General features: G+C 48.4%; 45 protein-coding genes and 2 pseudogenes (2 of these 47 cut by a window edge). 18 read left to right on the top strand and 29 right to left on the bottom strand.

The window, feature by feature from the left end; genetic code table 11:
- The 6 genes and pseudogenes from ACSHWX_RS07205 to ACSHWX_RS07180 all read right to left on the bottom strand — a co-directional run.
- A protein-coding gene (locus ACSHWX_RS07205; protein WP_435667521.1) for a type I secretion system permease/ATPase crosses the window boundary here: on the bottom strand, nucleotides 1–1,079 show its 5' portion. It extends 682 nt beyond the left edge of the window; the window shows 1,079 of its 1,761 coding nt (coding positions 1–1,079); it begins with the start codon at nucleotides 1,077–1,079; its stop codon lies off the left edge, out of view.
- A 6-nt stretch (nucleotides 1,080–1,085) separates the two neighbouring features.
- Nucleotides 1,086–10,961, bottom strand: a complete 9,876-nt coding sequence (locus tag ACSHWX_RS07200) for a hypothetical protein (RefSeq protein WP_435667520.1) — start codon at nucleotides 10,959–10,961, stop codon at nucleotides 1,086–1,088.
- 40 nt (nucleotides 10,962–11,001) lie between these two features.
- Nucleotides 11,002–11,367: a hypothetical protein gene (locus ACSHWX_RS07195; protein ID WP_435667519.1), complete on the bottom strand. Its 366-nt coding sequence runs from the start codon at nucleotides 11,365–11,367 to the stop codon at nucleotides 11,002–11,004.
- Nucleotides 11,357–12,322: a DUF2927 domain-containing protein gene (locus ACSHWX_RS07190; RefSeq protein ID WP_435667518.1), complete on the bottom strand. Its 966-nt coding sequence runs from the start codon at nucleotides 12,320–12,322 to the stop codon at nucleotides 11,357–11,359. Before ACSHWX_RS07190 ends, ACSHWX_RS07195 begins: the two co-directional genes overlap by 11 nt.
- Entirely contained in the window at nucleotides 12,306–12,860 is a 555-nt protein-coding gene (locus ACSHWX_RS07185; protein ID WP_435667517.1) for a hypothetical protein, read from the bottom strand. The genes ACSHWX_RS07190 and ACSHWX_RS07185 overlap by 17 nt, the downstream gene beginning before the upstream one ends.
- A gap of 360 nt (nucleotides 12,861–13,220) precedes the next feature.
- Nucleotides 13,221–14,571 (bottom strand): annotated as a pseudogene (locus ACSHWX_RS07180) (IS3 family transposase).
- A gap of 277 nt (nucleotides 14,572–14,848) precedes the next feature.
- Here ACSHWX_RS07180 and ACSHWX_RS07175 point away from each other — a divergent pair.
- The 4 genes and pseudogenes from ACSHWX_RS07175 to mazG form a co-directional block, all read left to right on the top strand.
- Nucleotides 14,849–14,971, top strand: a pseudogene (locus ACSHWX_RS07175) (helix-turn-helix domain-containing protein); the annotation flags it as partial.
- A gap of 258 nt (nucleotides 14,972–15,229) precedes the next feature.
- On the top strand, nucleotides 15,230–17,059 hold the full coding sequence (locus ACSHWX_RS07170; protein WP_435667516.1) for an ABC transporter ATP-binding protein: 1,830 nt from the start codon (nucleotides 15,230–15,232) through the stop codon (nucleotides 17,057–17,059).
- A gap of 220 nt (nucleotides 17,060–17,279) precedes the next feature.
- Nucleotides 17,280–17,678, top strand: coding sequence for a DUF1801 domain-containing protein (locus tag ACSHWX_RS07165; RefSeq protein WP_435667515.1), 399 nt, complete (start codon nucleotides 17,280–17,282; stop codon nucleotides 17,676–17,678).
- On the top strand, nucleotides 17,675–18,475 hold the full coding sequence (gene mazG / locus ACSHWX_RS07160) for a nucleoside triphosphate pyrophosphohydrolase (protein ID WP_435667514.1): 801 nt from the start codon (nucleotides 17,675–17,677) through the stop codon (nucleotides 18,473–18,475). Before ACSHWX_RS07165 ends, mazG begins: the two co-directional genes overlap by 4 nt.
- Nucleotides 18,476–18,483: 8 nt before the next feature.
- Here mazG and hflX read toward each other — a convergent pair whose 3' ends face one another.
- The 9 genes from hflX to dusB form a co-directional block, all read right to left on the bottom strand.
- The gene (gene hflX, locus ACSHWX_RS07155) at nucleotides 18,484–19,755 is read right to left on the bottom strand and encodes a GTPase HflX (protein ID WP_435667513.1); all 1,272 of its coding nucleotides are present in this window, start codon (nucleotides 19,753–19,755) and stop codon (nucleotides 18,484–18,486) included.
- A 107-nt stretch (nucleotides 19,756–19,862) separates the two neighbouring features.
- Entirely contained in the window at nucleotides 19,863–20,111 is a 249-nt protein-coding gene (hfq, locus tag ACSHWX_RS07150; protein ID WP_435667512.1) for an RNA chaperone Hfq, read from the bottom strand.
- Nucleotides 20,112–20,273: 162 nt separating this feature from the next.
- Nucleotides 20,274–21,692, bottom strand: coding sequence for a potassium transporter TrkG (locus tag ACSHWX_RS07145; RefSeq protein ID WP_435667511.1), 1,419 nt, complete (start codon nucleotides 21,690–21,692; stop codon nucleotides 20,274–20,276).
- A 7-nt stretch (nucleotides 21,693–21,699) separates the two neighbouring features.
- Complete coding sequence (gene trkA / locus ACSHWX_RS07140; RefSeq protein WP_435667510.1) at nucleotides 21,700–23,076, bottom strand: Trk system potassium transporter TrkA; 1,377 nt, start codon at nucleotides 23,074–23,076, stop codon at nucleotides 21,700–21,702.
- 20 nt (nucleotides 23,077–23,096) lie between these two features.
- A complete protein-coding gene (ntrX, locus tag ACSHWX_RS07135) occupies nucleotides 23,097–24,476 on the bottom strand; it encodes a nitrogen assimilation response regulator NtrX (RefSeq protein ID WP_435667509.1) in 1,380 nt (459 codons plus the stop codon).
- The gene (locus ACSHWX_RS07130; RefSeq protein WP_435667508.1) at nucleotides 24,477–26,753 is read right to left on the bottom strand and encodes an ATP-binding protein; all 2,277 of its coding nucleotides are present in this window, start codon (nucleotides 26,751–26,753) and stop codon (nucleotides 24,477–24,479) included. It abuts the gene before it with no gap.
- A gap of 152 nt (nucleotides 26,754–26,905) precedes the next feature.
- Nucleotides 26,906–28,354, bottom strand: coding sequence for a nitrogen regulation protein NR(I) (gene ntrC / locus ACSHWX_RS07125; RefSeq protein WP_435667507.1), 1,449 nt, complete (start codon nucleotides 28,352–28,354; stop codon nucleotides 26,906–26,908).
- A complete protein-coding gene (locus ACSHWX_RS07120; RefSeq protein ID WP_435667506.1) occupies nucleotides 28,347–29,465 on the bottom strand; it encodes a two-component system sensor histidine kinase NtrB in 1,119 nt (372 codons plus the stop codon). The genes ntrC and ACSHWX_RS07120 overlap by 8 nt, the downstream gene beginning before the upstream one ends.
- Entirely contained in the window at nucleotides 29,462–30,469 is a 1,008-nt protein-coding gene (gene dusB / locus ACSHWX_RS07115) for a tRNA dihydrouridine synthase DusB (RefSeq protein ID WP_435667505.1), read from the bottom strand. The genes ACSHWX_RS07120 and dusB overlap by 4 nt, the downstream gene beginning before the upstream one ends.
- A 177-nt stretch (nucleotides 30,470–30,646) precedes the next feature.
- Here dusB and ACSHWX_RS07110 point away from each other — a divergent pair, with 177 nt between their 5' ends.
- Both ACSHWX_RS07110 and ACSHWX_RS07105 read left to right on the top strand, forming a co-directional pair.
- Nucleotides 30,647–31,843 (top strand): bifunctional 2-C-methyl-D-erythritol 4-phosphate cytidylyltransferase/2-C-methyl-D-erythritol 2,4-cyclodiphosphate synthase, encoded by a 1,197-nt coding sequence (locus ACSHWX_RS07110; protein ID WP_435667504.1) that lies wholly within the window; start codon nucleotides 30,647–30,649, stop codon nucleotides 31,841–31,843.
- A gap of 2 nt (nucleotides 31,844–31,845) precedes the next feature.
- Nucleotides 31,846–32,349: a CinA family protein gene (locus tag ACSHWX_RS07105; RefSeq protein ID WP_435667503.1), complete on the top strand. Its 504-nt coding sequence runs from the start codon at nucleotides 31,846–31,848 to the stop codon at nucleotides 32,347–32,349.
- Here ACSHWX_RS07105 and ACSHWX_RS07100 read toward each other — a convergent pair.
- The 10 genes from ACSHWX_RS07100 to ACSHWX_RS07055 form a co-directional block, all read right to left on the bottom strand.
- Complete coding sequence (locus ACSHWX_RS07100; protein ID WP_435667502.1) at nucleotides 32,331–32,774, bottom strand: type II toxin-antitoxin system RatA family toxin; 444 nt, start codon at nucleotides 32,772–32,774, stop codon at nucleotides 32,331–32,333. The two genes, ACSHWX_RS07105 and ACSHWX_RS07100, sit on opposite strands and share 19 nt — an antisense overlap.
- A gap of 15 nt (nucleotides 32,775–32,789) precedes the next feature.
- Nucleotides 32,790–33,743, bottom strand: a complete 954-nt coding sequence (gene lipA / locus ACSHWX_RS07095) for a lipoyl synthase (protein WP_435667501.1) — start codon at nucleotides 33,741–33,743, stop codon at nucleotides 32,790–32,792.
- Nucleotides 33,744–33,802: 59 nt separating this feature from the next.
- Nucleotides 33,803–35,242 (bottom strand): dihydrolipoyl dehydrogenase, encoded by a 1,440-nt coding sequence (lpdA, locus tag ACSHWX_RS07090; protein WP_435667500.1) that lies wholly within the window; start codon nucleotides 35,240–35,242, stop codon nucleotides 33,803–33,805.
- Nucleotides 35,243–35,265: 23 nt separating this feature from the next.
- Nucleotides 35,266–35,904, bottom strand: a complete 639-nt coding sequence (locus tag ACSHWX_RS07085) for an SGNH/GDSL hydrolase family protein (protein WP_435667499.1) — start codon at nucleotides 35,902–35,904, stop codon at nucleotides 35,266–35,268.
- Between the two features lie 4 nt (nucleotides 35,905–35,908).
- Entirely contained in the window at nucleotides 35,909–37,243 is a 1,335-nt protein-coding gene (locus ACSHWX_RS07080; protein ID WP_435667498.1) for a pyruvate dehydrogenase complex dihydrolipoamide acetyltransferase, read from the bottom strand.
- A 25-nt stretch (nucleotides 37,244–37,268) separates the two neighbouring features.
- Nucleotides 37,269–38,669, bottom strand: a complete 1,401-nt coding sequence (locus ACSHWX_RS07075) for a pyruvate dehydrogenase complex E1 component subunit beta (RefSeq protein ID WP_435667497.1) — start codon at nucleotides 38,667–38,669, stop codon at nucleotides 37,269–37,271.
- 23 nt (nucleotides 38,670–38,692) lie between these two features.
- Nucleotides 38,693–39,703, bottom strand: coding sequence for a pyruvate dehydrogenase (acetyl-transferring) E1 component subunit alpha (pdhA, locus tag ACSHWX_RS07070; protein ID WP_435667496.1), 1,011 nt, complete (start codon nucleotides 39,701–39,703; stop codon nucleotides 38,693–38,695).
- Nucleotides 39,704–39,913: 210 nt separating this feature from the next.
- Complete coding sequence (locus tag ACSHWX_RS07065; protein ID WP_435667495.1) at nucleotides 39,914–40,231, bottom strand: FtsB family cell division protein; 318 nt, start codon at nucleotides 40,229–40,231, stop codon at nucleotides 39,914–39,916.
- A 134-nt stretch (nucleotides 40,232–40,365) separates the two neighbouring features.
- Nucleotides 40,366–41,640, bottom strand: coding sequence for a phosphopyruvate hydratase (gene eno, locus ACSHWX_RS07060; protein WP_435667494.1), 1,275 nt, complete (start codon nucleotides 41,638–41,640; stop codon nucleotides 40,366–40,368).
- Between the two features lie 167 nt (nucleotides 41,641–41,807).
- On the bottom strand, nucleotides 41,808–42,182 hold the full coding sequence (locus ACSHWX_RS07055; RefSeq protein WP_435667493.1) for a rhodanese-like domain-containing protein: 375 nt from the start codon (nucleotides 42,180–42,182) through the stop codon (nucleotides 41,808–41,810).
- Nucleotides 42,183–42,467: 285 nt separating this feature from the next.
- Between ACSHWX_RS07055 and ACSHWX_RS07050 the strand changes: the two genes are divergently transcribed.
- Nucleotides 42,468–43,616, top strand: a complete 1,149-nt coding sequence (locus ACSHWX_RS07050) for a hypothetical protein (RefSeq protein WP_435667492.1) — start codon at nucleotides 42,468–42,470, stop codon at nucleotides 43,614–43,616.
- A gap of 11 nt (nucleotides 43,617–43,627) precedes the next feature.
- A complete protein-coding gene (locus tag ACSHWX_RS07045; protein WP_435667491.1) occupies nucleotides 43,628–44,275 on the top strand; it encodes a shikimate kinase in 648 nt (215 codons plus the stop codon).
- 72 nt (nucleotides 44,276–44,347) lie between these two features.
- On the opposite strand, the gene ACSHWX_RS07040 is transcribed toward ACSHWX_RS07045, so the two are convergent.
- The 4 genes from ACSHWX_RS07040 to tpiA all read right to left on the bottom strand — a co-directional run bounded on the left by ACSHWX_RS07040 (nucleotide 44,348) and on the right by tpiA (nucleotide 47,528).
- Nucleotides 44,348–44,530, bottom strand: coding sequence for a DUF4169 family protein (locus tag ACSHWX_RS07040; RefSeq protein WP_435667490.1), 183 nt, complete (start codon nucleotides 44,528–44,530; stop codon nucleotides 44,348–44,350).
- 10 nt (nucleotides 44,531–44,540) lie between these two features.
- A complete protein-coding gene (locus ACSHWX_RS07035) occupies nucleotides 44,541–46,169 on the bottom strand; it encodes a CTP synthase (RefSeq protein WP_435667489.1) in 1,629 nt (542 codons plus the stop codon).
- Between the two features lie 114 nt (nucleotides 46,170–46,283).
- Entirely contained in the window at nucleotides 46,284–46,676 is a 393-nt protein-coding gene (secG, locus tag ACSHWX_RS07030; RefSeq protein WP_435667488.1) for a preprotein translocase subunit SecG, read from the bottom strand.
- Nucleotides 46,677–46,775: 99 nt separating this feature from the next.
- Nucleotides 46,776–47,528, bottom strand: coding sequence for a triose-phosphate isomerase (gene tpiA / locus ACSHWX_RS07025; RefSeq protein ID WP_435667487.1), 753 nt, complete (start codon nucleotides 47,526–47,528; stop codon nucleotides 46,776–46,778).
- Nucleotides 47,529–47,699: 171 nt separating this feature from the next.
- On the opposite strand from tpiA, the gene ACSHWX_RS07020 reads away from it, so the two are divergent.
- The 10 genes from ACSHWX_RS07020 to ACSHWX_RS06975 form a co-directional block, all read left to right on the top strand.
- Entirely contained in the window at nucleotides 47,700–49,586 is a 1,887-nt protein-coding gene (locus ACSHWX_RS07020; protein WP_435667486.1) for a peptidylprolyl isomerase, read from the top strand.
- An 18-nt stretch (nucleotides 49,587–49,604) separates the two neighbouring features.
- Nucleotides 49,605–51,113 carry an anthranilate synthase component I gene (trpE, locus tag ACSHWX_RS07015; protein WP_435667485.1) on the top strand — a complete coding sequence of 503 codons (1,509 nt, stop codon included), beginning with the start codon at nucleotides 49,605–49,607 and terminating at the stop codon, nucleotides 51,111–51,113.
- Nucleotides 51,110–51,724: an anthranilate synthase component II gene (locus ACSHWX_RS07010; RefSeq protein ID WP_435667484.1), complete on the top strand. Its 615-nt coding sequence runs from the start codon at nucleotides 51,110–51,112 to the stop codon at nucleotides 51,722–51,724. Before trpE ends, ACSHWX_RS07010 begins: the two co-directional genes overlap by 4 nt.
- Nucleotides 51,718–52,740, top strand: coding sequence for an anthranilate phosphoribosyltransferase (gene trpD, locus ACSHWX_RS07005; protein WP_435667553.1), 1,023 nt, complete (start codon nucleotides 51,718–51,720; stop codon nucleotides 52,738–52,740). Before ACSHWX_RS07010 ends, trpD begins: the two co-directional genes overlap by 7 nt.
- Complete coding sequence (gene trpC, locus ACSHWX_RS07000) at nucleotides 52,737–53,546, top strand: indole-3-glycerol phosphate synthase TrpC (RefSeq protein ID WP_435667483.1); 810 nt, start codon at nucleotides 52,737–52,739, stop codon at nucleotides 53,544–53,546. The genes trpD and trpC overlap by 4 nt, the downstream gene beginning before the upstream one ends.
- Nucleotides 53,547–54,026: a cyclic pyranopterin monophosphate synthase MoaC gene (gene moaC, locus ACSHWX_RS06995; RefSeq protein ID WP_435667482.1), complete on the top strand. Its 480-nt coding sequence runs from the start codon at nucleotides 53,547–53,549 to the stop codon at nucleotides 54,024–54,026.
- A gap of 2 nt (nucleotides 54,027–54,028) precedes the next feature.
- Nucleotides 54,029–55,243 carry a molybdopterin molybdotransferase MoeA gene (locus tag ACSHWX_RS06990; protein ID WP_435667481.1) on the top strand — a complete coding sequence of 405 codons (1,215 nt, stop codon included), beginning with the start codon at nucleotides 54,029–54,031 and terminating at the stop codon, nucleotides 55,241–55,243.
- A 36-nt stretch (nucleotides 55,244–55,279) separates the two neighbouring features.
- On the top strand, nucleotides 55,280–55,960 hold the full coding sequence (locus ACSHWX_RS06985; protein ID WP_435667480.1) for a YczE/YyaS/YitT family protein: 681 nt from the start codon (nucleotides 55,280–55,282) through the stop codon (nucleotides 55,958–55,960).
- Nucleotides 55,961–56,201: 241 nt separating this feature from the next.
- A complete protein-coding gene (locus ACSHWX_RS06980) occupies nucleotides 56,202–57,221 on the top strand; it encodes a hypothetical protein (RefSeq protein ID WP_435667479.1) in 1,020 nt (339 codons plus the stop codon).
- Nucleotides 57,222–57,349: 128 nt separating this feature from the next.
- Nucleotides 57,350–57,671, top strand: partial view of a metal ABC transporter substrate-binding protein gene (locus ACSHWX_RS06975; RefSeq protein WP_435667478.1) — the 5' portion only. Its footprint extends 575 nt past the window's final position; only the first 322 of its 897 coding nucleotides appear in the window; the start codon lies at nucleotides 57,350–57,352; the stop codon falls past the right edge of the window.

Below are 57,671 nucleotides of genomic sequence, written 5' to 3'. Positions count from 1 at the left end.
AGCGAAAAGCTAACGTTGGCCAAAGTAGGTTTATCCCCGCCTGGTGGCGCCGCTGTTACATGCTCTATCGTCAGTGTGGAGTTTGGTATAGGAAGTTCAGTGCGAGATTGATCAATATCAGGTAACTTGTTGAGCATGGCGGACAGTCGCCCCCACCCCTGTCTTGCACCCATAAAGTTCTTCCAGTTTGAAACTGCCAATTCAATCGGCGCTAGCGCCCGCCCCATCATGATCGAACTAGCGATCATTATGCCGCCAGTTGCTTCTTGATGGATAACCAACCATGCGCCAACAGCCAAAACGCCTGATTGCAACATCATGCGAAGTATCTTCGACAGGTTACCAAGACCGCCTACCACATCGTTGAGGCCAGCTTGTGATGTCAAAAACCGTTGATTTTCTATATCCCAATGTTTGGAAAGTGGCTGCGCCATCCCCATTACTTTGAGCGCCTCAGCATTTTGTTGCGCTTCTCGCGCGTAGACGTTTCTGCTTGCAGAAGATTGTGCAGATTGTTGCACCGGGTCTTTGGACAAGACCTCAGACGCAATCGCAATTGCGCATAAAATCAAACCGCCCGCAGTTGCCACAATGCCGATGAGTGGATGGAATACAAAACATATGGCTAAATAAAACGGCAACCATGGTGCATCAAATAGAGCAATTGGCCCCATGCTGGCCATAAAACCGCGCACGCGATCTAAATCCTGCTGAGCCTGACCACCATCAACTGGCTTTCCACCAAGATGAGTAGAAGCCGCTAATCGATAGATTGCGGTTCCCAGATGCTCGTCTATAGATCGACCGATACGCCCCAGAATACGCAACCGCATATTATCGAAAATGCCTTGGAACGCAAAAAGCATGGCCGCGATGACGCATAGACCAATTAGGGTTGGCACACTGCCGCTTGGGATAACCCGATCATAGACCTGCAACATGAAAATTGACCCCGTTAGGGTCAAAATGTTCACTACCGCACTGATCATGCCAACGCCGATGAACGCAGACTTGTTTTGCGATAAAGCCTGGGCGAGTTTTGGTCGCCCAGGCTTATTGTTTGAATTGTTATTGGTCACGTTAGTTTAGACAATAAAGTTGAAGTCGTCTGATGTTAGGTCAGACAAGCTCACACCATGAAGGGTCATGCCCTCACTATTGTCGAGGTTGATGTAGGTGTCGCCATTCCACTCTGTGGCATTGGCTATGAGCTGAGCAAAGTTACTTGCCGTTTGGCCATGAACTTCAATGACATCCCCATTAGCGCCCCCGTTGTGGGTTTGGAAATCGCTTACGCCATCCCAGCCATCGCCTGACTTGAAGATGATAGTATCATTGCCACCTTCTAGGACAAGCCAATCGTCTCCAGCACCGCCTTCTACGGTATCATTGCCGCTCCAAGCATGAAGACTATCGTCGCCCGCACCACCTTTAAGAACGTCATCTCCTTGGCTACCATAGATCGTGTCAGCACCATCTTCACCGTCAGCCGTTCCACCATTGCCATCTAGCGTAATAGTGTCGTCTCCAGCACCGCCCCAAACAAAGACTTGATCTTCAACAAAGATGAACTCGTCATTATGCGAAGATCCCTTGAAGCCTTCGATTGATGTATAGGTATCGCCAGCCGCATCGCCGGTGCCAGAGTTGGCAACGCCAGTGTGTAAGTAAATACCAGAACTTGCCGTCTCATATGACGCAACATCAAATCCTGCACCACCATCAAGCACGTCAGCACCGCCATTGCCAATGAGGGTATCATTGCCCACGTCGCCTGTAAGCGTGTTGTTGCCAGCGTCACCAATCAGTGTTTGATCGGCAGGTGTGATGGTAATGTCGAAATCATCTTCACTTAGCTGACTGACGGTCACATTCTTCAAGGTGATCAAGTCGCCATTGCCCAAACCAGTTTGGTTGAGATCAATCTGAACGTCGCCGTTAACATCACTTGCTTTGGTCAAGAATTCAGTAAAGTCTGCGAAAGCTATTCCACGGATTTTAATGAGGTCGCCGTTCGTAGTACCATTGTGAACCGTGAAGTCCAAAACGCTGTCAGAGCCATCCCCGACGTTAAACTCAAAGCGATCATCACCAAGCCCACCAGTGAGCTGGTCATTGCCTACACCGCCAACAATCACATTATTGAGTGCATTACCTTGAATGGTGTTGGCCAAACTATTACCCGTTGCATTGAGCGCTGAACCCGTGAGATCAAGATTTTCCACATTGTTGCCAAGGGCGTAATCAACCGATGAGACAACTTTGTCAGCTCCCTCGCTCGCATGCTCAGTAATGTCGTCACCGGCATTGTCAACGATGTATGTATCGTTGCCCATACCACCGACAAGCAGGTCAGCACCAATACCACCGTCAAGAATGTTGTTATTATCGTTACCTGTGATTGTATTGACAGTATCGTTGCCTGTGCCATTTATCGCGTTAGTACCAGTTAAAATTAGGTCTTCCACATTGTCTGCAAGCGTGTGACTGACCGAAGCCTCAACTTTATCGTAGCCATCATTATGGGCTTCAATAACGGTATCGCCCGCATTGTCGACAACATAAGTGTCATTATGCGCACCACCAGACATTTGGTCGGCACCTGTGCCACCGTCAATGCGGTTATTGCCAGCTCCAGAGGTCAGGATGTCGTTGCCAGAATCACCGTGAAGTTCACCAGCTGAACCGGCAATGGTCAACGTATCATCACCAGCACCGCCGTAAAGTTTGGCATTGTTCCAAGCCGTAGTGATTTGATCATCGTGGTTGGAACCTTTGATTCCTTGAATTGATTGATACCAATCGCCAGCGGCATCACCCGTGGCAGACGACATGTGGCTTGTATCAATCACAACACCTGTTTGTGCAGTTTCATAAGAGGCAATGTCAAAACCACCACCGCCTTTGAGATCATCAGCACCAGCCCCGCCGATGAGAATATCAGCGCCGCCATTACCTTCGACGACGTCATCTCCTGCACCTGCATCAACAATATCTTTGCCTGACCCAGCCTTGACATAATCGTTGCCAGCACCTGCTTTGATATTGTCATGACCATTCTTGCCAAAGATGCTGTCAATGCCATCACCTCCATCAAGAACATCTGCGCCGTCGGTGCCATAAATATCGTCATCGCCTGCACCACCAGAGATGTTTGCATGCGAGCCAACTGCAGTGAGCTTGTCGTTCCCTGCACCACCTTCCATCGTAGCACCGTCAGCCACAAGGATCATTTCGTCATCAAATTGGGAACCAATCAGACCTTCAATCGAGGAATATGTATCCCCTGCAGCCTCGCCAGTGTTTTGAGATTCCCAACCCGTATGAACAAATACACCGGATGTTGCCCTCTCATAAGACGCGATATCATGGCCGTCTCCACCAACCAATTGGTCTGAACCCAAGCCGCCTACAAGAATGTCGTCGCCAGCTTGGCCCGAAAGCACATTATTGCCACTGGTGCCAATAATTTTGTTGCCCAGACTATTGCCCGTACCGTTCAAGTTCCCAGTGCCGGTTAGGATAAGGTCATCAACATTTGCGGTAAGAGTATAGTTGATTGAAGCTTTGACCAAGTCGTGACCTTCGTCCGCAATCTCTGATACCAAATCGCCAATATTGTCCACGATATAGGTATCATCTCCTGTGCCACCATCCATCTGGTCACCACCGGCACCGCCATCAAGAAAATCATTTCCACTTTGGCCGCTCAATTGGTCAGCACCAGCATCACCATTCAACTGGTCATTGCCGGTTCCACCTAAGAGCACATCATTGCCAGCACCACCGTGAACAACATCGTTTCCATCTTGACCATCAAGGTAGTTTGAGTTGCCGTCACCGGTCAGCGTATCACCAAACAGCGACCCTTTGACGCTTTCAATATTTGCGAAACTATCACCGGCCGCATCACCACCACTGCCGCTACCGGCCAATAGATTGACGCTCACGCCGTCACTGGAGAGGGAATAATCAACAAGATCTACGCCGTCTCCACCATCTATTTGATCTGCACCATCACCGCCAATGAAAATATCATTTCCGGCATTTCCGAAAAGCTGATCGGCACCACTACCACCGTCTATTTTGTCATCTCCAGCCCCACCAGAAATCGTATCAGCTAAAACGCCGCCTATGATGTAATCATTATTGTCGGTTCCCGTGATGTTATATGCTAACTTATCGCCTATGGCGGTTACCAAAACAATTGGAACAGAAATACCGTCAGCAACATTTTGAGTTGTTTTCGCATCTTGACGGTCAATACGCGTAACCCAGGTTTGATAAGTATCTGGGAAGCCGCCATTGGTAGCGTCGCTAAGCATTGTACGCACTCGGCCATCTGCACTCACCGTATAAGTGCCTGATGCAACGACATCTCCGTTTGCATCGACATCAGTAATGGCTGCAATCTGAGAGCCGTCAAGGCCACGTTTCCAAACCTCTTTGTGTTCAAAAGTGCCATTGCCGTCGTAATCTGCCTCAACGATACGCGTAATGCCGTCCGCACGAATTGTCGTTTTTGTTGCGGCCGCAACGGTGGGGTTCCCAGTTGCGACTGCTGAGGCCCACCGGATTTCGTTGCTATCTGTCGGAACAGCACGTGCAACAGCGTTTGCCGTTGTTTCTGTAGTTATTGAACCATCTATATTGTTGATCGTTGTCGTAACCTCGTCAGCGTTGCCGTCGCCATCGACATCAACTTCACTGACCTTGGTCCGACCATCGGCGTTTGTTTTGATAACAGCCTTGTTCTGTAGAACAGGTGAAATTGATGAAACAGATCCATCGCTCGCTGTCTCACTGACCTTGTAAACCTCTAAAACTTCCTCACGCGACCCGTCGGCATTTGTCAACCACGTGTGCGATGTGGTTTGATCGACGACGCCGTCACCATTTTCATCTTTCTCTGTCGTCAACAACAGGCCATCTGAGCTTCGTTCACTAATGAGCACCTCTTGAACAACACCATTTTGATCAAAATTGGTTTTTGTTATTTTACTGGACCCATCAATCGAAGCTTCGACGATCTTCGTCTGATTAGTGTTCCCATCACCGTTTGCATCAATACTGATGTCGGTGCGAGACCCATCAAAATTGTTCTGGACAACGCTCGCTTCTGTTAGAACATCATTAGCATCATATTTTGATTTGGTGGTTTTATCGGTTCCATCCGCAAAAGTTTCTCGAACTGAAACAGATTTTTCCGTATAGCTACCCGTTCCCTTAGGATCGAGTTCAGTTGTTACCGTTAATCCGTCAACGCTGGTATGAATGGATGTTTTGGAAATCAAGCTACCATTTGGATTCGTGACAGTAGTTGTTTCTGTCAACGAACCGTCAGTGTTGGTCGCAACCGATTTCTCAGCAATTTCATCAAAACTGCCGCTGCCGTCACTGTCACGCTTAATAGTAGTTGTCGTCCTGTCAGCAGATTTAGTCGTCTCAACTTTTGAGGTTAAGACACCATCATTAAACAGACTGACAAGCGTTGTGGACGACCCGTCGACCGCAAATGTCGTGTCTTCGATACGGTGTTCATCCACAGTACCGTTGCCGTCCAAGTCCCACTGGGTGGTTATGGTTCGACCGTCAGCGCTTGTGGTCACCATGGTTTTGTTGTTTGTCGCTTCAACATAAACCGGTTCTGCCGCATTCGAATCGCCACCGGTAAGAGAACTATTTGTCACTGTTTGAACAGTTGTTCCGTCAGCATTCAACTGAGTAAGGGTGGTAGTTTGCGTTTCCGCCAATCCATCCCCATCGCTGTCATATTGAATTGTTATTAGCGTACCGTCAGCACTTGTTGTCGTATATTGCCCACCAGCATCCCCAAATTCTCTGCCAGATGCAGTTTGAACAACACCGTCCATTTTTGACGTGCGAATTGTTCCATCGCCTAGAGTTTGCTGAACAAACGACTGGTCGGTTGTAGCATCGCCATCTACATCTCGGCTGGTGTGAATTTCTAGACCATTGGCACTCGTCTGAGTGATGGTTTTATCGTGAACAGAACCATCCGCGTTGAATTCGGTAAATGTGTTTGTTTGAGAACCGTCAGCATTTATCACAAGCACTGAAGACTGGCTGCGGGTGCTATTCCCCCCAGCGTCATCCCAAGTTGTGTTGCTTGTTCGTCCATCCGCACTCGTTGTTGTCGTCGACTTCTCCAGTAAAGCTCCAGCAACGTCAAACTTGGAATACACTTTGATCGTTGATCCATCAGCATTCAACGTAGTCAGTGTGGAAGTCGAACTGTCGGTTACACCGTTTCCATCAGTGTCGTTTGTTACTGTCGAAGATAAACCATTAGCCGCCGTGTTTTGAACCGATTTGGATACCAAAACGCCCGACGTATCGTAGGTGGTCACCTCCGTCGTTACTGAGCCATCGATGTTCTTTGTCGTAACTGCCTTTTGGTCATCAACTCCATCGCCATTACGATCAATCGAATTGCTAGACGACAAACCGTCACCTGAAGACATAACTACACTCTTAGAAGCCAGCGATCCATCGGCCGCAAAGTTCGAAGTTGTTACCGTTGTCGAACCATCTGCTGCGAGAGTTGTGACTTGCGATGTTGTTAGGTCGGCTGTGCCATCCGCACCATAAAAAACAGAACTTGTTTTAGTAAGTCCATCATCACTGACTGTGGCAATTGACTTCCCTGTTTGAACAGTTCCATCGCCATTGTAAGATGTCGCCGTTGTCGTTCGTGAACCATCAACATTCAGAACCGTTTGTTCTACTGTTTTGCTGTCAAATTGACCGTCACCATCAGCATCAGAATAGGTAGTTTTGTTAAGTTGGTTACCGCTTACTGTGCTTACAGAAGAACCATTTTTGTTTGCTGCTGTCTCGACATTGCCAGCATAGCTGGTTTGCGTTGTCGTTACCGAACCATCATCGTTCAAGGTCTTCACTGTGCGCAAGATCGTATCAAAGGTGCCGTCACCATTGGCGTCCGATTTTGTAACGCTCGTAAGTCCATCAGCACTAATCTCAGAAACACTTTTACCAACCAAAATCGTGCCATCGGGGCTAAAACTCTCCACCGTTTGAACAATTGAACCGTCAACAGACTTAACAGTCGTGGAAATACTTGCTGGGTCCGTAAAGTCTTCGACAAATTGTTTGGTAATTACCGTCAGTTTGTCAGCGCTAATCTCAGTTACAGTCGGACCAACGCGGGTTGAATCAGGTGCTCCACCCACGTGTTTTTCGACAACCTGGGTAATCGATCCGTCTGCATTCTTACCCGTTACATCAGCGAATGAATATTCTGGAAGAGCGCCTCCATTTGCATAGGTCGCGCCGTATTTGGTCAAACCATCAGCACTCGTTGTTACCTCTGATTTGGAGATTTCAACTGTACCATCACCATTTTTCGTTTCAGTGGTGACACGAGATCCGCCATCAACAAGTTGAATTTTAGTGGTCTCGACTATTGTATCGTATGTGCCGTCGCCATTTATGTCAGATTTAGTCGTTTGTGTCAGACCATCTGCACTCGTGGTTGTTTCAACACGATTAACAAGAATGCCCCCATTGGGAGCGTAGGTCGAAATTGTATCGACCAAGTTGCCATTAACTTCAACAATGGTTTGAATTTGGTCAAAATTGCCATCGCCATCACTATCAACGCTAATTGTGCGGGTTTTGCCGTCCGCGCTCGCGGATTCAACAAATTTCGAGGATAGGCTTTGATCTCCATTCGTCGTCGTCACCGTGCGTTCACGAGACCCATCCCCATTGACCACAGTTGCATCAACCGTTTTCTGATCAAACACCCCGTCCCCATCAATGTCTACTTCTGCGGTCTTGGTGTTGCCGTCCGCGCTCAGTGACTTAACAGTCATGCTGCGTAGGCTTCCGTCGCCATTTGAAATCGTATCCGTAGTCGATTTACTACCGTCGACATTGTTCGTAATTACGCTGGAAGATGTGATGTCCACATCTCCATCGCCGTCCAAATCGGTTTCGACGGTTCGAGACTTACCGTCTCCGCTAATGGTCGTTTTAATGGAGCTCGTTTTATGAGCCAACGTTACGCCATCGCCAGAATAGTTAGTAATTGTTTCTGTGCGGGTACCGTCTGCAGCAACATTGGTATCAACGGTTTTTGTACCATTGATGCCACCTGTGGCGGTCAATTCAACTTGTACCGTTTTGGACAGTCCGTCCGCACTTGTTGTCGTTGATTGCCGATCATGCATGGAGCCATCGGCGTTACGGTTTTCAATAACGACCGTTAGGTCACCATTGGCCGCAGTGGTGCGAGTTTCAACAACATCAAACACACCAGAGCCATTCGCATCGGTGCTGATTGTGATTGTATTTTTGTCCGCGCTTGTTTCCTTTTGCTCACGACGAAGCAAAATTGTTTCACTGGTGTCAAAGTCGTCAAAAGTTTCGACAATTGATCCGTCTGCATTCAGCACGCGACTTTCGGAGCGAACACGATCGGCAACGCCATCGCCATCGTCGTCAAACGAGATGGTACGCGTATTTCCGTCAGCGCTTATTGTGGAAACAGTATTGTGTGCAATCGACCCGTCTGTCCGACGCCCTGTGTTTTCGATTGTCGTTGAACCGTCAGCGTTATTTGTAGTTGTCTGCGTTACGACATAACTTCCAGTGTCATACGAAAGGGCCACATCTCCGGCCACACCAGTTGTGCCATCTGATTTCGTAAAAGTTGTGGTACCTGCGATGTTGGAGCCGTCTGAAAGTGTTTGCTGATGGTTATTGGAGATCAAATCAAGTGAGGTAATACCCAACTCTGCCAATGTCTTGAGCGTTGTGGTGCCATCGTCATTGGTGACCAGTATTTTGAATAGTGACCAATCATCATCCTGTGCGTCGAGCTTGCCGTCACCATTGCTATCAAAAGCCATACGCAGCGCTTCAAGGTCTGACCTTGCTGAAGGCGCCCAAGACGTAAAATCAATCTCTTGCTTGAGTTCAATTACGCCATCATTACCCTCATCACGGACCAAAACGCCATCACCTGCCGCAGCCCAGGCCGTGCGGTTGTCTTTGCCATCTCCATTGATGTCATAGAAAAAGTTCGACGCATTCAGTTGTGCGATTTCAATGCCGTCGCCATCTAAATCAAATATGACCGGTTTTGTCTTCCAAACACCATCTGCAGCGTCGAAATAGTCATAACCGCCGCTGCTTGAATTTGAATCTTTGTCGCTGTCATTATCACGCGAGCTGCTGCTGCTACTTTGCGACGACTTTCCACCGCCATCATTATTGCTGCTGCTTGATTGTTTATCGCTATCAGACTGCGAGCGTGTGCCGTCTTTATTATATGTCCAACCCGTAGTCGTATTGGTGGTTGAGCCGTCGGCGTTTACAACATAATCGTAGCCATTCTGTGAAACAGTCGTCCCCGAATTGACCTCTTTGCCAGTGCCCAATGTAACCTTTGGTCCAGAACCAGTCACTTGTGTTCCACCAACTGGCGATGTGCTGCCCGGCGTTGTTGGGGGTGAAGTGGTTCTACCCGTTGTCATATTTGTGATGGAGCCATCACCATTGACCGTATAAACATAATCATTGGCGACGATTTTGGTACCAGCATTTACCGTTTTGCCAGACGCAATTGTGGTCGCGGGCCCGTCGCCTGGAATGGTGATCGGGTCATGGTCTTGTTCCATCAAATGTTTGAGCGCCGCGCTTTGGTTTTCAGCTGAAGCTGGATCAGGTTTCCAAATAACCGCGTTTTCAAATTCATTGGTATCAGGATTATGCCGCGGAATCATGTGCGGATAGACCGGAGTTCCATCGTATTTGTTGGCAAAATCGACCGACATGTTATGCACACGAATGCCGCCAGCTACATAAGTGTGGAAGTCTTCAACCTCGAAGTTATAGGTTTTCCAGCCTTTTTTAAGTTCAGGCTGAAGCGCCAACGATCCGGCCGAGGCCGCAACATACATCTCTGCTTGTTCATAAAGACCCGCTGTATCTTCCGAATAACGGATATACTCACCGGTTACTTTTAGTTCATTGCCAACCTCATCAATGACAATGCCATCGGCGCCAAGAATGTCATCAATTGCCTTAAACGAGCCATCTGATGCCAAGAAATGATGTCCCGGCGTCACGGTTAAGCCATTCGAAAGCTCAATCCAGATATCTGTTACGTTTTCAAAAAGGTGTACTACGCTCTTACTTGACAATGCCTCACGACCATTGGACACGGACTCAGAGTAGGATGCGACTTGATCACCAACACGAATGTTCTCAATCTCAATCAACGTTCCATTGGACAACTGAATTGAAGTATCGGCGGAGAAGCATTTATTGATGTTATCACCAAACCGAGCACCCGGTCCCATCGCACCAAGCATCTGGAAAACACCAGCATTAACATTGTCAGCAAACCCTAAATTCGCTTTCCCTGGCGAATGTTGTGCTGATCTTGGTACCATCAACATGTAATTTTCTGTGGAACTACCAACTGAAATATCGTATTGTTGAGGAACACTAAAGTTTCCATTTTGAATATCTTGCCGGGCCAATAGTATTGCTAGCACTTCCCCACCAAGCGTTCCGGCATGTCGCGGCATGTTCCCGAGGTTGCCAGATAAAATGTCCGGACCAAGTTGATCCAGATTGAAATCATAGGTATCAACAACACTATTAATAGAAAAACTGACAAATTTGAGATCATTATTTGCTGACAGAACATCGTTGACCGTAAGGTTTATTCGTGCGTGATTTATTGACTCTGCATGTGCACCACCAAATCCACCGCCGAATTCAAATGAACCCCCTACCGCAAGATTTTCAAACTCACCCTGAAAATCATTGATTAAAGTACTGAGTTTCAAATCACGGTAAATACCACCGTTAGGATTGATTGATACACTCTGACCGCGGCCTGAAACGTACCAATCTAACGCTGCCCCAACTGGCCATGTTCCGCTAACAAAATGTCTGTCCACAATATTCTCCAAAAATCTCTTAATTGCTTGAGCTATTTGCTCAATTATCTAACTTAGTTAATCCGTGCGTGCTAATTTCACCGGTTCCAAAAATCGCATAATAAAACCTGTACCTTCTTATCTCCTGTTCGTTAGCAGTCTTATATGACACTTCCCCAGTTACAACGTGCGCTTTTTCATTTCCTATATCCTCCCATTTATCTGAGTTTGCCTTTGCAAAAATATTTAGCTGACTCAGTTCACCATCATTTTTCTTGTTAATGTCATCAACAACAATTTTTAGCTGCTCACCCATCGTCAAGATGTAGGGTTTGTCCCTATTCACCCAAGCTGTAAGAAGCACAAACAAGATTAAGCCAGAAAGCAATCCTACAAAAAAACTGAACCCGCCAAACTTAAAATTCACTTGTCGTTACTCCCGCCAAAACCGGTATGTTGACTTTTATGTCTTCAATGATTTTTGCCGCCACCATTCTAATCTCTGACGGACCAATGCCAGCAACAACTTTCGCGTCCATATGAATTTGCAAAAGAGCCCAATCAAGCGTCGTCGGGGTTTTGTGAACATCGTCGTCGTTGAACATGGATTCTGTGCCAGGAGAAAAATCGCCCAACAACCCTAATGACTGGATGAGTTCCTCGTACAAGCAAGCCTCTAAATTTCGCTCATCATCAATCAGAATGAATACAGTACCTACTGAGTTGACATCTTCAATTAACGCTGGAAATGGAGTCGCCGTGCAAACCCCTTGCTTCATGTCAGGTGCGTTTTTTGCAATCTGATACAACTGAAAAGCAATCTGTCCAGTTTCTCCCTTTTGGCCGAAATCATCCATATAGCTATCAATCTCTTCACTCGAACCAATAACAACATAGGCGCGATCATGTTGAGCAATTTTCAGATTTTTCCGTGTTCCAAACGCATCAATCAACTGACTAGGACGGTAGGCTTTATAAATTTCAAATGGCAGGTGAGCATTGATGTCATGGACTACGCGAAAAATCACATCAAACTCAAATTCCTTGTCTGTGTAGCTTTTTGGATCAAGAAACAGCGGCAATACATGCAAGACGCGCTGTTTAACTCTCTTATATAGCTTATCCCGTCCCACGGCTTCTTCGTTGTCTGCGAACTCAAGCTGAAATGCAGACTTGATATAATAATCAATAAGAGTCTCTTCATCGTAGATATTCAACGCTTTTTGCAATGGCTCAGTAATGGGTTGTTGTGCCAAGCATGTCGTTATTGGCAATATACAAAGCCAGACAACAAAAATGGCTTGCGTCAAGACCCCCAAACCGGAGCTGATAGTTGCTCCAACAATTTTCGTTAAAATTTGGATGCTAAATTCTCGCGACATAGTTTCCTCCGATTGCCTTGAAACCCAAACGAGATAAGAGCCTATCAGTTCGCTCAGCATCGATACCAGACGTCGAATGAATCTGAATTTCTTCGGCTTTTTGTAATTTCGACCAATCGGTGGCCATTCGCATTAGCTTTATGCCGACGCGACCTCCGAGAAGTGAATTGCGAACTTTGCCGGAAACATAAAGCGCGTAAACCGTCACCATGCGCCCACCAATCCCTAAATAATAATCACCAACACCTGCATTGAGGATGCCGACAGTTACACCGTTATGTTGGACATAAACCGAAAGTGTGTCCGCTGGATGACGGATCGCTTTTGTATAAGCGCGTTCAAATTTCTCGCCCGAGAATGGCAAATGTGAATATCTGCCTTCAGCATGGGCTTCCAGAACAGTGTCTCGAATTTTCAGGATGTCTTCTGGGCTCTCCGCCCGATATGCAACCAGTCCATTCGTCGCCAAAGGCGCCTCAGGGTGAGCGACCTGCCCACTGGTATTTTCATTTCTGTTGGGTGTCGCTGCCACACTCATTAGGACTTGCCTACGCGGCAGAAATTACCAAAAATGAGACTTAAAGAAAAAAACATAAACACCAAAACTTAAAAAAATAAATCAACTATTACGACTTTGATTGTTCACACTGAGCAAACACTTTGTCAAGAATGTGACTGCAATTAAGACCTTATTCCAAAATGCGTTTTGGCGACCAATTCTGCATGGAAACAACATCTTTTGACAGGCACCGCGCAAGCTTCATACGTTCACGCATTTTACTGTCTGACGTCAGCGCGTATGGGTCCAAGTAGTGTAATTTGATTGTCCGTCGTCAGGGTTTTTGGAACCAATGGCTGCTTAAACTAAGAGAGAGTTTAGCTCATCTGATTGGTTTCATTATGCAGCGCGTTGTCTGTGTTGCAAGCGCCGCGTTTCTAGTGTTTCTCTTTTGATCCTTTCTCGTTGTTTTAGAATGGCTTTGTCGCGTCCGAAGTAGACATCAGCAGGTGTCACATTGTTCAGGCTCTCGTGGTAGCGCCGATGGTTGTAGTGATCGACGAAAGCTTCGATTTGCGCTTCGAGATCACCAGGCAAAAAGTAGTGGTTCAGCAGAATGCGGTTCTTCAGGGTTTGGTGCCATCTTTCGATCTTACCCTGGGTCTGGGGATGATACGGTGCACCGCGAGTGTGTTTCATTCCCTTGTCTTGCAGCCAGTCACCCAATTCCCCAGAAACATAACTGGAGCCATTGTCGCTGAGTAGTCGTGGCTTGTGAACGACGTGAACCTGGTCGCAACCTGATGCCTGCAACGCTAGGTCTAGAGTGTCGGTTACATCCTGGGTCCTCATGTTTGTGCACAGCTTCCACGCAATGATGTAACGGCTGTAATCGTCCAGTATTGTACTGAGATAGAACCAACCCCAGCCGATAATCTTCAGATAGGTGAAGTCCGTCTGCCACAACTGGTTGATCGCGGTGGTTTTGTCTTTGAATTCATTGGCTGCCTTGATGACGATAAAGGCTGGGCTGGTGATCAGGTCATGCGCTTTCAATACGCGATAGACCGAAGCCTCTGACACAAAGTAGCTTTCCCTGTCTGTGAATGTCACCGCCAGTTCTCGAGGTGACAGCTCCGTCTCCGTCAACGCCAGCTTGACGACTTTGCGCCGAACTTCGTCAGGAATGCGGTTCCAGATATGTTTTGGTTTGGGGGATTGATCCTGCAATCCTGCCTCACCACGTTGAAGATACCTGTCATATCAACGGTAGAACGTGGTGCGAGGTATACCCAGCTTTGCCAAAGTCTGTCGGGCTAACAAATGTGATCCCTCGACCAGTTCTATAATCTCTAGTTTCTCAGATGCGGGATATCTCATTCTTGGTCGCCCCATTCCCGGTCATGCTTTTTTTGAGCAGCCGGAGTTCAAGCGTTTGTTCTGCAACAACTTGCTTTAGATCACGCGCTTCACGGCGAAGATCCTTCACTTCGTCCGAGTTCGCAGCACGGGCCGTGTCGCCTGCTAAGCGCCGCTTACCAGCCTCCAAGAAGTCCTTCGACCATTTGTAATAGATGCCCTGGGATATACCCTCACGACGGCACAGCTCAGCAATGCTGTCTTCGCCACGAAGACCGTCCAACACGATCCTGATCTTCTCTTCGGGTGAATACTGCTTACGTGTGGCACGCTTGATGTCTTTGACGATCTTCTCGCCATGGCTCTTTCGAGTTCCACTGGTCTGTCTCATCTTCCACTCCTTGGTGGTTGCGATGAGCCTAAAACACTCTCTTATCAAATTACACTACTTGGACCCATACGCGCTGACGTCAGACACGTTGACGTTTTGCCACATTGGCTTTGACTCTTGCGGTCATCCGATGGCCTCAAGCTCTAAGAGTGTCGCATTTGAGCTTTGCACAAACTCTCTTGTTTTATCTTTGCAGAGACAACTCATGTAGTAGGGTACGCGCTACCTTGAAGTGCGACTTTTGTTTGAAAACAATGTGTTATCAAACAGGAGGAATATGTCATGGGCACCAAATACACAAATCTCACTCGAAGAACGACGCAAGATCGAACGTTGGAGACACGCTCGCGTAGCAGTCGACGAAATGGCTCGGGTTTTAAACCGTCATCGATCTACAATACGAGCTGATGGCCTTTCGACTGCATTTTGTTTGATGGATAAGGCTCAGATTCAATCAGTTCCGGGCGCGCATGAATTGGTATTTGGCGAACCTATTCCCGCTTGACGGAACGTCCAATGTTTTCTACGCTCATTGCATTAGAGAACAGGAGATTGCCAGATGATACTATTACAAGGGAAATTCGCTTAAGCGAGTTGCAATTGCTGTTTGGGCGAAGCCCACAGTGCATCTGACAAATATTCTCTAGGAAATTCTTACATGTTTAGATTTGTTGCGGGTCTTGTTGATCCGTTTCAGCGCTATGCTGCCGTAACGCCGGCATCTGGTGCGCTGTCTTTTATCCTTCAAAATTTGCGTCCAATGCGTCGGATCGTCTTGATTTGTTTCATCACCACCATTTTTGCGGCTTTAATCGAGGTTTGGCTGGTTTATTATGCGGGCCACCTGATTGATCAATTGGTCAGCATAGAACGGACTAACATATGGCAAGACATGGGCGGTGAAATGCTCCTCGCCGTCCTCGTTCTCTTGGTTTTACGTCCCGGTGTAGCACTTTTGAATGAGGCATTGGACGATATTGCTTTTCGCCCCGCCACGGTGAGTTTGATCCGCTGGCGCGCACATCAGCATATAATGAAACAATCGGTTGGCTGGTTTAAAAACCAGCAATCAGGGCAATTGGCCACAAGGGTTCGAGAGCTCGGCGTATCCGCCACCAATGTTGTTTACGCCGTTCTGCACACATTGATTTATGTGGTGACATATTTCATTTGTTCGGTTTGGCTCCTCGCTGCGATTGACATCCGACTGGCCATTCCGCTTTTGATTTGGGCGGGACTATATGGTGCGCATATGGTCTACGCTGTGCCGCGTTTTAGGGACAATTACGAGAAGTTTGAAAACTCAAAAACCGAGCTAACCAGTCAACTTGTTGATGCATATAGCAACATTGAAACGGTCAAACTATTCACCGATCAGTCCCACGAAGACCCCAACACATTCCTAAAATTTCAAAACGCCCTAACGTCATTTATTGGGGTTCAACGGTTCGAAGTTTTGATCAATGTGGGGATGGTGTTTTTAAGCAATCTTTTGCTTGTTGGTTTGGTTGGCTATTCCATTTTGCTGTGGCAATCCGGCGATGCTATGTTGGGCATGGTTGCGGCGTCACTTGCCCTGGCGACACGCATTTCTAGCATGGCTGAATGGATGTTGGACTCTGTTGCGTCAATCTATGGCAATATAGGTGCAACCCGCGAAGCACTGAGCTCCATTGCGCAACCGATAAACATCAAAGATGCGCCCAATGCGCCGGCATTTATTTTTAAAGGCGGAGCGATAAAGTTTGACAACGTTACCCATCGCTATGGTCAATCCACAGGCGGACTAAGTGAATTGTCACTGGATATTGGTGCAGGTGAAAAAGTGGCTCTTGTTGGACCATCTGGCGCGGGGAAATCCACGATCGTCAATCTATTGATGCGTCATTATCAGCCTGAAGGCGGCCATATTTTTGTCGACCAGCAAGACATTTCTCTCATCAAACAAGACAGTCTTTGTCAAAACATTGCCTCTGTGGCTCAAGATGCCTCGCTTCTAAACCGTTCTATTCGAGAGAACATTAGTTTGGGTCAAAGTGATGCTTCGATTTCAGAGCTCATAGCTGCCGCTCGTAAGGCAAAAGCGGATGATTTCATCAGGTCCATTAAGGACTATCACGGGAACGCGGGGTATGACGCTATAGTTGGAGAACGTGGCGTTCGCCTTTCTGGTGGTCAAAAACAGCGGGTTTCGCTCGCCCGCGCTCTCTTGAGAAATGCACCAATCCTTATTTTGGATGAAGCGACTTCGGCACTTGATTCTCAGGTGGAAGCTGAAATCTTGGAAACGCTTTATGATTTCATGTCGGACAAGACGGTAATCGCCATTGCACACCGGCTTTCAACCATCGCACACATGGACAAAATCGCGGTGATCGACAATGGAGCAGTCGTTGAATTTGGCACACATAAAGACTTGTTGGCAAAGCACGGTCTATACGCCAAGTTGTGGAACATGCAAGTGGATGGTCTGTTGGGAACACTTTAGTTAAAACGGGCCCCCGCCGCTTGTCGGCGGCGGCCCATATCTGGATGGAAAACATCAACTCGATCTGGAAATCTCACAAACTTTATCTATTGGACATGGCGGATTTATCCGTTCGCGTTCAAAGTCAAAATGGGTATGATAGACGTGTAACCCAACATTGATTTGCCGCTCATTCGGTCACTGTTTATTGCTGAATAAAGCCTAACCAACCTGTTTTTATATGAACATTATAGATCAACGATTGCTCGATTATGCACCAGCCTCGAAATCTGCGCTCGCACGGGTTCGTGCGCTTGTCCATGATGTGGCATCCCAAACGCCCAAATGTGGGCAAGTTGTGGAAGCGTTGAAATGGAACCAAATCAGTTTTTTAACTCAAAAACCAAAATCCGGCACAACGATTAGAATTGATCAAAATGGTTCGAGATCAATCTCCTTGTATGTGCATTGTACAACCAATCTTGTTGATCAGGTGCGCGAATTATATGGCGACACGTTCGATTTGGTGGGCACGAGAGAAATTGTGCTGCCGAATCATCTTGAACCTGTTGAAGCTGAGCTACGGCACGTTATTGCCCTTGCATTGACCTACCATCAAAACAAAAGAGCAAAACTATGAAGCCAAGCCGAGATATTGCAACTCTAATCGAGATAATGCACCGGCTGCGCGACCCTGAAACCGGCTGTCCTTGGGATTTGAAGCAAGATTTCAATTCCATCAAATCTCACACGATTGAGGAGGCCTATGAAGTTGCGGATGCGATTGAGCGCGAGGATTTTTCGGATCTGAAAGCCGAGCTTGGTGACCTCTTATTCCAACCTATCTATTACGCCCAGATGGCAAAAGAGGTTGATAAATTCGATTTTGGTGATGTGGTTTACGGCATTTGCGAGAAACTCATTCGACGACATCCCCATGTTTTTGCACAGCAAACACTGGATGATGCAGAAGCCGTCAATTCGAACTGGGAATCTATTAAGGCAGAAGAACGACTTGCAAAAGCGCAGGATGGGGAACCATCCGTTCTGGATGACGTGCCACGGGCACTCCCTGCCCTAACGCGGGCTAACAAACTTGCTAAACGTGCTGCGCGGGTCGGCTTTGACTGGCCTGATGCAAGGCAGGCTTTGGATAAGGTACGTGAGGAACTCGACGAAGTTGCTGTCGAACTAGAAGATGACAATCACGAACGACTTGAAGAAGAGCTAGGCGACTTGCTGTTTGCTATGTCGTCAGTCGCTCGAAAATCCAATATCGATCCCGAGGTCGCCCTCTCGAAAGCCAACCAGAAATTCATCCGTCGGTTTAAATATGTTGAAAAACGTTGCCTTGAGGATGATATGGAAATCCAAAAAGCAGGTCTTACTAAACTGGAAGAATATTGGTCGGAAATTCGAAAGGCAGATAAGGAATAAAGCTAAACCTACTGCTGCCCTTCAACAACAAACTTGTCGAATTTTTCGAGAAATGGCGACATTTTGTTTTTCAATATGCGCACTTCGTACCGTGTTGCATCGTGTTCTTCATCCGCGGCTGCGCTTAGAACCTCGCCATTTTCATACAGCCAGTGTGCAATACCTGCGTGCTTATGCGGCAACATAACCACTTGAAAACGTCCTGATTTGCTCAGTTCCTCTTCAATCGCTGCAAGTAGATCGTCGATGCCCTCGCCGGTCTGAGCAGAAATTTCAACAACCGTTAGATTGGGGTTTCTGTGGCGACGGCGCAACTCAAGTTCGTCGGCAGTGAGCGCGTCAATCTTGTTCCAAACCTCAATGAACGGCACCGTCTCCGGTGAAACATCAAGGTCGGCCAAAACGTCATTCACATCTTGGGCTTGGGCAACATAGTCATCATTCGCCACATCGCGGACATGCAAGACAACATGAGCTTCTGTTACCTCTTCCAAAGTGCCACGGAATGCAGCAACTAGGTCCGTCGGCAGATCGGCGATAAATCCAACCGTGTCTGAAAACACGACTTCGCGCTTATGGGGCAAAGTTGCGCGACGCACAGTCGTATCGAGCGTCGCAAAAAGCTGGTCTTCGGCATTGATTTCAGAATCTGTCAAAACATTAAACAAAGTCGATTTGCCAGCGTTTGTGTATCCAGCCAATGCAATAATCGGAAACGGAATGGATTGGCGCGATTTTCGTTGTTCAAAACGGGTTTTTTGAACTTTAGCAAGCCGCTTATTGAGTAGGTTCACCCGCTCTTGCAGCAATCGTCTGTCCGACTCGATTTGTGTTTCACCGGGTCCACCGACAAACCCCATGCCGCCACGTTGTCGCTCAAGGTGGGTCCATGACCGCACCAAGCGCCCGCGTTGGTAGTTAAGGTGCGCAAGCTCAACTTGAAGCACACCTTCACGAGTTGCCGCTCTATCACCAAAAATTTCAAGGATAAGCGCTGTTCGATCAAGTACTTTCGCGCCCAACCGCGTTTCCAAATTACGTTGTTGAATTGGGGTTAGCTGGCAGTCGATAAGGACCAGAGTTATCTCGTCATCTTCAACCTGCTGGCAAAGTTGTTCAACTTGACCGCCGCCAATAAAGGTGGCCGGTTTCACTTCACGGACATTGAAAATATGGTCGTCGATAACTTCCAAATTTATGGCGCTCGCGAGACTTTTAAACTCTTCAAGCCGCGCCTCAATCGTCCGCCTGCGTGGTCCGCGCGTAACGTCTGGACACACCAATAGGGTGCGCGTGGCAGCTACACGACGATCATGATAGGCAGCGTCGCCCTTTTTAAAGTCGACGCCAACTTGATTTTCAATTTTGGATTTTTCTGACAGCCCAGTTAACCTTTGTCGCTAGTTTCTGGGTCAAACAACTGAATAGGTGCGCCCGGCATAATGGTGGAAATGGCATGTTTGTAGACCAGTTGAGACTGAGATTCACGTCGCAATAATAGACAAAAATTGTCAAACCAAGTGATGACGCCCTGAAGCTTCACACCGTTTACAAGAAAGATTGTCACTGGGATTTTGTTCTTGCGTACATTATTCAGGAACGAGTCTTGAAGATTTTGGTTTTTCTCGTTGGGCATTGGTTGGCCTCTTTTTTGGGCAAATTCGGCAAAAAATTACCTTCAATGCCAAGAATAAGTTCTCATTTTATTACCAACAATTGGTGTTGAATAAAACTTTAATAATTTACCGCAACACAATCGGTACGCACTCAAATGCAGGCTGTCAATTGGTTTGGGTCATCATTGCTGCCGAAAATCAGCGAAAGCGGCGAAAAACACCAATATTTCAATACGTCCGGCAAGGGCCAAGCCAGATGCCCACAGGCCAATAGCTGCCCCACCCTCACCTTGTATATAGGATGAATCAACCAAATTTGCGACCGAGTTAATGCTGCCAATTCCCGTGGATAACGCACTTTCGAACGGCATACCCAAAATAGTAAAACCGAAAATTCCGACGCTGAGGGTTAGGATGAACAAGAAAAAATAGCTCCAAATCGCCTTGATCGCGCGCGCGCCAAAAAGCCCATCGGTGAAACGGTTGGCCATGATGGCGTTGGGGAAAACGAGTTGACGTGCCTCAGCAAGAGAATTCGACATCATCACGCCCAACCGATAGAGCTTAATGCCGCCGCTGGTCGAGAATGTTGTTGCGCCGCCCATTGCAAGCATGAAGCTGAGGAGAAGTGGTACGCTGATGCCAGCGTTTGGATTGTGTGTAATCCCTGTCGTTGTCATTATCGATGCGACATCAAAGATGTGGCGTAAGAATTCAAAGCTGCCTTCATCTGCCGCCCCATTTACGATCGACAACAGCATACCTAGCCCCAATATGAGAAACACGACCGCAAAACTTTCGCGATGTTCCCGCATCAACAATTCAAAGCGACGCGTTACTATCATTCGGTGCCAAATGATGCTTGTTCCACCGATGATCATGAATACGATCAGCGTTATCTCGGCAGTAAAGTTGTTAAAGATCGATCCGCCTGATGCCGTTGGCAAAAAACCGTTTGTCGACATCGCCGCAGTTGAAGCCAAAACCGCATCCAGTGGCCGCACACCCTGTGCAAAAAGCAGTAACATACAAGTTAGCGTTAGGGTTGCATAGGGCACGGCAATTTCGCCCAATGTTCGGAGTAGTCTTGGCCCTCCTGCACCGGTGCCGTGCAACACAAATCGCAAGTCACGATTTGGCACGCCACCAACTCGATAAGGGCTCAGTACATAAACAATTAGAGCAAGGGTCAAAAACCCGCCAAACCATGCGGTGACAGCGCGGTACGTTTTCATAGGCGTACTGATCATATCAACGCTCACCGACGTCGTGCCAAGGGACGTGGTGGCCGAAACAGCTTCAAACCACGCGCGGTGCAGTGACATCCCTTCCAATAGGATAAAGGGTAGCGTTGCGGCGCTGGCCAGCGTCAACCAGCAGCATAACGACATGACGAAAATTCGACCGCGTGAAAGCTTGCGATCCTGCCCATTGAACGAGAGTAAAATGATGGCTGAAAAGAACAGATAGGCAATGATCAGCAGTGCAAAGCCTTCAATCATCGCCTCATTTTGACCGATTACAGCAACACCAAACGGCGCGCACAAACAAAATGCAAAGCCAGCTAGAATTAAACTACATATGGAAAGGATTGTTGGCATATCGGTTCTAAAAGAAATCGATGCTAACGCGGAACATTTGTTCCACTTTGCGAACGGCGTCAGCAAGTGCGAAAACAATAACCAAATCACCGGCCTCAATGCGCGTTTGCCCCGTCGGCACCATAACATTTCCACCGCGAATAATCGCGCCAATCCGCACGCCGGTGCCGAAATCGAAGTCTTTAAGGGGTTTACCCACCAATGGCGATGTTTCCAACGCCTCAGCTTCGATCAGTTCGGCTGCCCCGTTATACAACGTATAAACGCCGCGAATTCGACCCCGCCGCACATGACGCAAGATTTTGGATACCGTCACAGTACGTGGGTTCAAAAAGGCATCGACACCAAGACGTCGTGCAAATCGAGGGTATTGAGGTTGATTCACGAGCGCAATTGTTGTCGCCTTGCCTAACTCGCTGGCGAGAACTGACGAAAGAATATTTGTCTCGTCGTCATTTGTTAAACCCAAATACATTTGAGCATTTTGAATGCCCACTTCATTCATTATGTCTTCGTGCAGGCCATCCCCAAAAACAACAATCGACTGGCTAAGATTTTCAGCGGCGCGCTGAGCTACCTCTCGATTGTTCTCAATCAGGCGCACTGAAATGCCTTCGCCAAGCTGTTCAAGCTTCTTCGCGACATATTGGCCAATATTGCCTGCCCCGCCGATAACAACTTTGTCAGGAAACGGAGCGTCTTTGCCGAACATGGCCAAAACACGGTTCACTTGCGAGCGCCCCACGGCAACAATTGCTTCATCGCCCGGTAGTAAATAGTCGGTGGATTTTAGGGCCTTCATTTCCCCTTCGCGGCGGACGCCCATAACTGTGGCTTCCAAGTTTGGAAACAGTTCTGTCAATTGTTGCAAAGGCGTATCGATAATCGCACATTCTTCAGTTACTGCCACGGTGATCACCAGCACTTGATCATCGTCAAATGACACAAGATCTAGTGCGCCTGGATAAGCCATGCGTTGTAAAATCAAATCGCCAACTTCCACTTCGGGCGAAATAATAACGTCGATAGGCAAGTGATCCCGCGCAAACAGATCGCTCCATTCTGACTTCAAATAGCTTTGGGCGCGAATGCGGGCAATACGAGTAGGAATGTTAAAAATTGAGTGACCAACCTGACATGCGGTCATATTGACTTCATCAACCTGCGTAACGGCAATCAACATGTCTGCCTCGCGCGCGCCGGCTTGTGCAAGAACATCGGGATGAGAGCCGTGGCCATGTACGCCACGGGCATCCAATGTATCGCGAACCCTTTGCACGAGCTCAGGGTTGCTATCAATCACAGTCACCTCGTTGGATTCCATAGCCAATCGCTCAGCAATTCCATATCCAACTTGTCCGGCACCACTAATAATAACGCGCATAAATGCTCCCTAGTCAGGCCCTAAAGACCCAATGATTTGAGTTTGCGATGCAAAGCACTGCGTTCCATACCAACAAATTCTGCGGTGCGCGAGATATTGCCGCCAAATCGTTCAATCTGCGCAACAAGATATTGGCGTTCAAATACTTCACGCGCCTCCCGCAGCGGCAAGGTCATCAAATGAGGGCTTTCAGCACCCTCCTCGACTGACGGCAAAACTTCTCCGATATCCGCTGGTAGCATCTCAGCCGTGATCCGGCCATCATCAGGAAAGTTATCTCTGTGCAAAATGACTAGGCGTTCAAGCGAGTTACGTAGCTGACGTGCATTTCCTGGCCAATCTTGAGCTTGCAATACCGCCATTGCATCATCTGCAATCTCAAAGGCCTTTAAGTTATGTACGTGCTGCAGGTTTATCGCCAATTGCGCGACCAGCGGCGGGATATCTTCCCTTCGCTCGCGTAATGACGGTAAGGCCAACGGAATCACCGCAAGACGGTGGAAAAGATCGCCTCGAAACTGTCCCTCTTCAACAAGTCGAGAAATGTTTGTTGCACAAGACGAAACGATCCTGACATCAACGTCTACCCGTGTTTCACCATCAATTCGAGTGAACTTGTTTTCGACAACTGCACGCAATAACTGGCTTTGCAATCCAGCAGACAGTACCTCAACTTCTGCGAGGTAAATCGTGCCTCCATGCGCACGTTCAAATGCGCCCGCGCGGATAGATTTTGAACCATTTTCGTTTACTTCACGACCAAACAGCACTTCAGGAAGATCATCGTCGCTGTGCATGGCCAGATTGACTTCGACAAATGGCCCTGCTGCTCGATGGGACAATTCGTGAAGGTTACGCGCACAAAGTCCTTTGCCGGTGCCAGATGGCCCCGTAAAGAACACGCGTGAATTGGTCATTGCGCATTTGCTTAATGCCGATTTGACGCTGGCAAGGGCCGCAGATGCCCCAACAAGCTTATTGTTGTCAGCGCCAGAGCGAACCTTTAAGTCCTGCACTTGCTCTTTTAGTCGACGTGTTTCGAGCGCCCTCTGGGCGATAAGCAGCAGCCGGTCAATTTTAAAAGGCTTTTCGATATAATCATATGCGCCTCTTCGAATGGCCGAAACTGCTGTTTCGACATTGCCGTGACCCGAGATCATGACGACGGGCATGCCCTTATGTCGTTCTTGAATGGCGTCCAAAAGCTGCAAACCATCAAGTCGAGACCCTTGCATCCATATATCTAAGAACACCAAACCGGGTCGGCGGGCTTCAATGGCTTTAAGAGCTGAATCTGCGTCATGGGCTAACCGGGTTTCATATCCTTCATCTTCCAGTATGCCGGAAATCAGGTCGCGAATATCTTCTTCGTCATCAACGATAAGTACGTCTTGGGCCATCTATTTTTCCATCACCGAAATGGGCATATCAGGGCCCAGATCTTTGTTTTTCTTTTTTTCTTCTAGTTGTGCCGCTTTGCGATAGGGCAGCGTAAATTTAAAACACGCCCCAATATTTCCATTCTCATCAGGTGCCGCATCATGCATTTCGACCTGCCCATCATGCTGCTCAATAACTTTTGAAACAATGGCCAACCCTAACCCAGTACCCTTGCCCCGTGTCGTCATATATGGCTCAAGTAGTCGAGATCTGTTTTCTTCCGGCCATCCCTTGCCGTTGTCGGAAACCATCGTCACAACGTCGTCTTTTTTAATGTCCACTGAAACTGTAATTTGGGGAGTAAAAGAATTGATATCTCTTGAACTTTCAAGAGATTCTGAGGCATTCTTAATTAAATTAATTAACACCTGAGAGATCAATCGCTCATCGAATTCAAAAACTAGACTTTCGTCGGGTAGGTTTGTGACAATTTTGATTTCAGGGTGCCGCACGCCTTCAGAAAAGACGGCCTGTTTTACTGTTTCGCGCAGATCGGCCGGCGCAACGCTGGCAGTGGGCATACGTGCAAACGTTGAAAACTCATCTACCATTCGGCCAATATCGCCAACCTGGCGCATAATGGTTTCAGTACATTTATCAAAAACCTCAAAGTCCCCTTCCAGCTGCTTTCGGTAGCGACGACGAAGTCGTTCTGCTGACAGTTGGATTGGGGTGAGTGGGTTTTTGATTTCATGGGCAATCCTGCGGGCAACGTCGGCCCATACACTTGTGCGTTGGGCGGCAATCAAATCTGAAATGTCGTCAAGTGTAATCACATACCCCTTCGAGTTCTCACTGCTGCCTTCGCGGGTAATCCTTGCTTGATAGACCCGCTCTTCGCCAAAATTGGACTGTATTTCAATTTGTTCCTGGTTTTGATCTCTTGTGGACCCGATCGCGGACTGCACAAAATCAGCAAGCGCAGGCACCACATCACCCATTTTCTGGCCGATTATTGATTGATCATCAACGCCAAACATCGCGTTGGCGCTGCCGTTTACTATGGTGACACAACCTTCTGGATCAAGTCCGACAATACCTGCGCTCACGCCTTCCAACACGGCCTCCGTAAACTGGCGTCGCTGATCAATCGTGTCATTGGCGGATAGCAGTGCGCCATGTTGTGCGCGCAATTGCGAAGTCATCGTGTTAAATCGGTTGGAGAGGTCCTGCAGGTCGCCCTTGACCCCTTTTACGGGCACTCGAACATCCAACTCACCTTCGGACACTTTGGTAGACGCGACCATTATGTTTCTAATCGGCGTAACCAAGCCGTTCGCTAGCGCGATACCAAGCCAAACAGCGGCCAGAAGTACAACGAAGGCCAAACCGACATACATGAAGGCAAATGTCACCTGAAACACGAGGCGGTTGGACTCATATTCGCTATACTCAAGTACATTTTGCTCGGCAAGTCGCATATATTCGAGCACCTGGGGGTCAACCCCACGCGCGACAAACAAATACAATTTGTCATAACCAGATAATCGAACCACCGCACCAACAACATTGTTGCGTACGCCGGGTGCAATAAGCCCAACTTCCTTGGGTTCAAGTTCCGACAGATCAAAATCGAACGGCAACTCTGGCGGCAAACCGGGCGCGTTGATTTTCGCTCGTGTTAAAATGTTTCTTTGTTCATCTACGATATAGGCAAAAGGCAATGATCGCCGCTGCGCCAAAGATGTAAAAACATCAGCAAAGTTTGCCCTATTCCCATCAAACACGCTTTTGATTTTCTGCACTTCAACAGCAACCGCCAAAATATCGTCTCGAAGCACATTGGCGTGCTCGATCAAATATGATTGGGCGACAGACTTAGAGCTTTCAACCATTGAACGTGAACGTTCTGAAAACCAATGATCCAGTCCTTGATTGAGCGCCAATGTTGCGATCACCGCAACGATGAACGCCGGCACAGCAGCTGCAACAGCAAACATTGAAACAAGCCGTATATGCAAACCGGCACCGGACTGTTTTGCCAATCTCGCCTGCAAGAGCAAATACGCTTCGGTGAGCAAAAGCGCGATAACGAGGACAATTAGTATGCCGTTGACTAACCAAATAATTGGCCATGCTGACGGATCAGGTTGAATGGGCGCAACGCCTGTCAGCATCATGAACGAGGCTGTCGCAGACACCAAAGCGGCAAACACCAAAATAAGCCCCAAGAAACGCAAGAAGCGATTTCTTTGGAGGAATAATTGTCGAATGCGCGGTGCTTCGGTATTGCTCAAGCTAAGAATCCTAGAAGTCGTCCAATTAGACTGTGCCACAAATGTAACACCAAGTCCGTTAGACTTAACGAATTATAGCCAGTGAGCAAGAAAATTGTTGCCAAAATGTGACAGTGGATAAGATCTACAAGTTTTTGAAAGCTGGTTCCTCGTTAACGCGAGAGCCCCTTAGCAACTCGAATATGGTGGGTGTTTAATTTTTTGCGCAAAGTATTGCGGTTGAGGCCCAATAGCTGCGCAGCTTTTACTTGATTGCCGTTGCATGCTGACATGGTAATTTCCAACAGCGGCACTTCAATTTCATCGACAATACGATGATAAAGATCGTCTGCAGGTAAGTTGGGCTCTGCTTCTGCAAATATACGCATAAGATGGCGTTCAACGCTTTCGTGCAGATTTTGCCCCTCGCCCATTGGCGCGGCGCTGGTGCCTTGTGCGGACTGCGTGCTGCCAATTTCAGCCGCGACCATTTCCGGTGAAATCGCTTCTTCCGGATAAAGCGCTACAAACCGATGCACCAAGTTTTCCAGCTCACGCACATTACCTGGCCAAGTATGTTGCGCCATAACGACCAATGCTTCGGGTGATATCGATTTACGCAACTTGGTGTCTTCGCTGTATTTTTCGATGAAGTGGCGCACCAAATCGGAAATGTCTTCGGGCCGTTCGCGCAATGCAGGCATTCGCAATTGCACAACATTTAGACGATAATACAAATCTTCGCGGAAGAGACCTTGGCGAATTAGCTGATTTAGGTCTCTATGCGTTGCCGCGATAATTCGAACATCTGTTTGTAATGTCTCGCGGCCACCAACGCGGGTGAATTCACCTTCTTGCAAAACTCTAAGCAGTCGTGTTTGGGCGGCCATCGGCATGTCGCCAATTTCATCCAGAAACAACGTGCCGCGTGCTGAAAGCTCAAAATGCCCCCGTGCTCTTGCATTTGCGCCTGTAAAGGCACCTTTTTCGTGGCCAAACAATTCGGATTCAATCAAATCCTGGGGGATAGCTGCCATATTGATGGCGTTGAATGGCCCATTTTTCCGCTTACCAAACTCGTGCAGCGCACGTGCAACCACTTCTTTGCCCGTGCCGCTTTCACCAGAAATCATGACCGTTAGGTCAGTCTGGATCAAACGGGCCATCGTTCGATAAATGTCCTGCATTGGCGCGGAACGGCCGACAAGCGGCATATCCTCTACGTCGACATCAACCGATTTCTTTTTCTTGTTCTCACGGTCTTGCAGGGCTTTCGCTGCGGTGTTGGTGACCTCCGCTAAATCAAATGGTTTGGGCAAATATTCAAATGCCCCGGCTTCATTGGCCTTAACGGCTGTCATAAACGTGTTTTGCGCGCTCATCACGATAAACGGCAAGTCTGGTCGTTGTTTTTTGATTTTTGGTAAAATGTCAAATGCGTTACCGTCGGGCATCATAACATCGGTGATGAGCAAATCGCCTTCTCCACGCGACACATGGTTCCACATGGTGGTAATGTTGCTCATCGGCAGGACTTCATAGCCGGCTCGAGTTAGGGCTTGGCTCAACACCAAGCGAATTGAAGCGTCATCGTCTGCCACCAGAATTGTTTGCTTAGTCATTTGCAGTGTCCTGACGTTTTCCAATGTCCGATTTTCGAGCGATCGGCAGCAGCGTTTTAAAGATTGTTCTGTCACCCACATAGTCGACATCAACTATGCCGCCATGCCCTCGGATTAATTTTGCGACCATAGAAAGACCGAGCCCGCCGCCCGTTTGTTTTGACGTCACAAATGGCTCAAATATGTGCGGAAGCATTTCTTCGTCAATTCCGGAGCCATTGTCTTCCACTCTGATTTCGAGGGGTAGAGACAATCGCTCTCTGGTGCCTGAAACGCCAACGCGAATTCCTGGCCGGTAGGCAGTTGAAATTTTGATTTTACCGCCTGCAATGTCTCGAATGGCCTCAGCGGCATTTTTGACGAGGTTTAGATAAATTTGCACCAACTGATCCCAATTGCCCAGAACCGGGGGTAAACTGGGATCGAATTGTTTTTCGATATTGGCGCCTTTGGCAAAGCCATTTTCGGCTAACAATAGAACGTGGTTCAGGACTTCATGGATGTTGACTGAGGCAAGCTCTGGCGGCCGCTCGTCGCTAAACACCTCCATCCGCTCAACCAGTTTTACAATCCGTTCAACTTCTTGCTGGATCAGTTTTGCTAAGGGGCGGTCTTCGTCTGCTGCACTTTGTTCTAGCAATTGTGCCGCGCCCTTAATACCGGAAAGCGGGTTCTTAATTTCGTGTGCTAGCATCGCTGCGAGGCCAGAAACCTGCCGGGCAGCACCTTGAGAGGTAAGCTGTTTATCAATTTTGTCGGCCATGGTGCGTTCGAAAAAGGTGATTACAACCAAATCTGGATCCGACCCCATTGGTGCAATATGTACATCAACCAACCGCTCGTGGGGCAAATTTACATTTCCGATGGCAATTTTATGTTCGCTGGATGCAGCTTGATGTTCGTGGACATGGGCGAGTAGACCGAGAAGCGGCGACGAAGGGGCGACATGATCATCGATACGTTGTCGTTTCAGCAGGCTTTCCGACGTTTGGAAAAAATCTTGCGCCGCGTAGTTGGCGATGATGATCTTGCGCTGACCGTCACAGATAAGCACAGGCTGTGTCATTGCCTGAAAGGCGGTAAATGCCAGTTCGTATGACGTCGTGCTCATGCAGCATTCTCCACCAATTGATCAAATAGCTTTTCTATCAGGCAAGGAATGCCACTCGGTTCACTTTCGGTCAAAAGCGGATTACGAACATGACGGGGCACGTCAAATTCTCGCGCTAAAATGTCCATGTACCAACCCAAATGCTTGCGCGCGCAGCGCACACCCAATGCTGGGCCATATTCTTCCATCATAAGCTGATAATGTTCTAAAATGAGGGCTTTACGTTCTTCAAGCGAAGGTGTTCCTGGGATTGGGTTATCGTTGAGCGCTGCGCCAACTTGTCCCAATAACCATGGTTGGCCCTGCGCCCCACGTCCGATCATCACAGCAGCAGCGTCTGAGTATTCCAATGCACGCCTTGCTGTTGGAATATCGACGATATCGCCATTTACAACGACCGGCACGCTAACGGCTGCGACCACATCTTTAACCGGTCGCCACTTGGCATCACCCTTGTAGAATTGCTGTCGCGTCCTGCCATGTATGGTGATCATTTGAACACCCGCCGCCGCAGCTTTCTTCGCGATGTCTGGTGCATTCAAGCTGTCATCATTCCAGCCAAGGCGCATTTTCAGCGTCACAGGCAATGATGTTGCCCCCAAAACGGCCTCGATCAGTTCTTGTGCTTTATCTGGGACACGCATAAGCGCCGAACCCGCATAACCGTTTGTAACCCGTTTTGACGGACAGCCCATATTGATATCGATAATGTCTGCGCCAATTTGCTCCGCGATTTTCGCGCCTTCACCAAGCCAACGTCCTTCACACCCAGCAAGTTGCACAACATGTGGCAATTGCTCGGGTTTACCCAGCCGTCGCTCCATATCTTTATGCCCATTGATCAGCGCGGCACTGGCAATCATTTCCGACACAACCATCCCTGCCCCATACCGTGCGGCAATGGTTCGAAATGACTTGTCAGTTATCCCTGAAAGCGGCGCAAGAAACGCGTTTGACGGGAAAATATGTTTGCCGATTTGAATTGGCTTAAGCTTGTTTTGCATAAATTTTGTACATCTTGTAATGTTGATACAATAATAGACACATCTGTCGATTTAGGCAAATGCACAATTGCTGTTTTATGATTGAAGCTGTCGGGCGCTTGCGCTGACTTGATGATAGCGATAAACCAAATTGCAACGAGTTGTGCAATCCATGTCGAGCAAGACAAAAAGCCAAGTATGACAAAAAGCCAAATAAAAACAGCGGTTATTATCGTGGCTGCCGGGGCTGGGACCCGATTAGGAACTAATGGTGACGACACACCGAAGCAATATCAAATGCTTGTTGGCCGCACTGTTTTAGAAACAACCATAAGTGCATTCACTGATCATAATAAAGTCGACATAGTTTTACCTGTAATAGCTGCTTGTCATGAAGAGCTCTATGCGGCACTAGCGCTTGAGCATGAAAAGCTAGTGCCAGCAGTTGTAGGTGGAGTTTCTCGCCAATCTTCTGTGCTGGCGGGGTTGGATTTCCTTGCGCAAGCAGAACCTGATCTCGTTTTGATTCACGATGCCGCGCGCCCAATGGTCAGCTATCAGCTTATCGACGCGGTCATACAACAATGCCAACTTGGCGGTGCTATTCCGGCACTGCCGATCACCGATACGCTAAAGTTTGCGCCGGGCGGAAAAACGATCAACAAAACGCTTGATCGTGCAGAACACTTTGTCGCGCAAACGCCGCAAGGCTTCCAGTATTCTTTAATTGTTGATGCGCACAAAACAGCCCTATTGCAGCCGGAAATTGAATTTACCGATGATGCCTCAATCGCTGAATGGGCAGGCATAGATGTCATAATTGTCCCCGGTGACCCAACGAACAAGAAAATTACATTTGCGCAAGACTTGGTGGAGGCGCGTTCCTTTATGAACGACAATAAAACACTCGAAACACGGGTAGGTTCGGGCTATGACGTGCATGCGTTTGAGCCAGGCAGTGAAGTCATTCTGGGCGGCATCCATATACCGTTTGATAAGAAGCTCAAGGGTCATTCAGACGCTGATGTGGCACTTCACACCATTACGGACGCGATCTACGGCGCGATCGCCGAAGGTGACATTGGGCAGCATTTTCCGCCCTCGGACGACAAGTGGAAAAATAAAGATTCCGCTATATTTTTAAAACACGCAGTTGAGCGCGTCAGCGCTAAGGGCGGACGATTGATCAATATTGATCTAACAATTATTTGCGAGGAGCCGAAAATTGGGCCACACTGCACTCCAATGCGGCAAAATATTGCAAATATCTGTGGGATCGCCATTTCGCGTGTCTCGGTAAAGGCGACAACTTCCGAAAGGCTTGGTTTTACAGGCCGCAAAGAAGGGATTGCTGCTCAAGCTGCAATTGCTGTTGAAATTCCAATCGAGGACTAAACATGCTCGAAGATGACGTTTTACATCTTGCTCAAATTACCATCGAACAATTGATCTCTAAGCGGGCTACCATCACAACTGCTGAGAGTTGTACAGGCGGCCTAATTGCAGGTGCCCTCACCGCAATTCCTGGCTCTTCCAATGCTGTGCATGGTGGTTTTGTTACTTACTCGAACGAAGCTAAGTCGGAAATGTTGGGCATTCCAATGGAGCTAATTGATGAAAATGGTGCCGTTTCAAAACAAGTTGCCTGCGCAATGGCTCAAGGTGCGCAACGCGAAACCGGAGCATCACTGTCAGTTGCGGTAACTGGCATTGCTGGCCCATCAGGCGGCAGCGCGTTAAAGCCCATTGGCACCGTACACTTTGCATGTTCAGATGGCGAGAAAACCAGCCATATTGTTAGAAATTTTGGCGACATTGGACGCGAAGAAGTGCGGGAAGAAACCGTACGGGTTGCGCTGATGCTTGTTTTAGCCTGTCTAGATCAACGCGAACTGCCGTAACGTTTCTTCGCTTCATCCATAAAGGCATCTACAATTTCGCTTTGCTTGTTCGCAAACAATGGCTCTGCGACCGCTGCGATTAAGCGATTGCGCATTTCAAACTCGACCACAAAATCGACATGTGTGCCGGCGGCCGTATCTGTAAAACGCCATTCGCTTTCCAAAAATGAAAATGGGTCATCGTTCGAAGTGGCGGTGACGGTCATGTTTGCGCGGTTTGCGTATACCTTGCTTTCATAAGCTTGGGAAATTGGGCCAAACGAAATGTGCATACGCGCGAGGCATTTCCCCTCTTCGGGAAGGTCCACAATGTTCATTCCATCACAGTTCGGCACAAATGACGGGTAGCTCGCCAGATCGCTGGCGAGGTCAAACATTTGTTGTGCCGTGTGAGGCACGTCACGTTCAAAGGCAATTTTTGTCATAAATGGATTTTCTGACTAACTCAGTTTTGCTTCGCGTGCTTTGCGCAATTTTTCAAAATCGTCACCAGCATGATGCGAAGACCGCGTCAGTGGGCTGGAAGACACCATGAGGAAGCCTTTTGTGTACGCAATGCGTTCAAACGCCTTGAATTCATCAGGCGTTACAAAACGTTCGACCTTGTGGTGCTTGCGGGTTGGTTGCAGATATTGACCAATGGTCAAGAAATCCACATCAGCAACGCGCAGATCATCCATCAACTGCAGCACTTCGTTCCGCTCTTCGCCAAGCCCAACCATAATGCCAGATTTAGTGAACATTGTTGGATCAAGCTCTTTGACTTTTTGCAGCAACCGAATCGAATGGAAGTAACGCGCCCCTGGGCGCACGGTGAGATAGTTTGACGGAACGGTTTCCAGATTGTGGTTGAACACATCAGGTTTTGCCGCCACGACTTTTTCCAATGCGCCATCTTTGCGCAAGAAGTCAGGGGTCAAAATTTCAATGGTTGTACCCGGCGAAGTTTGTCGAACAGCTTGAATTACATCGACAAAATGTTGAGCACCACCATCAGAAAGATCATCGCGATCAACCGAGGTAATCACAACGTGTTTTAGTCCGAGGGTCTTTACCGTGTTGGCAACATTCTGCGGCTCATTCGGATCGAGCGCCGTCGGCATACCTGTTCGTACGTTGCAAAACGCGCAAGCTCGGGTGCAAATCTCACCCATGATCATCATGGTGGCGTGCTTTTTGTCCCAACATTCACCAATGTTCGGACACCCCGCCTCTTCGCAAACCGTGACAATATTATTGTCTTTTACGATTTTTCGCGTTTCAGCATAGCCTTTGGAACCAGGTGCTTTCACTCGGATCCAAGACGGCTTGCGCAGCACTTCCGTGTCTGGCCGGTTGGCCTTTTCGGGATGGCGCGGACGCTCTTTGTGCGTATTATCAAGCAAAGTCACCACGGCGGATGCTCCTTTGTCAGATCGACGGTTCGCTTCAAAAGATGAAGCAACAATTCGTGCTATATATTGAGTGCCTGGTCGTACGCGTCAAGGACACTCTCTTTCATCATTTCGGATAAGGTGGGATGCGGGAAGATTGTGTGCATCAATTCTTCCTCAGTTGTTTCCAAATTCATCGCCACAACGAAACCTTGAATGAGTTCGGTCACTTCTGCGCCAACCATGTGCGCGCCCAGCAATTCACCGGTTTTCTTATCAAAGATGGTTTTCACCAAACCTTCGGGCTCGCCCAGTGCAATCGCCTTACCGTTGCCCATAAATGGAAAACGTCCCACGCGAATTTCACGGCCGGCTTCCTTGGCTGCCTGTTCAGTCATCCCTACGCTCGCCACTTGTGGTTCGCAATAGGTACAACCCGGAATTTGGCTTTTGTTCATTGGGTGGACATCTTTACCAGCGATCTTTTCGATGCACATAACGCCTTCATGCTCAGCTTTATGCGCCAACATGGGGGCACCTGCCACATCACCAATTGCGTAAATGCCATCAATGTTGGTTTTGCAAAATCCATCAATCTGGATAAAGCCGCGTTCAGTTTTTACGCCAACATTTTCAAGGCCGATATTCTCTACGTTTGCTTGAACGCCAACAGCAGAGATCAATTTTTCAGCCTCAAGAACTTGTTTCTGGCCATCCTTGAGTTCCACATGGGCTTTGACGCCAGCGTCAGAATTCTCAACTTTAGCGACCTTCGCCTCTGTTAGAATTTTGATACCGCGTTTTTCAAGGCGCTTACGTGCGTGCGCAGAAATCTCATCGTCTTCCACCGGCATGATTTTGTTCATCAACTCGACAACGGTGACATCTGCGCCCATGGAAGCATAGAAAGAGGCAAATTCGATACCGATAGCGCCAGACCCCATCACCACAAGTGATTTGGGCATGTCTTGCGGCACAAGCGCTTCAAAATACGTCCAGATGTTTTTGCCGTCTGGCTCAATACCCGGCAGAATGCGCGGACGAGCCCCTGTTGCAACGATAATGTGTTTCGCGTTGTATGTTCCGTGCGGCAACACACCTTTTGGCGCAGGTACCGAAGGCTCCATTACGGGCTTGGAAGATGGTCCAACTTTGACTTCGCCGGGTTTGGTGATTTCAGCTTCACCCCAAATAACGTCAATTTTGTTTTTCTTCATCAAAAAACCAACGCCATTGTTCATCTGTTTGGCAATTTGGCGAGAACGTTTCACGACGTCTGAAATTTCAAATGTGAATTCGCCAGCCTTCAATCCAAAGTCCTTGGCATGACCCATATGGCTATAGATTTCAGCGCTGCGCAAAAGTGCTTTGGTTGGAATACAACCCCAGTTGGAGCAAATGCCAGCCAAATGCTCGCGCTCAACGACAGCAACCTTCATGCCCAATTGCGCACCACGAATTGCAGCAACGTAACCACCAGGTCCACCACCGATAATGATGACATCATATTGATTTGCCATAGTCTTTTCCTTGTCGTTGACGCCTAAAGCGACAAAATTTTCTTTACTGACGGCGCAAGAGCTTTTCCGAGCGCGCGCGTATTCTTGGCGTCCAAGTGAACACCATCAACTGGATCAAGCCTTGTCACGGGTGCCGCATTGAAGAACGAAACTTCTTCCTTGATACAAACACGCTCATATTGCATTGCGTACTCTGCGGATAATTCAATCGCACCAGCCATGACATCGTTAAACAAATGGTCTTGGCCCTTTTCAACCAATGGCGGTGAAACGACTAGTATCTCTGGCACTTGATGATCAGGTTTATACGAGAACGTTTTTACAATATTGATCAGCCGATTGATGCCCATGGCAGATCCCGCCGCGTTGCCACAAATGTGGCTCCGCATATCGTTTGTGCCCAACATGATGATCACGAGATCCAGTGGTTCGTGGGTACCAAGCAAAGACGGCAATGCTTTAGCACCATTTCGCTCGGTGGCTATTGCATAGTCATCAAAGACCGTTGTGCGACCATTCAAGCCTTCTGCGAAAACACGCACCTGCCCTTTGAGCTGCTCAGCCAAAACATTTGGCCAACGATCCTCAAAAGAATGCCTGCCGCCAGTTGCAGCGTTTGCACCCCAAGTCAGACTATCGCCAAAGGCAAGTACGTTTTTCATGTTGTTAGGCCAACATCATCACAGGTGTTTCAATAAGCTGCTTAAACACGCCAAGTGCCTGCGCGCCCAAAACCCCATCAACAACGCGGTGATCACATGACATTGTTACTGTCATGAAATTGCCGACCGTGATTTCGCCGTCCTCAACAACGACACGTTCTTCACCAGCACCAATTGCCAAAATTGAACCATGTGGTGGGTTGATTACCGCTTGGAAGTTGGTGATGCCGAACATACCAAGATTGGAAACTGATGATCCACCGCCTTGATATTCATGCGGTGCTAGCTTTTTAGATTTAGCGCGTTTCGCCAAGTCTTTCACTTCAGCCGAAATCTCACGAAGGGATTTCAATTCCGCTTTTCTCACCACCGGGGTAAACAAACCACCGGGAACAGAAACCGCCACCGCAATATCTGAATGATGATGCTTTAAGGTATGTTCACCAGCCCAAGATGCGTTTGCATCAGGAATTTGCTGCAATGCAAGCGCCCAAGCTTTCATGATGAAATCGTTCACGGATAGTTTAAATGCCGGTTTCCCGTTTTCGTCTTTCGGCGCAGTTGCGTTAATCCGTGCTCGTGCTTCAAGCAAATCATCTAAACGACAATCCAGGCTTAGATAGAAGTGTGGAACAGTTTGTTTGGCTTCTGTAAGACGGGCAGCGATTACTTTGCGCATGCCGTCATTTGCCACCAAATCATACGAACCTTCTTCGTAAAGGCCAATAACTTGCGCGTCGCTCATGCCTGATGCGAGTGCTTTTGAAGCCGGTGCAGCGCTAGATTTTGCAGCTGGAACGCCATCACGTATGGCCTTTTCGATGTCCCTTTTAACGACACGGCCTTTGGGGCCGGTGCCTGCCAAAACGCTTACATCAATTTTGGCATCGCTTGCCAAACGTCGTGCAAGTGGCGAGGCAAATGTGCGTTGTCCATCAGCTTTTGGCTCAGCAGCAGGGGCCGACGGTGCTGTTGTAGCAGCAGCGGCAGTTTCTGACGCGGGAGCTGATGTTTCCTCAGCTTTGGATGGCGCCTCAGCCTTTGGCGCATCGGCGGCCGCCGGAGCGTCAACATCCCCAATGTCATCAGCACTTTCGCCGTCTTCCAATAGCACAGCGATGACCGTGTTTACTTTAACGCCCTGTGCGCCTTCTTCCACCAAGATTTTGCCAACAATTCCTTCGTCAATGGATTCGACCTCCATTGTGGCTTTGTCGGTTTCTATCTCTGCGATAACGTCGCCAGAGGAAACCGTATCGCCCTCTTTAACGTTCCATTTTGCGAGATTGCCCTCTTCCATGGTCGGTGACAGGGCTGGCATTGTAATTTTGATCGTCATTTTTGACTCTCTCTTTTCCCTGAACCTAAGACTGACGATAGGTGACTGAATTCACCGCATCGATGACTTCTTGGACATTTGGCAATGCGAGTTTTTCCAAATTCGCAGCATATGGCATGGGCACATCTTTACCTGTGATGCGCGTAACTGGCGCATCCAAATAGTCAAACGCCTCTTCCATAATGCGGGCGGAAATTTCAGAACCGATGGACCCTTGTGGCCATCCCTCTTCAACCGTTACGCAACGGCCAGTCTTTTTAACGGATGCAATGACAGTCGGCATATCGAGTGGACGCAATGTCCGAAGGTCGATCAATTCCACATCAACGCCTGCAGCAACCAGTTTTTCAGTCGCTTCGGTTGCATAGCGCATCCCCATAGAATGAGAAACCAAAGTAACATCGGCGCCTTGGCGAACGACTTTGGCTTTGCCCAGAGGAACCGTCCAGTCGTCGAGTTTTGGAACATCAAACGATGTGCCATACAATAATTCGTTTTCAAGGAAAACAACTGGGGTTTGGCTACGAATAGCTGACTTTAGCAAGCCCTTAGCGTCTGCAGCTGTATATGGCGAAACCACAATAAGGCCCGGAATATGAGCATACCAAGCAGAAAAGTCTTGGCTATGCTGTGCGCCAACCCGTGATGCAGGGCCGTTTGGACCGCGGAAAACGATAGGCGACGTCACCTGCCCGCCAGACATGTAATGCGTCTTTGCGGCTGAGTTGATGATTTGGTCAATCGCTTGCATCGCGAAGTTGAATGTCATGAATTCAATGATGGGTTTTAAGCCTGCAAACGCAGCACCTACGCCCAAGCCTGCAAATCCGTGTTCGGTGATTGGGGTGTCAATGACGCGCTTTTCACCAAACTCTTGCAATAGACCTTGGGTGACTTTGTAAGCGCCTTGATATTCTGCAACTTCTTCACCCATCACAAATACGTCGCCATCGGCACGCATTTCTTCGGCCATTGCGTCACGTAGTGCTTCGCGAACCGTGGTCGAAACCATCTCGGTGCCTTCTGGCACTTCAGAGTCGGCTTGCGCTTCAAACGCAGGCGCTGCAGGAACAGAAGGCTGTTCAATTTCGCTAGGGCCAGGTTCTTCTGGATTTTCCTGGATTGGCTCAGCTTGTTTTTCTTCAGCTGGTGCCGCGCTCGCTTTAATATCGCTAGCGCTTTCACCTTCTTCAATCAACACTGCGATTGGTGTATTTACTTTTACACCTTGGGCACCCTCTTCGATAAGGATTTTGCCGATAGACCCTTCGTCAACAGCTTCAACTTCCATTGTTGCTTTGTCGGTTTCGATTTCAGCAATTACGTCGCCAGCGACAACGTTGTCGCCCTCCTTTACCAACCATTTGGCGAGGTTTCCCTCTTCCATTGTTGGCGACAGAGCAGGCATCAAAATCTCAATTGGCATATATTCTCTCCTGATCCGTCCAGTTAGGCGGTAATTTGTGTGTATAGCTCGCCAATTTCAGGCTCAGCGTCGTTGGTTGCGAAGTCTGCGGCTTCGGAAACCGTGGCGCGGATTTCTTTATCCATCGCCTTCAGCTCTTCTTCAGATGCCCACTTATTTTCCAAGATACGCGCTTTGACCTGCTCAATCGGATCACGCTCGGTGCGCATGGATTGCACCTCATCCTTAGAGCGGTATTTCGCTGGGTCAGACATCGAGTGGCCCCGATAGCGATATGTTTGCATTTCTAGAATGTAAGGACCGTTTCCATCGCGAGCATGTTTAATGGCACGTTCAGCAGCTTCACGCACCATTCGTACATCCATGCCGTCAACTTGTTCGCCCGGAATGCCGAACGACACACCGCGTTGAGACAAGTCAGTTGTAGATGCAGCGCGCTCTAGGCTAGTGCCCATCGCATATTTGTTATTTTCAATGATGTAGACAACGGGCAATTTCCAAAGCTTTGCCATGTTAAAGCTCTCATAAACTTGGCCTTGGTTAGACGCCCCGTCACCAAAGTAAGTAAGGCTTACATTGTCTTCGCCGCGATATTTGGCCGCGAATGCCAACCCTGTCCCCAAGCTGACCTGCGCACCAACTATGCCGTTGCCGCCATAAAAGCGCTCTTCATTAGAGAACATGTGCATCGAGCCGCCCTTGCCTTTGGACAAGCCACCAGCACGACCAGTAAGTTCCGCCATAACAGATTTAGGATCGAGACCAACAATCAACATGTGGCCATGATCACGATAGCCGGTTATGGATGCATCGCCTTTTTTAGACGCCATGTGAACGCCGGTCACCACGGCCTCTTGGCCGATATAAAGGTGGCAAAATCCGCCGATTAAACCCATGCCATACATTTGGCCCGCTTTTTCCTCAAAGCGTCGAATTGAAAGCATTTCGCGATAAGCGTATAGGTCTTCGTCCTTGGTGAACTCTGGCGCGTTCGATTTACTCGACGCTGCCTTTGTCTCTGTCTTTTTAGGCATTAGCTTCTCCAACTTATCCGCTGAGTAGTGAAATTTGGAAAACTCTCACAACACGGCGCGGCCGCATATATTTTCAACGGTATGATACCGCCATTTTGATCAAACTTGAAAACTTGAATTTTGTAAGGAAATGTCTATAACACGTTGAAATAAAACAAATGTTTCACTTAACTAAGTTATGGTTATTTTCGATAATCAACTGAAATAAAGTTAATTGAATTCAGTTGGAACAATCACGTCATTTGGATGGCCCCAGCCAAGCAATTCACGCGCCCGCTGCGTCAATAGATCCGGATCCAACCGATCAGCAGTCAACAATGAATTTCGATTCTGTGCAATCTTGATTTTTTCACCCAGCTCTTCTCGCTCTTGTCGCAACTCAATAACCTGGTTCGAGAACTTATCCTGCGACGTGATTCCGAAATTGCCTTCGATGAGGTGAAAGCCAAGATATCCTTGAAACGCGATCAACACAGCAGCAATCGCCAGCTTGTTGCGTAAGGATGGGCGTTTAAGACGTGTGGGCATAGAGTATGATGTCCAAGTACTCAGGAACTTTGGGCCACACTATGCACCAAAGGCCTTAATGCACTATTGCCAGATACAAAAAAGCACCGCCCGATTTCTCAAGCGGTGCTTAACAATTTAGTCCGAAAAGCAAACTAGTTTTTCAAGATGTCTCGGCCAGCATATTTTGCTGCGAAGCCCAACTGCTCTTCGATACGGATCAATTGGTTGTACTTTGCCAACCGGTCAGAACGAGCAAGAGAACCTGTTTTGATTTGTCCGCAATTCATAGCAACCGCGAGGTCAGCAATCGTTGAATCTTCAGTTTCGCCAGAACGGTGCGACATCACCGAGGTGTAATTGGCTTTATGGGCCATTTCCACAGCTTCGGCTGTTTCTGTGAGCGTACCTATTTGGTTGACCTTAACAAGGATTGAGTTGGCAACACCCATTTTGATGCCTGATTTTAGGCGCTCTGAATTGGTAACGAACAAATCATCGCCGACCAATTGGCATTTGTTACCAATAGCCTGGGTCAACGCTTTCCAGCCGTCCCAATCGTCTTCGTCCATACCGTCTTCAATTGAAATGATCGGATATGAGCCGACAAGGTTTTCCAGGTAACGAACCATCTCGTCGCTTCCCAAAGAGACGCCTTCGCCTTTTAGGTTGTACTTGCCATCTTTGTAATATTCAGAGGCTGCGCAGTCCATTGCGAGGTAAACGTCTTCGCCCGGTTTGTAACCAGCTTTTTCAATAGACTGCATGATGAAATCAAGTGCTGCAGTGGTAGATGACAGATTGGGAGCAAAACCGCCCTCATCACCAACATTGGTGTTATGTCCTTCTGCAGAAAGGCCCTTTTTCAACGTATGGAAAATTTCCGAGCCGATACGAACTGCATCAGAAATACTTTCAGCACCAACCGGCATAACCATGAATTCTTGAATGTCGATTGGGTTGTCGGCATGTTCGCCGCCATTGATGATGTTCATCATCGGCACTGGCAAAATATGGGCGTTTGAACCACCAACATAGCGGTAGAGCGGCAAAGCAGAAGATTCAGCAGCGGCTTTTGAAATGGCCAGCGACACACCAAGAATGGCGTTTGCGCCCAAATTGGCCTTATTCGGCGTACCGTCTAGATCGATCATCACTTGATCAATTGAACGCTGGTCCAAAGCATCCATGCCTTGAATTTCATTGAAGATCAGGGTGTTTACTGCATCAACGGCTTTGGTGACGCCTTTGCCCATATATTGATCGCCACCGTCACGTAGTTCGACGGCCTCGTGCGCACCGGTAGAAGCGCCAGAAGGAACAGCTGCACGGCCGAACGAGCCATCATCCAAAACAACATCAACTTCAACGGTTGGGTTGCCACGGCTATCAAAAATTTGACGACCAGTTACATCAATAATGGCGGACATTGCATCATCTCCTAGTGAAAATTGGTGAGTTGGCCGCTGTCATAGCGCCAATTCATGACATTGCAAAGTCTAAACAGGTTTAACCGGTCTTTTCATCAGGCTGAAATTGATCGCTGGCGCGTATGATTTGCCAGCGATCTTAGATTCTATCGATTTGAATTTTGACCTTAGGCTTCCACCGGCCCGCCAGCCTCTTTCCAATCTCCAAAGCCACCAACATTGGTGACGGAACTATAGCCCATATCCTTGAGTGTTTTACCCGCCAGCGCGGCTTGTCCGCCCAACGCGCAAAGCAGAAATACATTTGTATCTTTTGTCAAAGCTTCATTGTGGAATGGGGTTTCTTCATCCGCAGCGAACTCGATAAAACCACGAGGAATGCGCAAAGCGCCCTTTACCGTTCCCGTTTCTGAGATATCCCCCGAATCGCGCACATCGATAAACACGCTATTCGGTGTGCCGTGTTTTTTGATGCCTTCTTCTGAGGTCAAACGCTCAACAACCGCATTCGCCTCATCCAGATAGTTTTGTGCTGTTTTCATTTCAATATTCCTTTTTGGAGGGTCATTCCCGCTCAACGCAGGTATTTGAGTTGGAAGTCGAACTATATCGACACAATGGCTCGGAATTGGAAATAACTTTTTCGGCAGTGGATTGTTCAAACCCACTTGCATGTTCAGTGCTTGCCAATCACTTCTTTCATCGTTAAATTGCGATAAAGTAGAGAGAAGGCCTAAATCATGCTCCAGAAGCCGACTGTCAACGATACTTCAACTGCCAAATGGTTGAATAAAAATTGTCCGTGCACGTCATTAGAACGTAGGCGATTGCCTGATCTGGAGGCAGCAAGCCATCTATTTTCTGCAACGCCGATGTTTGTTTCAAACGGCAATTACGAAAACATGCTGGCCCAGGTTCAAACCTTAGAGGCCGTGATTGCTAATCCGCAATTTGCCCAACATGTGCGAGAAAACTCACCCGCAATTGCGTCAGTTGCTTCGAAAACCCATGGAGTGTTGATGGGATATGACTTTCATGTCGATGAGCGCGGCCCTCGGTTGATTGAAATCAACACGAATGCTGGCGGAGCTTTGCTGGTAGATGCCCTCTATCGTGCTCAAGACGTATGCTGTTGGAACGGCGATCCCGTCAATAATGCTGAGTTGGACAATGACATAGTGGAGATGTTCCAAAATGAATGGAGTGCCGCTGGCCGTGCTGGTACGCCTAAAACAATAGCCATTGTGGACGAACAGATTGAAGATCAGTTTCTGTACCCAGAGTTCTTGATGTTCGCTCAGATATTGCAGGCGGCGGGCATAACACCAATCCTTTCATCCCCGGAAGACCTTTCTTTCAGGTATAACAAATTATGGCATGACGATACGCTGATCGATTTGGTATATAATCGATCCGTTGATTTCTATTTTGAGCAGGAAAACCATTCGGCGTTAAAACAAGCGTTTACGCAAGATAGCGCAGTGATCACGCCAAGCCCGGCGCACCATGCCCTGTATGCGGCAAAACAGAATTTGACAATTCTGTCTGATGCGCGAGCATTGGAACAACTCGGTGCGCCCCCCGAACAAATAGCCGGACTTGAATTGCTACCCAAAACGGTATCAGTGACGTCGCTAAACGCGGATGAACTCTGGGGGCAACGTAAGGCGCTATTCTTTAAGCCAGTTAGTGGGCATGGCGGAAAAGCGGTGTACCGCGGCGATAAGCTGACAAAAAAAGTTTGGTCACAAATTTTACTAAGCAATTATGTCGCGCAAGAACTGGCTCGACCAGAAATGCGCAATGCGAAATCCGAAAACATCGATATCGATATCGATCGAAATGCACTAAAGTCAGATGTTCGGCTTTACACATATAGTGGTCGAGTGTTGCTCGGTGCAGCCCGACTTTATCAAGGGCAAACGACGAACTTTAGAACAGAAGGTGGCGGTTTTGCGCCGCTATATGTGATTTAGGCCAAATGGAAATGCAACCGATCCCGCCCCATCAACTGCAACAACGGCTCTCACACATATACTGGATAGGCGGCGGGAGTGGCGCAGGTAAATCAACAATCGCCAAACAGTTAGCAGATCAATTTGATTTGCAACTCTATGATACAGATGCTGCGATGCAGAACCACGCTGCACGTAGCTCTTCTAAGGATTGTCCATTAATTCATGAGTTCTTGAACATGAGCATGGACGAACGATGGGTAAACCGCACGCCAAGAGAGATGCTGAAAAGTTTCCATTGGTATAAGGGCGAAGGCTTTAATTTCGTCATTGATGATCTGTTGGCACTGCCAGCAGACCGAGCGGTGATCGCAGAAGGTTTTAGGTTGTTGCCTGAACTTGTGACGCCATATTTGAAATCAAAATCCCAAGCCATTTGGTTGCTGCCGACGGCTGAATTTCGAAAAATGGCATTTAGCAATAGAGGTTCACTTTGGGAAATTCCAAACAGTACAAGCAATCCGCAAGTTGCGCTGGATAATCTTTTGGAACGCGATGGGATTTTTACGGATCAACTAAGCCAAAATGTCGAAGCGAACAAGCTAAATGCAATTGAGGTCAATCAGCAACTTCCTCAAAAAGACATTCTTGAGCAAGTGCAAGATCTATTCCGATTATAGCGATATGGGTGGCTTGTGGTTCAATGAAAAATGGCCGCTCAAACCTGTCTCTAGGTTGGAGCGACCATCTACTTATTCTTTGTGGTCGAGCTTTTGTTGATCCAGCCGTTTTGCTTCTAGCTCTTTTGTCGCTTCAACCAGCTTTTTTTCAGCCTTTGTGCGGCCAAACTTGGCGCGATTGGCATCGGCATTAATCTCTTTTTCAGAACGCGCTTTGTTTTTACGCGCCTGTCGAAGATTTACGATTTCGGCCAATGCCTTCTCCTTAAACCAAGCGGCTTTGCTCAACTGCTGCTGCAATAAATGATGAAAACAGCGGATGAGGTTCGAACGGACGTGATTTCAGTTCCGGGTGATATTGCACACCAATGAACCACGGGTGATCTGTACGCTCAACAATTTCTGGCAGCAGACCATCGGGCGAAAGACCGGAGAACAACAAGCCATTTGCCTCAAGCACTTTGCGGTAATCCATGTTGACTTCCCAGCGATGGCGATGGCGTTCTGAAATTTCGGTGGTGCCGTAGATGTCAGCCACACGAGAACCGCGCACCAATTGCGCAGGGTAAGCCCCTACCCGCATGGTGCCGCCCAAATCTGTATCGTCTGCGCGTTCTTGTTTTTGGTTGTCTTTGGTCCACTCGGTCATCAAACCAACAACAGGTTCTTTACTTGGGCCAAATTCGGTTGACCCAGCATCCTTAATGCCGGCGGTATTTCGAGCAGCCTCAATACAAGCCATTTGCATACCAAAACAAATGCCAAAAAATGGTACATCACGAAGTCGCGCAAATGTCGTAGCCGCAATTTTGCCTTCTGCACCACGTTGGCCAAAAGCACCCGGCACCAAAATGCCGTGGATGCCTTCAAGATGGGGCGCAGGATCGTCACTCTCAAAAATTTCTGATTCAATCCAACGAATATTCACTTTAACGCGGTTTGCGATGCCGCCATGCACGAGCGCTTCATTTAGCGACTTATAGGCATCCAAAAGACCCGTATATTTACCCACAACTGCGATATTCACTTCCCCATCCGGGTTGTGAATACGGTCTGAAACTTCGAGCCATTTGCTGAGGTCTGGCTTTTGGTCAGCTTCCAAGCCAAATGCTTTGAGCACTTCAACGTCCAAGCCTTCATCGTGATATGCGATGGGCACATCGTAAATGCTTTTAACGTCTAAGCCCTGAATAACCGCGCTTTCGCGCACGTTGCAGAACTGAGAAAGCTTGCGGCGTTCGCCTTCTGGTATTTCTCGATCACAGCGAACGAGCAAGATATCAGGCTGGATACCAATTGAACGAAGCTCTTTTACAGAGTGCTGCGTTGGTTTGGTTTTCAACTCACCGGCGCTTGGAATGTATGGCATCAATGTTAGATGCACATAAATCGCATCTCCGCGCGGCAATTCATTGCCAAGTTGACGGATCGCTTCAAAGAACGGAAGCGCCTCGATGTCGCCCACCGTGCCGCCAATTTCGCACAGCACAAAATCAAAATCGTCATTGTCTGAAAGCACGAAGTTTTTGATTTCATCCGTCACGTGCGGAATGACCTGCACTGTGGCACCGAGATAGTCGCCACGTCGCTCTTTAGCGATGATGTTTGAGTAGATACGGCCCGTGGTGATGTTGTCCTGCTGATTTGCAGAACGCCCCGTAAACCGTTCGTAATGCCCAAGGTCCAGGTCAGTTTCCGCGCCGTCATCGGTCACAAAAACTTCCCCATGCTGATAGGGTGACATTGTTCCGGGATCAACATTTAAGTACGGATCTAGCTTACGCAAGCGGACTTTATATCCACGCGCCTGAAGTGCTGCCCCTAGTGCAGCTGAAGCTAGCCCCTTACCTAATGAAGAAACCACGCCACCAGTAATAAAAATATACCGAGCCATGGGCCTTTACCTTAATGCTGAATTTGATTGATTCGAAGTCAAAACTTCGCGTTAAACCCAAAAAAAGACGGGAGCCAATAACCCCCGTCTAAATTCGCCTCTGATTTCAAACCCTTACTGGGATGGCGCCGCCGGCGTCGTCTCAGTTGGAGCCTCAGTTTCCGGCACCGGGAGATCAAGTCCGGTAGAATCTTCACCGGAAAGATCGTTCAAAGCATCAAGAACGGTGACGTTTCCGTCTGTTTGCTCTGTGGCACGCTCAAGGATTGAGGATGATTCATTATTCAACTGGCTTAGGACCGTAAGGCCAATTGAAGTTGCAAAAAACAACGCCGCCAAAATGGCTGTTGTTTTGGTCAACAGGTTCGCTGAACCGCGTGCAGACATAAGTCCACCGCCGCCACCGCCGCCTATGCCCAACGCGCCGCCTTCGGAGCGCTGCAACAAGATCACTGTAATAAGCGCAACAACGATAAAGAGGTGCGCAACAATAAGAACTGTTTCCATGTTGGAAATCTTCTCTTGAGTTAAATTCTGAATTTTCGCGTTCTACACACTAATATGTCGCTTGGCCAGAGCCAATCAACAATTTGTGCAACACCATAGTTAAGCCGCTTCAATAATACCTAAAAAGTCGTCAGCTTTAAGGCTAGCGCCGCCGACCAACGCACCATTTACGTTCTCAACGCTAAGCAGCTCTTTTGCGTTGGAAGGCTTCACCGAACCACCATAAAGAATTTTGATTGTTGTTCCTGGGTCGCCAAAACGTTTTGTGAGCGCGTTGCGAATGGCATTATGCATTTCATCTACGTCCGCAACGGAAGCCGTTTTGCCGGTGCCAATCGCCCAAATCGGCTCATAGGCAACTACAATAGACTGCTCAGCACTGAAATCTGGACACGAATTAATAATTTGGGTTATCACAACGTCAATGGCTTTGCCGCTTTCGCGAATATCTAAAGACTCGCCACAACAAACGATCGGAATGATTCCCCCTTCAAGCGCTGCCACGGCCTTGGCGCGAACATCGGAGTCACTCTCATTGTACGCACCCCGGCGCTCAGAGTGTCCTACAATAACATAAGAGCCGCCTGCTTCGCTGATCATGGGCACACTGATATCACCAGTATATGCGCCATTTGCTTGAGCATGACAGTTTTGCGCGCCTGTCTTAGCCAAGCTTTCATGCAACGCCACGCTAATGCGATGCAACAATGTGGCTGGTGGGCAAATCGCAACGTCTGCGTTTATTTCTTGCGCCGCAAGACGATCCTTAATCACTTCTACTTCCAAGAATGATCCGGCATCGCCATTCATTTTCCAATTTCCAGCGATTAGTGGCATGATTTTTTTCTTCATTTATGTCCCTCTTTGCGTCGCTCTATATGCTACTTGCGAAATAAAATTAGTCTTATGTCAAAACACCCAATTCTCACCTTGCGATTTTGATCGCACCCTGTCTATTATGCGCCGCTCCAAGCCGGGGTAATTCCGAGCTGGATATTGGCAATAATAATAAACGGATGCGAAATGCTAGATACCATTAAACGCTATTCTAACACCTGGGTCGCAAAAATACTTATGGGCTTGTTGATCCTGAGCTTTGGCCTCTTCGGTATCGCAAATGTGTTTACAAATCTAGGGAGCACAAATGTCGCGCGTGTAGGCAATCAGTCTATATCCGCCGTCGACTTTGAGCGTGCCTATCGTGGACAACTTAATAATTTCGCCCAACAAACTGGTCAGGTGCCTACACCAGAACAGGCTGTTGCGTTCGGTATTCCGGGTTCGGTTATTACTCAGTTGGCTGGCACCGCTACTGTGGACAATCTTGTTGAGAACTTCGGTGTGGGTGCATCTGACGATATGGTTGCAAAACTTGTTGCTCAAGACCCAAATTTTTCCAGCACACTTGGTCTTTTTGATCGTCAGCGCTTCAACCAAATTTTGGCGCAAAGCGGTTATACAGAAAGCGAATATGTAAAAGCGCAAGCGGGTAGCGTAAAACGCAATCAGATTGTTGATGGTCTATTTGGTGGCCTTTCTGCCCCAAAGACAATTCTTGAAATTTCCAATCGCTATGAGAATGACAGCCGCACGTTGGACTATTTCACGCTAGGCGAAACCGCTCTTGGTGAGGTTGATGCGCCGACCGAAGAAGAACTTACTACCTATTTAGCTGACAATCAGCGTTTTTATCGCACGCAAGAAACCCGAAACATTGATATTCTAGTACTCACCCCTGCAACGTTGGCAAAGACGATTACTGTTTCTGATGCAGACATCGAAGCTGAGTATGCAAAGACTGGTGCTTCATTCATCTCGCCTGAAACCCGTGACGTTAAAGTCATCACTTTGAATGACGCCGCACAGGCATCTGTTCTTGCAGGACTTAATCTATCTGGTAGCGCGTTCGACAATTTGTTGTCGTCCATGGGGCTTAGCGAGAATGTTCAAACATTGGGCCAAGTCGCACAAAGTGACATTGAAGACGCTGATATCGCAACTGCAGCTTTTGCAAACGCTGCGGGTATTTCAGTAGTGCCAGGCGAAACGGCCAACAAAATGGTTGTGGTTTCAAACATAGTTGAAGGCGGCGCTCAACCACTTGATCAGGTTCGCGACCAAGTTGCTCAACTTGCGGCTGAACGCCAAGCCAAAACACTTATCGCCGATAAGATTGACGAGATTGAAGAGTTGCGCGCTACGCTTGCGCCAATCAAAACAATCGCTGACCAGTTTGGTTTAACGGTTGAAACAATCGAAGTGACCTCATCTGGTGGCGGCCTTATTGGGCTTGAAGGTTTGCCTGCTGAGGCTCCTTCCCGGCTCCTTCCCGCAATTGCTGCGGCAGAACAAGATAAGCTTTTGCCAGCGGTTACACTGGGTGCCGATTCGATGGCATGGTTTGATCTGAATTCAACAACCCAAGCACGTGACCAAACACTTGAAGAAGTGCGCCTGATTCTTTTGGCCTCTTGGATACAAGAAAAAAATGATGCAGCGCTTGATGAAAAAGCGACAGAACTTGTGACCGCGCTAAATGATGGCGGCGACATTTTTGAGGTTGCATCTACCGTGGGTCAAATTCCACTTCCATCGCTCAACGTTACGCGCCAAGGCGACGGTGGTGCCATCACCGCACAGGTTGCAGCCGCTGCATTCCAAGGTGGAGAAGACTATATTGGCTCCGCTAAGACCGATGATGGGAACTATGTGATCTTTAAGGTATCAGCCTTAAACGAAGCTGACCCAGAAGAAGTGGATCAGGAATTGTTGGAGCGCCTTGGATTGGGACTTGCTGACAATGTTTACCAGCAATTTATTGCAGCCAAACGAGAAGACTTTGGCTTTAGCGTAAACCAAACAGCAATTAACCAGTTGCTTGCCCTTAGTTCAAATACACACTCACGCTAAAAATCTTAGGGAAATGAAATGCATGACGCACACTATGCCGCCTTTGCTGAAGTCTACAATCAAGGCAGTTCGCAAGTGGTGTGGCGTCGCGTGGTGGCAGATCTTGAAACCCCGGTTGGCGCATATCTAAAGCTCTCTGCAGGGCGTAAAAACACGTTTCTACTCGAATCCGTTCATGGTGGCGCGACCCGTGGTCGTTACTCTATGATCGGACTTGAGCCGGATTTGCTGTTTAAAATTGATCGCGGAAAAGCATCAATCAATCACAACCCACAGTTTGAACCAGACGTTTTTAGTCCCCTTCCTGGTAAGCCACTTGATGAACTGCGTGTATTGCTTGACCAGTCCGCGTTGGAAATTCCAATGGACTTGCCACCAATGTCGGCAGGTATATTCGGGTTTCTTGGTTACGACATGGTTCGAGAGATCGAAACATTGCCGGACAATAATGAAGACACCATAGGCGCACCGGATGCGTTGTTGATGCGTCCGTCTTTGCTTGCGGTGTTCGATACGGTCAAAGATGAGTTGTATTTTGCTACGCCAGTTCGTCCTGATAAAAATGTCTCCGCTCAATCTGCATTCGACGCTGCTCAGGAGCGACTAGAGGCAGCCATTGCGCGGCTAACAAACCGAGCGCCACTCGCCAAAGAACGCGTTGAACTTGCTGAACTCAACTTTAAGAGCAATACCAGCAAACAAGAATTTGAAGACATGGTTGGCGTTGCCAAGGAATATATTCGCGCAGGCGACGTATTTCAGGTGGTTCTAAGCCAACGATTTACCGCAGACTTTACTTTACCGCCTGTCGCGTTTTATCGCGCCCTGCGCCGCACAAATCCAAGCCCGTATATGTATCTGTTGGACTTCGCTGATTTTGCCATCGCAGGGTCCAGCCCAGAAATTTTGGTGCGGGTGCAAGATCAAAAAGTATCAGTTCGCCCGATTGCTGGCACACGTAAACGCGGCGCGACGCCACAACGTGATCGTGAAATGGCAGAGGAATTGCTGGCAGACCCAAAAGAATTGGCCGAGCATCTTATGCTGCTTGACCTGGGCCGCAACGATGTTGGTCGGGTGTCTGAAATTGGATCTGTAGAAGTAACGGATCAATTCTTCCTCGAATATTACTCTCATGTGATGCATATCGTCTCGAACGTCGAAGGCAAATTGCGCACGGAATTCGACAATATTGATGCCCTCGGCGCTGGTTTCCCGGCAGGCACCGTTTCTGGTGCGCCCAAGGTTCGCGCAATGGAAATTATCGACGAATTGGAAAAACATCGTCGCGGCATCTATGCAGGCTGCGTTGGGTATTTCAGCGCCGATGGTTGGATGGACACATGCATTGTCTTGCGCACAGCAGTCATCAAAGACGGCAAAATCCACGTACAGGCGGGTGCTGGCATTGTTGCGGACAGCAAAGCTGAGCTGGAACAGTTGGAGTGCGAAAACAAAGCACGCGCCCTTACAAGCGCAGCCCAAGAGGCTTTGCGCTATGCGGATGAGCCGGAGATGGGCCAATGACCAAACTGCTTGTGATCGATAATTATGATAGCTTCACTTATAATCTGGTTCACCTGATTGGTGGGCTGGACGATGTTAAAATTGAAGTGGTGCGCAACGACAAAATCAGTTTGGCTGAAATCGAAATGATGGCACCCGAAGGTATCATTATTTCTCCCGGACCAAAAACGCCTAAAGAAGCTGGTATTTGTGTGCCGCTTGTCGAGCATTTCAAAGGTGAAATCCCGATGTTTGGCGTTTGTCTTGGCCATCAGTCCATTGGTGAGGCGTTCGGCGCGAATGTCGTTCGCGCCTCGCGCATGATGCACGGCAAAACCTCGACCATTCGCCATGATGGTAAAAGTGTTTTCAAAGGCCTCAACAGCGATGGCTTCACGGCAACCCGCTATCATTCGCTGACAATTGATCCAGATAGTTTGCCAAGCGAACTGGAAGTGACGGCGACGTCTGACGACGGCATGATCATGGGCATCGCCCATAAATCATGGCCATTACACGGCGTACAATTTCATCCAGAAAGCATCGCGTCTGAAAGTGGGACGCAGCTGGTTCAAAACTTTATAGATATCGCCAATTCATTCAATAGTGCCAAAAGTGGGAGCGCATCATGAACATTAAAGAGACGCTCAATGCGCTTGCAGGTGGCAACGACTTAAGTTTTGACCAAATGCGGGCGGTGATGAACATCATCATGTCCGGCGAAGCCACACCATCCCAAATTGGTGCTTTTTTGATGGCGCTACGGGTGAAGGGTGAAACAGTTGAAGAAATCGCCGGGGCTGTGTCCATACTGCGCGATAAAATGACGAGAGTTGATGCACCGTCAAACGCCATCGATATCGTTGGCACGGGTGGTGACGGCGTGGGCACATACAACATTTCCACGACGGCTTCGATCATCGTCGCATCTGCGGGGTGCCCCGTTGCCAAACACGGCAACAAGGCCCTTTCCTCAAAATCAGGCAGTTCTGAAGCGCTGTTGGCGCTTGGTGTCGAGCTTGATTTACCCGCCGCTGGTATTGCAGCTTGCATCGACAAGGCCGGGATTGGCTTCATGTTCGCGCCCAACCACCACGCAGCCATGCGGTTCGTCGGCCCTTCCCGCCAGGAAATGGGCGTACGCACCATTTTCAACCTACTCGGACCGCAATCTAATCCTGCTGGGGTTCAGAACTATTTGCTTGGCGTTTATGACAAGCAATGGGTTCGCCCAGTCGCTGAATCGTTACTTAAGAACGGTGCAAAATCTGCTTGGGTTGTGTTTGGCCATGATGGTCTTGACGAACTGACCACCATTACCACCAGCCATGTCGCGCAAATTAAAGATGGAAACATCACCGAATTCGAAGTCTCACCGGAAGATGCGGGCCTGTCGTTCGCTATGACGAAAGATATTTTGGGCGGTACGCCAGCACAAAACGCAGCAGCCATGCGTGACTTGTTTGAAGGCACACCATCCGCCTATCGTGACATCGCGCTGTTTAACGCTGCGGCGGCCTTTTTGATCTTGAACAAGGTCGAAGACTTAAAAGCTGGTGTGGAACTGGCCGCAGAATTGGTTGATAGCGGCGCGGCAAAAGCTCAATTGGATAAGTTGGTTCGGATATCGAACGAGGTTGCAAAATGACGACAGATATTTTGAATAAAATTGAAACCTATAAACGCGAAGAAATTGCCAAAGCAAAAGGCGACCTGCCCTATGGTGACCTTGAAACATTGGCTAGAAATGCGGATGCGCCACGCGGTTTCTTAAACGCACTAAAGGCAAAACGTGCCGCCAACCAATATGCACTGATTGCTGAGGTGAAAAAGGCAAGCCCGTCAAAAGGTTTGATCCGGGCCGACTTTGATCCTTCTGCCCACGCTAAGGACTACGAAGCTGGTGGTGCTGCCTGTTTATCGGTTTTGACGGACGGGCCCTCTTTTCAAGGCGCGCCAGAATTTTTGAGACAAGCGCGTGCGGCGACATCCCTTCCCGTGCTGCGCAAAGACTTTTTATATGATCCCTATCAGGTTGCGGAAGCTCGAGCTTGGGGTGCTGATTGTATTTTGATCATTATGGCGGCAGTGGACGACAAGCTTGCTGAGGACCTCAATGCAGCAGCAAAATACTGGAACATTGATGCGCTAATCGAAGTGCATGACGCTGAAGAGTTGGAGCGCGCGCTGAAACTGGATGCGGAGATGATCGGCATCAACAACCGTAATCTGCGCACTTTTGAAACGAGCCTAGAGACCACAATTGAGTTGGCCAAGAATGTGCCAAATGACAGATTGTTGGTGAGTGAAAGCGGTATTTTCACTTTTGATGATGTGCAAATGCTGGAAGAAAAGTCCGATGTTGGCACGTTCCTTGTGGGCGAAAGCCTGATGCGCCAAACGGATATCGCTGCAGCAACGCGCTTGCTGCTGACCGGCAACGAGGCCGCATAGATGAGTGGAAAACTCACCCACCTCAATGAAGATGGTGAAGTCCATATGGTGGATGTTGGCGCTAAATCGCCGAGCCAACGCCAAGCTGTCGCCACATCAAAAATATCCATGAGCACCGAAGCATTTAAGGCTGTTCTAAATGGTAACCTCAAAAAAGGTGATGCTTTGGGCGTGGCGCGGGTTGCAGGCATCATGGCGGCCAAGAACACCGCTAACATGATCCCGCTTTGCCATCCGCTGGCACTGACGAAAGTCGAAATATCCATTGAACCCGATGATGCAACAGCGAGCTTTGCCATCTCTGCCCTTGTGCGGGTGGAAGGCAAAACCGGTGTTGAAATGGAGGCACTAAGTGCAGCATCCGTTACCGCGCTGACCATTTATGATATGGCCAAGGCGCTTGATAAGTCCATGATCATTGGCCCCACCCAGTTAGAACAGAAGTCCGGTGGCAAGTCCGGCAATTATAAACGAGAATAGATATGTCCCTTTTGCCCGTCGCGGATGCCCTTAAGATTATCGTTGATGCCATTACGCCTTTGGCAGATGACTTGGTGCCATTGGCGAAGGCTAATGGTCGTATACTGGCACAAGACGTCATAGCTACGTTTGACCAGCCACCGTTCGATGGTAGTGCCATGGATGGATATGCTTTGAGCAGCGACGACGGAGCCAAAGGCAACAAGCTACAAATGGTGGGTGTGTCTGCCGCTGGCGAGGCATTTACCGGCACGTTAAAGGCTGGCCAATGCACACGCATCTATACTGGCGCCCCCATGCCTAAAGGCGCTGACTGTGTGATCATGCAGGAAAAAATCACGAGTGACGGTGACCAGGTCATACTCGACGATGACGTGGTTGCTGGACAAAATGTCCGCAACAAAGGCAACGACTTTGCATCGGGCGATGCGCTTCTTCGTTCGGGAACCAAACTATCCCCATTTCATTTGGCACTCGCCGCTGCGGCCAACCACGCTCAATTGCCGTTACGCAATTCACCCACGCTGACCTTGGTGGCGACGGGCGACGAACTGGTGCCTCCTGGCTCGACATTGAAAAAAGATCAAATCATCGCTTCCAACGGGGTCGGGCTGACGCCACTATTCGTTCAATTTGGCGCGACGGTAAAAGATGGCGGTATCATCAAGGATGACAGAGATACGCTAAAAGCCGAATTGAAACGTCTACTGGACGAGGAACCGGACATTCTGGTCACCACCGGTGGGGCCAGCGTAGGCGATCGGGATTATGTCAAAGAAGTGTTGGAAGAACTGGGCGTCGAGCTAAGTTTTTGGCGCATCGCTGTACGCCCGGGCAAACCACTTATGTTTGGCACCATCGGCAAAACCACCATTTTCGGTCTGCCCGGCAATCCGGTTTCTGCATTGGTAACCGGCACGGTTTTCGTGGTGCCTGCGATCAAAGCAAAACTGGGTCAAGACCCATCACATAAAATCGTCAAACTACCACTGCATGGCAACATGAGCGCCAACGGTCCACGTCAACATTATCGACGCGCAAAACTGATTATTTCTGAAAACGGCTCGCTTAGCGTTGACCCAAACATGCAGTCAGACAGCGCCCACCTCACCTCGCTGGCGCAAAGTGACTGCTTTGTGGTGCAACCCCCGCTTTGCGCGGGTAAAGGCGAAGGCGAGATGGTAGATGTGCTGCTTATGCCGTGGGCAAACAGCTAGTTCTTTCCTGGTGCAACAACGATAGAAATTGAGAATATGAAATCAAAGTTGCAATTTCTGTCGATCAAAGCAGTGCCGCTACTCAGGTGGAGCTCGAAGAACCCACGCACCCTAACACCGCCCATTGCTGCAATTGTTTATCTTCTCATCGGTCTGGTTTTTATTGGCTTGGGTGAGGCTTTGCTTGTAGTGGCGGGCGTCGGCGTTAGTCCTTGGATGGTTTTTGCTCAAGGAATTGCAAACAAAACCGGTTGGAGTATCGGATTTGCGACATTCTTTGCCAGTGTCGTCGCCCTGATCTGCTGGGTTCCTCTTAGACAAACTCCCGGCATAGGCACAGTTCTAAACGCCATTGTGATCGCGTTGGTCATCGATCTTTCACTTCCCTACTTACCCGTTTTTGACAGCCTTCTCATTCGTGTGCCCCAAGTCATTTTCGGCATCTTGGCCATTGGGTTTGGCACTGGCCTCTATCTCATCGCCAATCTAGGCCCCGGTCCCAGAGACGGCTTAATGACAGGCCTGCAACGTGTAACCGACCTGCCGACCGTTTGGGTGCGAAGTGGGATTGAGCTGACAGTAGTATTGATCGGTTGGACATTAGGCGGAACCGTGGGTCTTGGCACCATCCTATTTGCGTTCGGAATCGGCCCGTCTGTTGCGGCAAGCATGTATGGATTGAAGAACTGTTTCGAAAATTCTGACGCCGGAGATTAATGTGTTGCCTTGCTTAAAACCCAATTGAGGCCTATCACCTCTTATCGGCCTTTGATTTTTGATCGGAAGTCGTTGCGGGGCATTTGTGGTCGCGCTCTTTCCAAGTATTTCTACACAACTCGTATACAGCAATTGAACACGAGTTATCGTGCTTCATCCCTATTGCTGTTTATTGGCGAAAGGGCTGCTGCGTCAGCAACCTGTTTCTTTGAAATATGCATAGCAAATCAAAGGACCGGATATGATCAAGAAGCACATAGAAGTTGTAACTATTGATACAACTGGCATGAAAGAAACGGCATTCGGCACGGTGGAAACCAGCCGTGGCATTTATGAAATTCTAGATGCCCACTACACCCATGTCACTTTCAATGTCGTCAGCACAATCCAAGAACTTGAACAGATCGCCCTTCTCAAACCTGATTTGGCTGTGCTTTGCGTCAAATACATTTACGATGAAGTCTTGGGGAAAGAAGTTTGGTTGTCTGACTTTTTTGCCGACCGGGAAATCGCATTTACTGGTTCAAACAGGTCAACGCTAAGATACGATTCCGACAAAGCCTTGGCGAAACGAGCCGTTTTTGATGCCGGGTTGCGAACTGCTCGGTTCTTTATGGCGACACCAAAAACGTTTCGGCGGGAAAATCAACTTCCGTTCCCCTTCCCATTGTTCGTGAAGCCAATGGACGCGGCAAATGGGAACGGCATTGACGAAAACTCACTGGTTCATGATTTCCCCAGCTACCTTGCAAAGGTTGATGAGATTTATTCGATCTATGGCGTTCCAGCTCTTGTTGAGACCTATTTATCTGGACGGGAGTTTACGGTCGCTGTGCTAGACGATCCTTCGAACAGCCTGCGTTTAATATCGCCCGTTGAAATTATCGTGCCCGTCAACATAAGGGGTGATCGGATATTAGGCTGTTTGGAGAAATCCAGAAACAATGAACAACTTGGCCAACTCTTCGAGCCGGAACTGTCATTGATCAAGAGATTTGTTGATCAAATTTTTACGGCACTAAAAGTGCAAGATTTTGGCCGCATCGATATCAAAATGGATGATAACGACGTACCCTATTTCATGGAAGCAAATCTAGTCCCCGGCATGACCCCGGTATCTAGCTATTTCCCGAGAGCATGTTTTGAAAACTACGGCATGAGTTACAAAGATGTCGTTCTTAAAATTGTCTCACTTGCCCTCGTTCGCGCTGAAATGCCGGCAGAATTGCCACCAACCGATTTGGTTCCTATTGCTGCTTGAGATTCGGTCTTGGATGGGTTTGAACGCTTGGAATTCATATTTGCAAATCATTCGCAATAGCTGTTGCAAACGATTTGCAGTTGCACTAGCGTAATCTCAACAAACAAATTGAGTTGATAGGTAAATAGATGTCTTTAACGAAGTCTTTTGTCGCGCTGGGTGCTCTTCTTGCTGGATTGGCCATCAGCACAGCAACGCCGGCACTTGCCAAGTTCAAGGCCGTCACCACCTTTACCATCATCGCGGATATGGCGCGGAATGTGGCTGGTGATGTGGCTATTGTTGAATCTGTTACAAAACCTGGCGCGGAAATTCATAATTATCAACCGACGCCACGCGACATAATTCGCGCGCAAGATGCCGATCTGATTTTATGGAATGGTTTGGGATTGGAATTGTGGTTTGAAAAGTTTTTCAACAATCTCCGCGATGTGCCAAGCGTCACTTTAA

The organism is Maritalea sp., assembly GCF_051251695.1.
GTDB lineage: Bacteria > Pseudomonadota > Alphaproteobacteria > Rhizobiales > Devosiaceae > Maritalea.
This window is presented reverse-complemented; position numbering and strand designations above follow the sequence as displayed.

Bases quoted from the DNA above. Each gene is read 5' to 3' on its own strand.
- ACSHWX_RS07190 (WP_435667518.1), bottom strand. From the start codon at position 12,322: ATGTCGCGAGAATTTAGCATCCAAATTTTAACGAAAATTGTTGGAGCA.
- ACSHWX_RS07185 (WP_435667517.1), bottom strand. From the start codon at position 12,860: ATGAGTGTGGCAGCGACACCCAACAGAAATGAAAATACCAGTGGGCAG.
- ACSHWX_RS07170 (WP_435667516.1), top strand. From the start codon at position 15,230: ATGTTTAGATTTGTTGCGGGTCTTGTTGATCCGTTTCAGCGCTATGCT.
- ACSHWX_RS07165 (WP_435667515.1), top strand. From the start codon at position 17,280: ATGAACATTATAGATCAACGATTGCTCGATTATGCACCAGCCTCGAAA.
- mazG (WP_435667514.1), top strand. From the start codon at position 17,675: ATGAAGCCAAGCCGAGATATTGCAACTCTAATCGAGATAATGCACCGG.
- hfq (WP_435667512.1), bottom strand. From the start codon at position 20,111: ATGCCCAACGAGAAAAACCAAAATCTTCAAGACTCGTTCCTGAATAAT.
- ACSHWX_RS07145 (WP_435667511.1), bottom strand. From the start codon at position 21,692: ATGCCAACAATCCTTTCCATATGTAGTTTAATTCTAGCTGGCTTTGCA.
- trkA (WP_435667510.1), bottom strand. From the start codon at position 23,076: ATGCGCGTTATTATTAGTGGTGCCGGACAAGTTGGATATGGAATTGCT.
- ntrX (WP_435667509.1), bottom strand. From the start codon at position 24,476: ATGGCCCAAGACGTACTTATCGTTGATGACGAAGAAGATATTCGCGAC.
- ntrC (WP_435667507.1), bottom strand. From the start codon at position 28,354: ATGACTAAGCAAACAATTCTGGTGGCAGACGATGACGCTTCAATTCGC.
- ACSHWX_RS07120 (WP_435667506.1), bottom strand. From the start codon at position 29,465: ATGAGCACGACGTCATACGAACTGGCATTTACCGCCTTTCAGGCAATG.
- dusB (WP_435667505.1), bottom strand. From the start codon at position 30,469: ATGCAAAACAAGCTTAAGCCAATTCAAATCGGCAAACATATTTTCCCG.
- ACSHWX_RS07110 (WP_435667504.1), top strand. From the start codon at position 30,647: ATGACAAAAAGCCAAATAAAAACAGCGGTTATTATCGTGGCTGCCGGG.
- ACSHWX_RS07105 (WP_435667503.1), top strand. From the start codon at position 31,846: ATGCTCGAAGATGACGTTTTACATCTTGCTCAAATTACCATCGAACAA.
- ACSHWX_RS07100 (WP_435667502.1), bottom strand. From the start codon at position 32,774: ATGACAAAAATTGCCTTTGAACGTGACGTGCCTCACACGGCACAACAA.
- lpdA (WP_435667500.1), bottom strand. From the start codon at position 35,242: ATGGCAAATCAATATGATGTCATCATTATCGGTGGTGGACCTGGTGGT.
- ACSHWX_RS07085 (WP_435667499.1), bottom strand. From the start codon at position 35,904: ATGAAAAACGTACTTGCCTTTGGCGATAGTCTGACTTGGGGTGCAAAC.
- ACSHWX_RS07080 (WP_435667498.1), bottom strand. From the start codon at position 37,243: ATGACGATCAAAATTACAATGCCAGCCCTGTCACCGACCATGGAAGAG.
- ACSHWX_RS07075 (WP_435667497.1), bottom strand. From the start codon at position 38,669: ATGCCAATTGAGATTTTGATGCCTGCTCTGTCGCCAACAATGGAAGAG.
- pdhA (WP_435667496.1), bottom strand. From the start codon at position 39,703: ATGCCTAAAAAGACAGAGACAAAGGCAGCGTCGAGTAAATCGAACGCG.
- ACSHWX_RS07065 (WP_435667495.1), bottom strand. From the start codon at position 40,231: ATGCCCACACGTCTTAAACGCCCATCCTTACGCAACAAGCTGGCGATT.
- eno (WP_435667494.1), bottom strand. From the start codon at position 41,640: ATGTCCGCCATTATTGATGTAACTGGTCGTCAAATTTTTGATAGCCGT.
- ACSHWX_RS07055 (WP_435667493.1), bottom strand. From the start codon at position 42,182: ATGAAAACAGCACAAAACTATCTGGATGAGGCGAATGCGGTTGTTGAG.
- ACSHWX_RS07045 (WP_435667491.1), top strand. From the start codon at position 43,628: ATGCAACCGATCCCGCCCCATCAACTGCAACAACGGCTCTCACACATA.
- ACSHWX_RS07035 (WP_435667489.1), bottom strand. From the start codon at position 46,169: ATGGCTCGGTATATTTTTATTACTGGTGGCGTGGTTTCTTCATTAGGT.
- secG (WP_435667488.1), bottom strand. From the start codon at position 46,676: ATGGAAACAGTTCTTATTGTTGCGCACCTCTTTATCGTTGTTGCGCTT.
- tpiA (WP_435667487.1), bottom strand. From the start codon at position 47,528: ATGAAGAAAAAAATCATGCCACTAATCGCTGGAAATTGGAAAATGAAT.
- ACSHWX_RS07020 (WP_435667486.1), top strand. From the start codon at position 47,700: ATGCTAGATACCATTAAACGCTATTCTAACACCTGGGTCGCAAAAATA.
- trpE (WP_435667485.1), top strand. From the start codon at position 49,605: ATGCATGACGCACACTATGCCGCCTTTGCTGAAGTCTACAATCAAGGC.
- ACSHWX_RS07010 (WP_435667484.1), top strand. From the start codon at position 51,110: ATGACCAAACTGCTTGTGATCGATAATTATGATAGCTTCACTTATAAT.
- trpC (WP_435667483.1), top strand. From the start codon at position 52,737: ATGACGACAGATATTTTGAATAAAATTGAAACCTATAAACGCGAAGAA.
- moaC (WP_435667482.1), top strand. From the start codon at position 53,547: ATGAGTGGAAAACTCACCCACCTCAATGAAGATGGTGAAGTCCATATG.
- ACSHWX_RS06990 (WP_435667481.1), top strand. From the start codon at position 54,029: ATGTCCCTTTTGCCCGTCGCGGATGCCCTTAAGATTATCGTTGATGCC.
- ACSHWX_RS06985 (WP_435667480.1), top strand. From the start codon at position 55,280: ATGAAATCAAAGTTGCAATTTCTGTCGATCAAAGCAGTGCCGCTACTC.
- ACSHWX_RS06980 (WP_435667479.1), top strand. From the start codon at position 56,202: ATGATCAAGAAGCACATAGAAGTTGTAACTATTGATACAACTGGCATG.